The 57671-nt window shown below is 60.1% G+C and carries 49 protein-coding genes (2 of these 49 cut by a window edge); 18 read left to right on the top strand and 31 right to left on the bottom strand.

Annotated elements, in window-relative coordinates:
* Nucleotides 1-1220, top strand: partial view of a DHA2 family efflux MFS transporter permease subunit gene (locus AC07N4_RS05700; protein WP_096822287.1) — the 3' portion only. It extends 310 nt beyond the left edge of the window; 1220 of the gene's 1530 nt are visible here — the last part of the coding sequence; the start codon falls outside the window, past its left edge; its stop codon occupies nt 1218-1220.
* A 120-nt stretch (nt 1221-1340) separates the two neighbouring features.
* Here the strand turns inward: AC07N4_RS05700 and lpxH are convergent, their stop codons facing one another.
* Both lpxH and AC07N4_RS05690 read right to left on the bottom strand, forming a co-directional pair.
* A complete protein-coding gene (gene lpxH / locus AC07N4_RS05695) occupies nt 1341-2096 on the bottom strand; it encodes a UDP-2,3-diacylglucosamine diphosphatase (protein WP_493065143.1) in 756 nt (251 codons plus the stop codon).
* Nucleotides 2093-2599 carry a peptidylprolyl isomerase gene (locus tag AC07N4_RS05690; protein WP_096822285.1) on the bottom strand — a complete coding sequence of 169 codons (507 nt, stop codon included), beginning with the start codon at nt 2597-2599 and terminating at the stop codon, nt 2093-2095. The genes lpxH and AC07N4_RS05690 overlap by 4 nt, the downstream gene beginning before the upstream one ends.
* A gap of 252 nt (nt 2600-2851) precedes the next feature.
* On the opposite strand from AC07N4_RS05690, the gene AC07N4_RS05685 reads away from it, so the two are divergent.
* The 3 genes from AC07N4_RS05685 to AC07N4_RS05675 all read left to right on the top strand — a co-directional run bounded on the left by AC07N4_RS05685 (nt 2852) and on the right by AC07N4_RS05675 (nt 7476).
* Complete coding sequence (locus tag AC07N4_RS05685; protein WP_096822284.1) at nt 2852-4552, top strand: glutamine--tRNA ligase/YqeY domain fusion protein; 1701 nt, start codon at nt 2852-2854, stop codon at nt 4550-4552.
* Nucleotides 4553-4572: 20 nt separating this feature from the next.
* Entirely contained in the window at nt 4573-5955 is a 1383-nt protein-coding gene (gene cysS / locus AC07N4_RS05680; RefSeq protein WP_096822283.1) for a cysteine--tRNA ligase, read from the top strand.
* A 312-nt stretch (nt 5956-6267) separates the two neighbouring features.
* Complete coding sequence (locus AC07N4_RS05675) at nt 6268-7476, top strand: MFS transporter (protein WP_493065142.1); 1209 nt, start codon at nt 6268-6270, stop codon at nt 7474-7476.
* 66 nt (nt 7477-7542) lie between these two features.
* Here AC07N4_RS05675 and AC07N4_RS05670 read toward each other — a convergent pair whose 3' ends face one another.
* A complete protein-coding gene (locus AC07N4_RS05670; RefSeq protein WP_493065141.1) occupies nt 7543-8415 on the bottom strand; it encodes an undecaprenyl-diphosphate phosphatase in 873 nt (290 codons plus the stop codon).
* Between the two features lie 244 nt (nt 8416-8659).
* Nucleotides 8660-10507, bottom strand: coding sequence for a sigma-54-dependent Fis family transcriptional regulator (locus tag AC07N4_RS05665; RefSeq protein WP_192558415.1), 1848 nt, complete (start codon nt 10505-10507; stop codon nt 8660-8662).
* 249 nt (nt 10508-10756) lie between these two features.
* Here AC07N4_RS05665 and AC07N4_RS05660 point away from each other — a divergent pair, with 249 nt between their 5' ends.
* Genes AC07N4_RS05660 through AC07N4_RS05635 form a run of 6 tightly spaced genes read left to right on the top strand, consistent with a single transcriptional unit; the run spans nt 10757 to nt 16706 of the window.
* Nucleotides 10757-11851 (top strand): ABC transporter ATP-binding protein, encoded by a 1095-nt coding sequence (locus AC07N4_RS05660; protein WP_493065140.1) that lies wholly within the window; start codon nt 10757-10759, stop codon nt 11849-11851.
* Complete coding sequence (locus AC07N4_RS05655; protein WP_102622487.1) at nt 11851-12960, top strand: ABC transporter ATP-binding protein; 1110 nt, start codon at nt 11851-11853, stop codon at nt 12958-12960. The genes AC07N4_RS05660 and AC07N4_RS05655 overlap by 1 nt, the downstream gene beginning before the upstream one ends.
* The gene (locus AC07N4_RS05650) at nt 12957-13823 is read left to right on the top strand and encodes a carbohydrate ABC transporter permease (RefSeq protein WP_007981247.1); all 867 of its coding nucleotides are present in this window, start codon (nt 12957-12959) and stop codon (nt 13821-13823) included. The genes AC07N4_RS05655 and AC07N4_RS05650 overlap by 4 nt, the downstream gene beginning before the upstream one ends.
* Before the next feature lie 9 nt (nt 13824-13832).
* Nucleotides 13833-14633 carry a carbohydrate ABC transporter permease gene (locus AC07N4_RS05645; RefSeq protein ID WP_085732164.1) on the top strand — a complete coding sequence of 267 codons (801 nt, stop codon included), beginning with the start codon at nt 13833-13835 and terminating at the stop codon, nt 14631-14633.
* A gap of 10 nt (nt 14634-14643) precedes the next feature.
* A complete protein-coding gene (locus tag AC07N4_RS05640) occupies nt 14644-14916 on the top strand; it encodes a DUF2160 domain-containing protein (protein WP_039767461.1) in 273 nt (90 codons plus the stop codon).
* Nucleotides 14917-14963: 47 nt separating this feature from the next.
* On the top strand, nt 14964-16706 hold the full coding sequence (locus AC07N4_RS05635) for an ABC transporter substrate-binding protein (protein WP_192558413.1): 1743 nt from the start codon (nt 14964-14966) through the stop codon (nt 16704-16706).
* 43 nt (nt 16707-16749) lie between these two features.
* Here AC07N4_RS05635 and AC07N4_RS05630 read toward each other — a convergent pair whose 3' ends face one another.
* From AC07N4_RS05630 to AC07N4_RS05620, 3 genes are all read right to left on the bottom strand, one after another.
* The gene (locus AC07N4_RS05630; protein ID WP_493065139.1) at nt 16750-17628 is read right to left on the bottom strand and encodes an alpha/beta fold hydrolase; all 879 of its coding nucleotides are present in this window, start codon (nt 17626-17628) and stop codon (nt 16750-16752) included.
* A gap of 455 nt (nt 17629-18083) precedes the next feature.
* Entirely contained in the window at nt 18084-19490 is a 1407-nt protein-coding gene (locus AC07N4_RS05625; RefSeq protein WP_493065138.1) for a heavy metal sensor histidine kinase, read from the bottom strand.
* Nucleotides 19487-20161 (bottom strand): heavy metal response regulator transcription factor, encoded by a 675-nt coding sequence (locus AC07N4_RS05620; RefSeq protein WP_096822275.1) that lies wholly within the window; start codon nt 20159-20161, stop codon nt 19487-19489. The genes AC07N4_RS05625 and AC07N4_RS05620 overlap by 4 nt, the downstream gene beginning before the upstream one ends.
* Nucleotides 20162-20570: 409 nt before the next feature.
* Here AC07N4_RS05620 and AC07N4_RS05615 point away from each other — a divergent pair, with 409 nt between their 5' ends.
* The 5 genes from AC07N4_RS05615 (at nt 20571) to AC07N4_RS05595 (ending at nt 26976) form a co-directional block, all read left to right on the top strand.
* Nucleotides 20571-21818, top strand: a complete 1248-nt coding sequence (locus AC07N4_RS05615; RefSeq protein ID WP_493065137.1) for a TolC family protein — start codon at nt 20571-20573, stop codon at nt 21816-21818.
* 49 nt (nt 21819-21867) lie between these two features.
* Nucleotides 21868-23061 (top strand): efflux RND transporter periplasmic adaptor subunit, encoded by a 1194-nt coding sequence (locus AC07N4_RS05610; protein WP_493065136.1) that lies wholly within the window; start codon nt 21868-21870, stop codon nt 23059-23061.
* Between the two features lie 15 nt (nt 23062-23076).
* Nucleotides 23077-26229, top strand: a complete 3153-nt coding sequence (locus AC07N4_RS05605) for an efflux RND transporter permease subunit (protein ID WP_493065135.1) — start codon at nt 23077-23079, stop codon at nt 26227-26229.
* Between the two features lie 134 nt (nt 26230-26363).
* Nucleotides 26364-26564, top strand: a complete 201-nt coding sequence (locus AC07N4_RS05600) for a co-regulatory protein PtrA N-terminal domain-containing protein (protein WP_096822271.1) — start codon at nt 26364-26366, stop codon at nt 26562-26564.
* 79 nt (nt 26565-26643) lie between these two features.
* On the top strand, nt 26644-26976 hold the full coding sequence (locus AC07N4_RS05595) for a DUF2790 domain-containing protein (RefSeq protein ID WP_192560980.1): 333 nt from the start codon (nt 26644-26646) through the stop codon (nt 26974-26976).
* Between the two features lie 151 nt (nt 26977-27127).
* Here the strand turns inward: AC07N4_RS05595 and AC07N4_RS05590 are convergent, their stop codons facing one another.
* Nucleotides 27128-28453 carry an OprD family porin gene (locus AC07N4_RS05590; RefSeq protein ID WP_493065134.1) on the bottom strand — a complete coding sequence of 442 codons (1326 nt, stop codon included), beginning with the start codon at nt 28451-28453 and terminating at the stop codon, nt 27128-27130.
* A gap of 360 nt (nt 28454-28813) precedes the next feature.
* Between AC07N4_RS05590 and AC07N4_RS05585 the strand changes: the two genes are divergently transcribed.
* A complete protein-coding gene (locus tag AC07N4_RS05585; RefSeq protein WP_493065133.1) occupies nt 28814-29278 on the top strand; it encodes a GNAT family N-acetyltransferase in 465 nt (154 codons plus the stop codon).
* Nucleotides 29279-29344: 66 nt separating this feature from the next.
* Here the strand turns inward: AC07N4_RS05585 and nuoN are convergent, their stop codons facing one another.
* The 22 genes from nuoN to AC07N4_RS05475 form a co-directional block, all read right to left on the bottom strand.
* Nucleotides 29345-30808: an NADH-quinone oxidoreductase subunit NuoN gene (nuoN, locus tag AC07N4_RS05580; protein ID WP_102622478.1), complete on the bottom strand. Its 1464-nt coding sequence runs from the start codon at nt 30806-30808 to the stop codon at nt 29345-29347.
* A 7-nt stretch (nt 30809-30815) separates the two neighbouring features.
* A complete protein-coding gene (gene nuoM, locus AC07N4_RS05575) occupies nt 30816-32348 on the bottom strand; it encodes an NADH-quinone oxidoreductase subunit M (protein WP_096822265.1) in 1533 nt (510 codons plus the stop codon).
* 39 nt (nt 32349-32387) lie between these two features.
* Nucleotides 32388-34241: an NADH-quinone oxidoreductase subunit L gene (gene nuoL / locus AC07N4_RS05570; RefSeq protein ID WP_102622477.1), complete on the bottom strand. Its 1854-nt coding sequence runs from the start codon at nt 34239-34241 to the stop codon at nt 32388-32390.
* Nucleotides 34238-34546, bottom strand: a complete 309-nt coding sequence (gene nuoK, locus AC07N4_RS05565; protein WP_003180046.1) for an NADH-quinone oxidoreductase subunit NuoK — start codon at nt 34544-34546, stop codon at nt 34238-34240. Before nuoK ends, nuoL begins: the two co-directional genes overlap by 4 nt.
* A gap of 3 nt (nt 34547-34549) precedes the next feature.
* Nucleotides 34550-35050, bottom strand: a complete 501-nt coding sequence (gene nuoJ, locus AC07N4_RS05560) for an NADH-quinone oxidoreductase subunit J (protein ID WP_096822263.1) — start codon at nt 35048-35050, stop codon at nt 34550-34552.
* Nucleotides 35051-35059: 9 nt separating this feature from the next.
* Complete coding sequence (gene nuoI, locus AC07N4_RS05555) at nt 35060-35608, bottom strand: NADH-quinone oxidoreductase subunit NuoI (protein ID WP_085712394.1); 549 nt, start codon at nt 35606-35608, stop codon at nt 35060-35062.
* A gap of 11 nt (nt 35609-35619) precedes the next feature.
* Nucleotides 35620-36627 carry an NADH-quinone oxidoreductase subunit NuoH gene (gene nuoH, locus AC07N4_RS05550; RefSeq protein ID WP_007951460.1) on the bottom strand — a complete coding sequence of 336 codons (1008 nt, stop codon included), beginning with the start codon at nt 36625-36627 and terminating at the stop codon, nt 35620-35622.
* Nucleotides 36624-39338, bottom strand: a complete 2715-nt coding sequence (gene nuoG / locus AC07N4_RS05545; RefSeq protein WP_102622476.1) for an NADH-quinone oxidoreductase subunit NuoG — start codon at nt 39336-39338, stop codon at nt 36624-36626. Before nuoG ends, nuoH begins: the two co-directional genes overlap by 4 nt.
* A 136-nt stretch (nt 39339-39474) precedes the next feature.
* A complete protein-coding gene (gene nuoF / locus AC07N4_RS05540) occupies nt 39475-40830 on the bottom strand; it encodes an NADH-quinone oxidoreductase subunit NuoF (protein WP_064380702.1) in 1356 nt (451 codons plus the stop codon).
* The gene (nuoE, locus tag AC07N4_RS05535) at nt 40827-41324 is read right to left on the bottom strand and encodes an NADH-quinone oxidoreductase subunit NuoE (RefSeq protein ID WP_003223804.1); all 498 of its coding nucleotides are present in this window, start codon (nt 41322-41324) and stop codon (nt 40827-40829) included. The genes nuoF and nuoE overlap by 4 nt, the downstream gene beginning before the upstream one ends.
* 2 nt (nt 41325-41326) lie before the next feature.
* Complete coding sequence (nuoC, locus tag AC07N4_RS05530; protein WP_096822261.1) at nt 41327-43111, bottom strand: NADH-quinone oxidoreductase subunit C/D; 1785 nt, start codon at nt 43109-43111, stop codon at nt 41327-41329.
* A 70-nt stretch (nt 43112-43181) separates the two neighbouring features.
* Nucleotides 43182-43856 (bottom strand): NuoB/complex I 20 kDa subunit family protein, encoded by a 675-nt coding sequence (locus AC07N4_RS05525; protein WP_003223809.1) that lies wholly within the window; start codon nt 43854-43856, stop codon nt 43182-43184.
* 10 nt (nt 43857-43866) lie between these two features.
* Nucleotides 43867-44280: an NADH-quinone oxidoreductase subunit A gene (locus tag AC07N4_RS05520; RefSeq protein ID WP_003223812.1), complete on the bottom strand. Its 414-nt coding sequence runs from the start codon at nt 44278-44280 to the stop codon at nt 43867-43869.
* A gap of 545 nt (nt 44281-44825) precedes the next feature.
* Nucleotides 44826-46151 (bottom strand): isocitrate lyase, encoded by a 1326-nt coding sequence (aceA, locus tag AC07N4_RS05515; RefSeq protein ID WP_011334956.1) that lies wholly within the window; start codon nt 46149-46151, stop codon nt 44826-44828.
* A gap of 476 nt (nt 46152-46627) precedes the next feature.
* On the bottom strand, nt 46628-47365 hold the full coding sequence (locus AC07N4_RS05510; RefSeq protein ID WP_096822260.1) for a secretin N-terminal domain-containing protein: 738 nt from the start codon (nt 47363-47365) through the stop codon (nt 46628-46630).
* Between the two features lie 132 nt (nt 47366-47497).
* Complete coding sequence (locus tag AC07N4_RS05505; RefSeq protein ID WP_085712389.1) at nt 47498-47923, bottom strand: GNAT family N-acetyltransferase; 426 nt, start codon at nt 47921-47923, stop codon at nt 47498-47500.
* Nucleotides 47916-49088 (bottom strand): ribosomal protein uL16 3-hydroxylase, encoded by a 1173-nt coding sequence (locus AC07N4_RS05500; protein WP_096822258.1) that lies wholly within the window; start codon nt 49086-49088, stop codon nt 47916-47918. Before AC07N4_RS05500 ends, AC07N4_RS05505 begins: the two co-directional genes overlap by 8 nt.
* Nucleotides 49089-49174: 86 nt before the next feature.
* Nucleotides 49175-50545 (bottom strand): adenylosuccinate lyase, encoded by a 1371-nt coding sequence (purB, locus tag AC07N4_RS05495; RefSeq protein WP_493065132.1) that lies wholly within the window; start codon nt 50543-50545, stop codon nt 49175-49177.
* 126 nt (nt 50546-50671) lie between these two features.
* Nucleotides 50672-51295 carry a high frequency lysogenization protein HflD gene (gene hflD, locus AC07N4_RS05490; protein ID WP_096822257.1) on the bottom strand — a complete coding sequence of 208 codons (624 nt, stop codon included), beginning with the start codon at nt 51293-51295 and terminating at the stop codon, nt 50672-50674.
* Complete coding sequence (mnmA, locus tag AC07N4_RS05485) at nt 51292-52416, bottom strand: tRNA 2-thiouridine(34) synthase MnmA (RefSeq protein WP_074688946.1); 1125 nt, start codon at nt 52414-52416, stop codon at nt 51292-51294. The genes hflD and mnmA overlap by 4 nt, the downstream gene beginning before the upstream one ends.
* Before the next feature lie 59 nt (nt 52417-52475).
* Nucleotides 52476-52922 (bottom strand): NUDIX hydrolase, encoded by a 447-nt coding sequence (locus AC07N4_RS05480; protein ID WP_493065131.1) that lies wholly within the window; start codon nt 52920-52922, stop codon nt 52476-52478.
* A gap of 78 nt (nt 52923-53000) precedes the next feature.
* Nucleotides 53001-55226 (bottom strand): NADP-dependent isocitrate dehydrogenase, encoded by a 2226-nt coding sequence (locus AC07N4_RS05475; RefSeq protein WP_493065130.1) that lies wholly within the window; start codon nt 55224-55226, stop codon nt 53001-53003.
* 481 nt (nt 55227-55707) lie between these two features.
* Here AC07N4_RS05475 and icd point away from each other — a divergent pair, with 481 nt between their 5' ends.
* Nucleotides 55708-56964 (top strand): NADP-dependent isocitrate dehydrogenase, encoded by a 1257-nt coding sequence (gene icd / locus AC07N4_RS05470; protein WP_003223831.1) that lies wholly within the window; start codon nt 55708-55710, stop codon nt 56962-56964.
* 79 nt (nt 56965-57043) lie between these two features.
* Here icd and AC07N4_RS05465 read toward each other — a convergent pair whose 3' ends face one another.
* Complete coding sequence (locus tag AC07N4_RS05465) at nt 57044-57325, bottom strand: cold shock domain-containing protein (protein ID WP_096822254.1); 282 nt, start codon at nt 57323-57325, stop codon at nt 57044-57046.
* Between the two features lie 224 nt (nt 57326-57549).
* On the opposite strand from AC07N4_RS05465, the gene clpS reads away from it, so the two are divergent.
* On the top strand, nt 57550-57671 hold the 5' end (the start) of the coding sequence (gene clpS / locus AC07N4_RS05460) for an ATP-dependent Clp protease adapter ClpS (protein ID WP_015094394.1). It continues 241 nt past the right edge of the window; only the first 122 of its 363 coding nucleotides appear in the window; its start codon is at nt 57550-57552; the stop codon falls past the right edge of the window.

Raw genomic sequence — 57671 nt, 5'->3', positions numbered from 1 at the left:
AACTGATCGGCTTCCGTGTCCTGCAAGGGCTGGTGGCAGGGCCGTTGTACCCGATGACCCAGACGCTGCTGATCGCGGTCTATCCGCCCGCCAGGCGCGGCATGGCCCTGGCGTTACTGGCGATGGTCACGGTAGTGGCGCCGATTGCCGGCCCGATTCTCGGTGGCTGGATCACCGACAGTTACAGCTGGCCGTGGATCTTCTTCATCAACGTGCCGATTGGCGTGTTCGCGGTGATGGTGGTGCGTTCGCAACTGGCGAAACGCCCGGTGGTCACCAGCCGTCAACCGATGGACTACGTCGGGCTAATCACGCTGATCATCGGCGTCGGTGCCCTGCAGGTGATCCTCGACAAGGGTAACGACCTGGACTGGTTCGAATCGAACTTCATCATCATCGGCGCGGCCATTTCCGTGATTGCGCTGGCGGTGTTCGTGATCTGGGAGATGACCGACCAGCATCCGGTGGTCAATCTGCGCCTGTTCGCCCACCGCAACTTCCGCATCGGCACGCTGGTGCTGGTGTTGGGTTACGCCGGGTTCTTCGGTATCAACCTGATCCTGCCGCAATGGTTGCAGACCCAGATGGGCTACACCGCGACCTGGGCCGGGCTGGCGGTGGCGCCGATCGGCATTTTGCCGGTGGTGTTGTCACCGTTTGTCGGCAAGTACGCGCACAAGTTCGATCTGCGACTGTTGGCCGGGCTGGCGTTCCTGGCGATCGGCCTGAGCTGCTTCATGCGCGCAGAGTTCACCAACGAGGTGGACTTCCAGCACATCGCACTGGTGCAACTGTTCATGGGCATTGGCGTGGCGCTGTTCTTCATGCCGACCTTGAGCATCCTGATGTCGGACCTGCCGCCAAGCCAGATTGCTGACGGCGCCGGTCTGGCGACGTTCCTGCGGACACTGGGCGGTAGCTTTGCAGCGTCGCTGACCACTTGGATCTGGATTCGCCGGGCGGATCAACATCATGCCTACATGAGTGAAAGCATCAGCACCTATGAGCCGGCGACTCGGGAAGCGCTGAACAATCTGGGCGGGGCGGGGAATCCGGCGTATGCGCAGCTTGATCATGTGCTGACGAGTCAGGCGTACATGCTCTCCACCGTGGATTACTTCACGCTGCTGGGGTGGGGGTTTATGGGGTTGATCTTGATTGTTTGGCTGGCGAAGCCGCCGTTTGCTGCCAAGGCAGGCCCGGCGGCCAGCGGTCACTGAGTCGGCGAGATCGTTCCCACGCTCTGCGTGGGAATGCAGCCCGGGACGCTCCGCATCCCATGCCGAAGCGGACGCGGAGCGTCCATTGAGGCATTCCCACGCAGAGCGTGGGAACGATCATCAAACGGTGGCAGGTGCGGGCAGTGAAGGCGGCGGCGCGAAGTCGAAAGGCGCCAACGCAAACCCATTCTCATCCACCTGCAACGCCCAGCCCTGTCGATCCCAATCCCCCAGCACAATCCGCTTCGCCGCCTGATCACCGATCTGCAACTTGTGGATGGCCGGTCGGTGGGTATGCCCGTGAATCAGGGTTTTCACCCCGTATTCCTGCATGATCCGCGGAATTTCCTCCGGCGTGACATCGACGATGTCGTTGGTCTTCATCCGCGTTTGCGCCCGGCTTTCACTGCGCAGCTTGCGCGCCAGTTTGTGGCGGGTGCGCAAGGGCAGGTTGCGCAGGATGAACAGGCTCAGCGGATTGCGCAGGTAGCGGCGCAGCTTCATATAGGCTTCGTCGCGGGTGCACAGGCTGTCGCCGTGCATCAGCAGCACCGGCTCGCCGTAAAACTGCACGACACTTGGATCCTTCAACAGCGTACAGCCGGCCTGTTTGCAGAAGGCCTTGCCGAGCATGAAGTCGCGATTGCCGTGCATCAGAAAAATGGCCGTGCCGCTGTCGCTGAGTTCGCGCAGGGCCTGGCAGATGGAACGCTGGAAGGGGGTCATGGCATCGTCGCCAATCCACGCCTCGAAAAAGTCGCCCAGAATGTACAACGCACTCGCCGAGCGGGCGCGTCCGGCGAGCAAATCCAGAAACGCCCGGGTAATGTCCGGGCGCTCCTCTTCCAGATGCAAGTCTGAAATCAGCAATATCACGCTTCGATGATCTCGGCTTTCTCGATGATCACGTCGTCGCTTGGTACGTCCTGGTGGCCAGCCTTGGAGCCGGTCGAGACTTTCTTGATGCTGTCGACAACATCAGTACCGGCGGTCACTTTACCGAATACCGCGTAGCCCCAGCCTTGAACGTTCTTGCCGCTGTGGTTCAGGAAGCTGTTGTCGGCCACGTTGATGAAGAACTGCGCGGAAGCCGAATGCGGCTCCATGGTGCGGGCCATGGCGATGGTGTACTTGTCGTTGGAAAGACCGTTGTCGGCTTCGTTCTGGATGCTTGGACGCTTGTCTTTCTTTTCCTTCATGCCTGGCTCGAAACCGCCGCCCTGGATCATGAAGTTACCGATGACACGGTGGAAAACGGTGTTTTCGTAGTGACCGGCTTTGACGTACTCGATGAAGTTGGCCACGGTGATCGGGGCCTTTTCAGCGTTCAGTTCGATGACGATGTCACCGTGGTTGGTGGTCAGTTTGACTTGAGTCATGGTCAGTACTCTTTATAAGGAATTCGTGGTTTTGGAGCCTCAGGCCCCGCAACCGGTTCAGCCTGCTTCGGCCAAGGTGCGCAGTTTAGCGTGACAGGCGCGAATTTCGAGGCTGTTTTTCAAATCCCTGCGATTAAATGCGCTCCTTTCTAAGGCCTGCTCTGTCAGCCCCTTGACAGCATCGGCTATGATAGCGGCTTTGTTTTGTCTGGCCCCTCTTTGCGGCCGCGCACATGTAAGTCAAGGATCCTAATGAGCAAGCCCACTGTCGACCCTACCTCGAATGCCAAGTCCGGCCCTGCCGTGCCGGTCAACTTCCTGCGGCCGATCATCCAGGCAGACCTGGACTCGGGCAAGCACACGCAGATCGTCACCCGTTTCCCGCCTGAGCCCAACGGCTACCTGCACATCGGCCACGCCAAGTCGATCTGCGTGAACTTCGGCCTGGCCCAGGAGTTCGGCGGCGTCACGCACCTGCGTTTCGACGACACCAACCCGGCCAAGGAAGACCAGGAATACATCGACGCGATCGAAAGCGACGTCAAATGGCTGGGCTTCGAATGGTCCGGCGAAGTGCGCTACGCCTCGCAATATTTCGACCAGTTGCACGACTGGGCCGTTGAACTGATCAAGGCCGGCAAGGCCTACGTCGACGACCTGACGCCTGAACAGGCCAAGGAATACCGCGGCAGCCTGACCGAGCCGGGCAAGAACAGCCCGTTCCGCGATCGTTCGGTCGAAGAGAACCTGGACTGGTTCGCCCGCATGCGCGCCGGTGAGTTCCCGGACGGTGCCCGCGTACTGCGCGCCAAGATCGACATGGCCTCGCCGAACATGAACCTGCGCGACCCGATCATGTACCGCATCCGCCACGCCCATCACCATCAGACCGGTGACAAGTGGTGCATCTACCCGAACTACGACTTCACCCACGGTCAGTCGGACGCCATCGAAGGCATCACCCACTCGATCTGCACCCTGGAGTTCGAGAGCCATCGTCCGCTGTACGAGTGGTTCCTCGACGCACTGCCGGTACCTGCGCACCCGCGTCAGTACGAATTCAGCCGTCTGAACCTCAACTACACCATCACCAGCAAGCGCAAGCTCAAGCAACTGGTCGATGAAAAGCACGTCAACGGCTGGGACGATCCGCGCATGTCCACGCTGTCGGGTTTCCGCCGCCGTGGCTACACCCCGGCGTCGATCCGCAGCTTCTGCGACATGATCGGCACCAACCGTTCCGACGGTGTGGTCGATTTCGGCATGCTCGAATTCAGCATCCGTCAGGATCTGGACGCGAACGCCCCGCGCGCCATGTGCGTGCTGCGTCCGTTGAAAGTCGTGATCACCAACTACCCGGAAGACCAGGTCGACAACCTCGAACTGCCGCGTCATCCGCAGAAAGAAGAACTCGGCGTGCGCAAGCTGCCGTTCGCCCGTGAAATCTACATCGACCGCGATGACTTCATGGAAGAGCCGCCAAAGGGCTACAAGCGTCTGGAGCCGAACGGCGAAGTGCGTCTGCGCGGCAGCTACGTGATCCGTGCCGACGAAGCAATCAAGGACGCCGACGGCAACATCGTCGAACTGCGTTGCTCGTACGATCCGGACACCCTGGGCAAGAACCCTGAAGGCCGCAAGGTCAAGGGCGTGATCCACTGGGTGCCGGCCGCTGCCAGCATCGAGTGCGAAGTGCGTCTGTACGATCGCCTGTTCCGTTCTCCGAACCCGGAGAAGGCCGAGGACAGCGCGAGTTTCCTGGACAACATCAACCCTGACTCACTGCAAGTGCTGACCGGTTGTCGTGCCGAGCCTTCGCTGGGCAACGCACAGCCGGAAGACCGTTTCCAGTTCGAGCGCGAAGGCTACTTCGTCGCGGATATCAAGGACTCGAAACCAGGTCAGCCGGTATTCAACCGTACCGTGACCCTGCGTGATTCGTGGGGCCAGTGATCAAGTCTTAAGGAACCATCGTGCTTTCGATCTACAACACGCTCACCAAGAGCAAAGAAGTCTTCAAGCCGCTGGATGGCAACAAGGTGCGCATGTACGTCTGCGGGATGACCGTGTACGACTACTGCCACCTGGGCCATGGCCGCAGCATGGTCGCGTTCGACCTGGTGACCCGCTGGTTGCGGTTCAGCGGTTATGACCTGACCTACGTGCGCAACATCACCGACATCGACGACAAGATCATCAACCGGGCCAACGAGAACGGCGAGTCGTTCGAAGCGTTGACCGAGCGCATGATCGCGGCGATGCACGAAGACGAAGCGCGCCTGAACATCAAGAAGCCGGACATGGAGCCGCGCGCCACGGATCACATCCCTGGCATGCACGCGATGATCCAGACCCTGATCGACAAGGGTTACGCCTACGCCCCGGGCAATGGCGACGTGTACTACCGCGTCGGCAAGTTCATGGGCTACGGCAAGCTCTCGCGCAAGAAGATCGAAGACCTGCGCATCGGTGCGCGGATCGAGGTCGACGAAGCGAAGGAAGATCCGCTGGACTTCGTGCTGTGGAAAGGCGTCAAGCCGGGCGAGCCAAGCTGGGAATCGCCGTGGGGCGCCGGGCGTCCGGGCTGGCACATCGAGTGCTCGGTGATGTCCACCTGCTGCCTGGGTGAGACCTTCGACATTCATGGCGGCGGCAGCGATCTCGAGTTCCCGCACCACGAAAACGAAATCGCCCAGAGCGAAGCGGCCACCGGCAAGACCTACGCCAACGCGTGGATGCATTGCGGCATGATCCGTATCAATGGCGAGAAGATGTCCAAGTCCTTGAACAACTTCTTCACCATTCGCGACGTGCTCGACAAGTACCACCCGGAAGTCGTGCGTTACCTGCTGGTGTCGAGCCATTACCGCAGCGCGATCAACTACTCGGAAGACAACCTCAAGGACGCCAAGGGCGCACTGGAGCGTTTCTACCACGCGTTGAAAGGCCTGCCGAACGTTGCTCCGGCTGGCGGCGAAGCGTTCGTCGAGCGTTTCACCACGGTGATGAACGACGACTTCGGCACGCCGGAAGCCTGCGCGGTGCTGTTCGAGATGGTGCGTGAGATCAACCGTCTGCGCGAGAGCGATCTCGATGCGGCGGCCGGTCTGGCGGCGCGCCTGAAAGAACTGGCCAGCGTGCTGGGTGTGTTGCAGCTCGAAGCCGATGACTTCCTGCAAGCCGGCGCCGAAGGGCGCGTGGATGCGGCTGAAGTCGACGCGCTGATCGCTGCGCGTCTGGCGGCACGTGCCGGTAAAGACTGGGCCGAATCCGACCGCATCCGCGACCAGCTCACCGCCATGGGCGTGGTGCTGGAAGACGGCAAGGGCGGCACGACCTGGCGTCTGGCTGACTGATTGTTGTGATTGCTACAAACAAAACCCGCCTTGTGCGGGTTTTTGTTTTTCTGCTGTTTGGGAGATTGATCGTTCCCACGCTCCGCGTGGGAATGCAACCCGGGACGCTCCGCGTCCCATGCCGAAGCGGACGCGGAGCGTCCATTGAGGCATTCCCACGCAGACGGTTCGACGCCTCGACGTGGGAACGATCTAACAATGCTCGCCTTGGTTGTCAAAATGAAAGCCTGTGATTGCTTTTGGTATTCGCATAGGTCTTGATAGCGCACGCGGCAGGACGCTCATCAGCGGCGAATCCGGAAGGGAGGAATCATGGCTAATCACTATCGCGAACTTGTATCTACACCCGGCGCCACCGGGCTGATCCTCGCGAGTTCTATTGCGCGATTGCCGCAGGCGATGATCGGCATTGGCATCATTACCATGCTGGTGCAGCAAACCGGTGTCTACTGGCTGGCCGGTGCAGTCGCCGGTACGTTTACCCTCGCCAATGCACTGATCGGCCCGTACATCTCGAAACTCGTCGATCAGCGTGGCCAAAGCCGTGTGCTGCCTGTCGTGACGACGTTCAGCATCGGCATGTTGCTGGCGCTGATCTTCGCCGTCCATATGAGGGCGCCGGCGGCATTGTTTTTTATCCTGGCTGCATTGGCGGGCACCATGCCGAGCATGCCGTCGATGATCAGGGCACGCTGGACGCAACTGTTCCGGGGCAAGCCGCAGCTGCACACGGCGTTCTCTCTGGATACGGTACTGACCGAACTCGCTTACATCGTCGGCCCACCCTTGGCGATCGGTTTGAGCGTGAGCTTCTTTGCCGAAGCCGGGCCGCTTGTCGCGGTCGGGCTGCTGGCCGTCGGGGTGACGGCGTTTCTCCTGCAGCGTCAGACCGAACCCAAGGTTGTTGTGGGCCATACTCGGCATACCGGTTCAACCCTGCTGATTCCCGGCGTTCCCACCATCGTACTGGCGCTGTTGGCGATGGGCGCAATCGGAGGCTCGATCGATGTCGCCGTTGTTGCCTTCGCCAATGCGCAAGGCTGGCCTGCCTCTGCGACCTTCATCCTCGCCGCCTATGCGTTCGGTTCACTGGTGGCGGGCCTGACGTTCGGTGCCTTGAGGGTTTCCCTGCCGATAGAAAAGCAGTTCTTTATCGGGATATTGGTCACGGCCATCACAGGCGTATTGCCGCTGTTCTCACCTGACGTTTATGTCCTCTCGGCGATGCTGTTTATCGCCGGCATATCGTTTGCGCCAACGATGGTCGTGGTCATGAAGCTGGGGACGATCATCATCCCGCCGTCGAGGATCACCGAAGGGCTGACATGGATGACCACTGGCATCAGCATCGGCGTCGCTCTGGGTGGCTTGCTCTCGGGTCTGATCATTGATGCCTATGGCGCTCGGGCAGGTTTCGGCGTCGCCATTTTCGCGGGGCTGGCGATGCTGATAGTGGTGCTGGTCGGGCTGCGTACATTGGGTGCCGTATCCGCCACGAGTGCTGAACCGGCCTGCCGGTAACGTGTGTTGTACGAAGGCACAAAAAACAAAACCCGCACCAGGCGGGTTTTGTTTTTTTGGCGGGCCTTAGCTCAACAGCCCGGTGCTGACCGCGACGATCAGGAAAATCCCGAGCACCGCGCGGTAAATCACGAAAGGCCAGGTGGAGAACTTCTCCAGAAAGCGCATCAGGCCCCAGATCGCGAAGAACGCCGAGATACTGGCAACCACCAGACCGAAAATCAGATGCGCCCAGGCTTGCGCCGGCAGTTGCGCATGGAACAACACCCACAACTCCTTCAAACCCGCCAGCGCGATGGCCGGCAGCCCGAGCAGGAAGGAGAAGCGTGCTGCTTCTTCACGTTTGAAATTGAGGAACAGCGCCGCCGTCAGCGTCGACCCGGAGCGCGAAACCCCAGGAATCAGCGCTCCGATTTGCGCAATGCCAACGATCAGCGCGTCGCGTAAACGCATTTCACCAACGGTGCGACGGTGGCGGCACGTGAGCTCGGCGATTGCCAGCAGAATCGCCATCACCACACAGGAAATCCCGATCACCATCAAACCGCGCAACGGCGAGTTGCAGGCGTTGAGCGTCGAGGACAAGGCCAGGCCTGCAATACCGATGGGAATGGTCGCCAGTACGATGGCCACCGCCAGGATGAACCACTGATTGTTGAAATCGCGCTGCCGCACAGCCTCGACACTGCCGCTGACAACCTGACTCACGTCTCGCCAGAAGTAACTGATGACCGCCGCCAGTGCGGCCATCTGCATGGCGGCGGAAAAGGCAGAGCCGGGATCCGGCCAGCCGAGCAAGGCCGGGACGATGCGCATGTGGGCGGTGGAGGAAACGGGCAATAACTCGGTGATGCCTTGAATGATGCCGAGGATGCCGATTTGCAGGTAATCGAGAGAGGCAAAGCCGGTATCAAGGCCGGTGGTGCAGATGTTGGTCAAAGAGCGTGTCCTGTGAGGGGCAGGAGGAGGGAGGTGTCTGGATCAAAGGTATGCAGCGATAAGCTGAAACATTTCGTCACAGTCTGGTCGGTGTGGTCAATGGGTGGGCTGGATGGTTTTTGATGGCCGCACTGGCGTCATTGCGGGCAGGCTCGCTCCCACAGGGGATTCGTGTCGTGGACGAAACCGCAGATGACGAAAATTTAATGTGGAAGCGACGATTTGACGTGCCTTCGGCCCACGATCACTCAGCCTGGCGCAAGCGCTTGTAGAGCGTATTGCGACTGACCCCCAACCGCCGCGCCAGATGGGAAATATTGCCGCCGGCCGCCTGCAACTCCCGATTCAACGCCTCACTGTCATTCAGATCGATCCCCAGGGGCTCTGGCGTATCCAGCGGCTCCATCTCCAGATCGACAAAGAAATCATCCGGCAGATGCTCAGGCCTTACCGGTTGCTCTTCGGCCATGGCCAGCGCGACTTGCATCACGCTGCTGACCTGACGCAGATTGCCCGGCCACGGGTGACGGTCGAACAATTCCAATACTTCGCGGCTCAGTCCTGCCCACTGCGTCGGTTCGCGATGCTGTTCCCACAGCCGCTTGAACAGCGCCTGCTTGTCACTGCGCTCGCGCAGCGGCGGCAACTCCAGGGTGAGGCCGCCGATGCGGTAGTACAAATCTTCGCGAAACCGCCCCAGTTGCACCTGTTCGCGCAATGAACGGTTGGTGGCGGAGATGATTCGCAGATCCACCGGGAACAATTCACTGCTGCCCACCGGTTGCACGCAACGCTCCTGCAGCACCCGCAGCAGGCGGGCCTGGGTTGGCAGCGGCATGTCGCCGATTTCGTCGAGGAACAGCGTGCCTTTGTCGGCCTTGCGAATCAGGCCGATGCTGCCTTTCTGGTTGGCACCGGTGAAGGCGCCTTTCTCGTAGCCGAACAGTTCGGACTCCACCAGTTCGGCGGGGATCGCTGCGCAGTTCACGGCGATGAATGCCTGTTTGCTGCGAGAGCTGGCCTGATGCAGGGCTTTGACGAACACTTCCTTGCCGACCCCGGTTTCACCGTGAATCAACAGCGGAATATCTTTCTCCAGCAGGCGTTCGGCCTGACGCACGGCTTTTTCCACGCGGCTGTCGCCGAAGTGCAGGGTGCTCAGGCTGATGGCCGTGGGGGCGGCCACTGTCGGTTCGGTGGCTTTGGCTTCAGCGAACACCCGCGCCTGAATCGGTGCCTGTTTAGGTCGTTTCAACAGGCACTGGAATCGGTTGCGGCCCGACGTCTGCAAGGAAAACGGCAAGCCGTCAGGCTGATTGAGCAATTCCAGTAGCGACACTTTGAACAGGCTTTCGACACTCACCCGCGACAAGCGCACACCCAACAGATTGTCGGCCCGGCGGTTGGCCGAAAGCACTTGGCCGCTCTCATCGAAAATCAGCAGACCCGCCCATTGACTGTCGAGGTTGTTTAGCCCGGTGTTGAAGGTCAGTTGAAAGTGCTGACCATGGAACAGGTTGAGGATCAGCCGGTTCTCCACGGTCTGGCTCATCATCTTGACCATGCCGAGGGTGTGCGAGGGCGGCAGATAGCTGTCGCTGGACACATCGAGCACGGCGATGACCTTGCGCTCGGCGTTGAAAATCGGTGCGGCGGAGCCGGTCATGAAACGGTTGGCCTTGAGGAAATGCTCATCGTGCTCGATGTGCACCGCCTGCTCGCAGGCCAGCGCCGTGCCGATCGCATTGGTGCCGCTTGAGCGTTCCATCCAGCTCGCGCCGGCCTGAAACCCCCGCGCCAGGTTCGGCTCGATAAAGCGTTGGGTGCCCCAGGACGTCAGGACCTGGCCCTGATTGTCGGCCAGCATGATCAGGCAGTTGGAATTGCTCAGGATGTTCTCGTAGTACGGCAGCACTTCCTGGTGGGTGGTCTGCACCAGCGAATGGTGACTGTCGAGCAACCGGGCGATGCCGGCGGAGGGCAACTGATCGAACGCCGGGACGCTTTGATGCTTGAGGCCGAAGGCGCGGCAACGGGACCAGGAGTCCTGAACGATGGCCTCGTGGGAAAGCGGCGGGACAGGTGCGGCCATGACAGTCAGCCTCTGAAAGCAGCGTTTTTATTATTGTTATGAGGCCCCTCGGGGCCCGAAAAGCATCGATAGAGTGTTGTTCACTATTGTTCATTGTCAATCGTTGAACTGTTCAAATGTGTTCAGCAATGAAGGTGGTTTACCCGCGTTTTCGGCGATTTTCGCGGCGAATCAACGGCTTGGGATTTCTGGCACGAATGTCGCTCTACTGCACACGTCGCTTGACTCCAATAATAAAAAGGCCGAGCCATGTCACTCACCCTGGAGCACGTCAGCCGCACCGTCGAGGGCCAGACCTGGATCGACGATGCGAGCCTGAAATTCGAACCTGGATCCTTCAACGTCCTGCTCGGGCGCACGCTGTCCGGCAAGACCAGCCTCATGCGCCTGATGGCCGGTCTGGACAAGCCCGACAGCGGCCGGATCCTGATGAACGGCGTCGATGTCACCCAACGCCCGGTGCGTCTGCGCAACGTGTCGATGGTCTATCAGCAGTTCATCAACTACCCGACCATGACGGTGTTCGAGAACATTGCCTCGCCGCTGCGCCAGGCCGGGATCTCCGATGAGCAGATCCAGAGCAAGGTGCAGGAAACCGCGAAGATGCTGCGCATCGAGAAGTTCCTGAAGCGCTATCCGCTGGAACTCTCCGGTGGCCAGCAACAGCGCACAGCCATGGCCCGGGCGCTGGTCAAGGATGCCGAGTTGATCCTGTTCGATGAGCCGCTGGTCAACCTCGACTACAAACTGCGCGAAGAACTGCGCCAGGAAATGCGCGAGCTGTTCAAGGCGCGCCACACCATCGCCATCTACGCCACCACCGAGCCCAACGAAGCGCTGGCGCTAGGTGGCACCACCACCATTCTTCACGAAGGTCGGGTGATCCAGAGCGGCCCGTCGACCGAGGTCTATCACCAGCCACAAACGGTGCTCGCCGCCGAATTGTTCTCCGAACCGCCGATCAACCTGATGCCGGGACGCATCGCCGGTAATGAAGTGAGTTTCGCCAACTTCGTGCACTTCCCGTTGAACGTCGATCTGCGCCCGGTGGGCGAAGGCGAGTTCCGTTTCGGTGTGCGTCCAAGCCATATCTCGCTGGTGCCGAGCAACGACGACGACCTGGAACTGGCGGTGACCGTCGAGGTGGCGGAGATCAGCGGTTCGGAAACCTTCCTGCACGTGCGCAACGAGCATTTCCTGCTGGTGCTGCACTTACCGGGCGTTCACGAATACGACGTCGATGCGCCGATCCGCATCTATATCCCGACCCATAAATTGTTTGTGTTCGATGCGCAGGGCCGTCTGGTGCAGGCACCGGGCCGGCGCGTCGCGAGGGTTGCCTGATGGCCGAAATCCGTTTGCAACACCTCGCCCACAGTTACACCAGCACTCCCGCCGGGCCCGAGGACTACGCGATCCGCGAGATGGATCACATCTGGGAGCAGGGCGGCGCCTATGCCTTGCTCGGGCCGTCGGGTTGCGGCAAGTCGACCTTGCTCAACATCATTTCCGGCCTGCTCAGCCCGTCTCAGGGGCACGTGCTGTTCGACGGCAAAGCGGTCAACGACCTGACCCCGGAGAAGCGCAACATCGCGCAGGTTTTCCAGTTTCCGGTGGTCTACGACACCATGACGGTGTTCGACAACCTGGCCTTCCCGCTGCGCAATCAGGGCATGGCCGAGGCGAAAGTCCACAGCAAGGTGCAGGAAATCGCCGAAGTCCTCGACCTGCAAAACCTGTTGAGCAAAAAGGCACGCAACCTCACCGCTGACGAAAAACAGAAAGTCTCCATGGGCCGTGGTCTGGTGCGCGACGACGTCTCGGCGATCCTCTTCGACGAGCCGCTGACAGTGATCGACCCGCACCTGAAATGGAAACTGCGGCGCAAGCTCAAGCAGATCCACGAGCAATTCAACATCACCATGGTCTACGTCACCCACGATCAACTGGAGGCCTCGACCTTCGCCGACAAGATCGCGGTGATGTACGGCGGCCAGATCGTCCAGTTCGGCACACCCCGGGAATTGTTCGAACGGCCGAGCCACACCTTTGTCGGCTACTTCATCGGTAGCCCCGGGATGAACCTGATCGAGGTGCAGCCGCAACCGGGCGGCGTCGGTTTCAACTCGACCCATCTGCCGCTGTCCGACGCGTTGCAACGGCATATCGAACATGGCCAGTGGAAAAACCTGAAGGTCGGCATCCGCCCCGAGTTCATTCATGTGTGGGACGAACCGTTTGATGACGCGATGCAGGCGCGGGTCGTACACGTCGAAGACCTCGGTACCTACAAGATCATGACCCTGGATCTGGACGGTGCACCGCTGAAAGTGCGCCTGGCCGAAGACAAACCGGTGCCGCAGGGCACGGCGTACATCAGTTTCCCGGCGCAGTGGCTGATGGTCTATGCCGATGAGTTCCTGCTCGAAGCCAGCGAAGAGGTGCAGCCATGAACAAGGTGCAGAACAACAAGGCCTGGTGGCTGGTGTTACCGGTGTTCCTGCTGGTGGCATTCAGTGCGGTGATCCCGATGATGACCGTGGTCAATTACTCGGTGCAGGACATTTTCGACCAGTCCAGCCGCTACTTCGTCGGCGCTGACTGGTACAAGCAAGTGCTGCTCGATCCGCGTCTGCACGACTCGTTGCTGCGCCAGTTCATCTATTCGGCGTGCGTGCTGCTGATCGAAATCCCCCTCGGGATCGCCATCGCCCTGACGATGCCGACCAAGGGTCGCTGGTCGTCGGTGGTGCTGATCGTGCTGGCGATTCCGTTGCTGATTCCATGGAACGTGGTCGGCACCATCTGGCAGATCTTCGGTCGTGCGGACATCGGCCTGTTGGGTTCGAGCCTCAACGCCATGGGTATCAGCTACAACTACGCGGCCAACACCATGGACGCCTGGGTCACGGTGTTGGTGATGGACGTGTGGCACTGGACCTCGCTGGTGGCGCTGCTGTGTTTCTCCGGGCTGCGGGCGATTCCTGATGTGTATTACCAGGCGGCGCGGATCGACCGGGCTTCGGCCTGGGCGGTGTTCCGGCACATCCAGTTGCCCAAGCTGAAAAGCGTGCTGCTGATCGCAGTGATGCTGCGCTTCATGGACAGTTTCATGATCTACACCGAGCCGTTCGTGCTCACCGGCGGCGGGCCGGGCAATGCCACGACCTTCTTGAGTCAGACGTTGACCCAAATGGCCGTGGGCCAATTCGACCTGGGGCCAGCGGCAGCCTTTTCGCTGGTGTACTTCCTGATCATCCTGCTGGTGTCCTGGCTGTTCTATACCGCCATGACCCACAGCGACGCCAACCGCTGAGGCCCGGCCATGAGCAAGAGAAAAGTGATCCCGTTGCTGCTCTACATCCTGTTCCTGCTGGTGCCGATCTACTGGCTGCTGAACATGTCGTTCAAGAGCAACACCGAAATCCTCGGCGGCCTGACGCTGTTTCCCCAGGATTTCACCTTCCACAACTACAAGGTGATCTTCACCGATCCGAGCTGGTACACCGGTTATCTCAACTCGCTGTACTACGTGAGCCTGAACACGGTGATTTCCCTGAGCGTGGCGTTGCCGGCGGCTTATGCGTTTTCCCGTTATCGCTTTCTCGGCGACAAGCACCTGTTCTTCTGGCTGCTGACCAACCGCATGGCGCCGCCGGCGGTGTTTCTGCTGCCGTTCTTCCAGCTGTACTCGTCGATTGGTCTGTTCGACACCCACATCGCGGTGGCACTGGCGCACTGCCTGTTCAACGTGCCGTTGGCGGTGTGGATTCTCGAAGGGTTCATGTCCGGCGTGCCCAAGGAAATCGATGAAACCGCCTACATCGACGGCTATAGCTTTCCCAAGTTCTTCGTGAAGATCTTCATCCCGCTGATTGGCTCCGGGATCGGTGTGACAGCGTTTTTCTGCTTCATGTTTTCCTGGGTCGAACTGCTGCTGGCGCGCACGCTGACCTCGGTGAACGCCAAGCCGATCGCGGCGGTCATGACGCGCACGGTGTCGGCGTCCGGCATCGACTGGGGCGTGCTGGCGGCGGCGGGGGTGCTGACCATCCTGCCGGGCATGCTGGTGATCTGGTTTGTTCGCAACCACGTGGCCAAGGGCTTTGCCCTGGGCCGGGTCTGAGGAGCTGATGATGGAATGGATGAGCTGGACCGTCCCGACGGCGGCATTTTTCATCGTGATTGGCTTGATCCTGGTGGGCATGACCACCTGGGAACTGCGCTCGCCGAGCATCCTGCGGCGAGGGTTTCTGCCGATTGCCACCACCCGTGGCGATCGCTTGTTCATCGGTCTTCTCGGCAGCGCCTACCTGCACCTGCTGGTAATCGGCGTGACCGACTGGAGCATCTGGGTAGCGTCCGCGTTGTCCCTGGTGTGGCTGTTGGCTGTGATGCGTTGGGGCTAGTCGAATCGCTCGGCAATCGTGCTCCAGAACTTAAACAGGAGGTCTCTATGTTCGACAAAAACAATAAGCTGCGACATAGCATTTCATTGGCAGCCATGCTGGCACTCAGCGGTTTGAGCGCAACCGCTTGGGCCGATGCGTACGAAGACGCGGCAAAAAAATGGATCGGCAGCGAGTTCAAGCCGTCGACCCTGACGGCCGATCAGCAGCTCGAAGAACTGAAGTGGTTCATCAAGGCCGCCGAGCCGTTTCGCGGGATGGAAATCAAGGTCGTTTCCGAAACCCTGACCACCCACGAATATGAATCGAAGGTGCTGGCCAAGGCCTTCACCGAAATCACCGGGATCAAGCTGACCCACGACCTGCTGCAAGAAGGCGACGTCGTGGAAAAAATGCAGACCGTGATGCAGTCGGACAAGAACATCTACGACGGCTGGGTCAACGACTCGGACCTGATCGGTACGCACTTTCGCTACGGCAAAACCGAGTCGATCACCGACCTGATGGCCAACGAAGGCAAGAACTTCACCTCGCCGACCCTCGACATCAAGGACTTCATCGGCATTTCCTTCACCACCGCACCTGACGGCAAGATCTATCAATTGCCCGATCAGCAGTTTGCCAACCTCTACTGGTTCCGCGCCGACTGGTTCGAACGCGCCGACCTCAAAGCCAAGTTCAAGGAAAAGTACGGTTATGAGCTGGGCGTGCCGGTGAACTGGTCCGCCTATGAAGACATCGCGAAGTTCTTCAGCGAAGACGTCAAGGAAATCGACGGCAAACGCATCTACGGGCACATGGACTACGGCAAGAAAGACCCGTCGCTGGGCTGGCGTTTCACCGATGCCTGGTTCTCCATGGCCGGTGGCGGCGACAAGGGCCTGCCCAACGGCTTGCCGGTGGACGAGTGGGGCATCCGCGTAGAGGATTGCCATCCGGTGGGCTCCAGCGTGACCCGCGGCGGCGACACCAACGGCCCGGCGGCGGTGTTCGCCACGACCAAGTATGTAGACTGGCTCAAGGCTTACGCGCCACCGGAAGCGGCGGGCATGACCTTCTCCGAGTCCGGCCCCGTACCGTCCCAGGGCAACATCGCCCAGCAGATTTTCTGGTACACCGCGTTCACTGCCGACATGACCAAACCGGGCCTGCCGGTGGTCAACGCCGACGGCACACCGAAATGGCGGATGGCGCCGTCGCCGCGCGGACCGTACTGGGAAGAAGGCATGAAGTTGGGTTATCAGGACGTAGGTTCCTGGACCTTCATGAAGTCCACGCCTGAGAAGCAGAAACTCGCGGCCTGGCTGTACGCGCAGTTCGTGACCTCGAAAACCGTGTCGCTGAAGAAAACCATCGTCGGCCTGACGCCAATCCGCGAATCGGACATCAACTCGCAAGCCATGACCGACCTGGCACCGAAACTCGGTGGTCTGGTCGAGTTCTACCGCAGCCCGGCCCGCGTGCAATGGACGCCGACCGGCACCAACGTGCCGGACTACCCACGTCTGGCACAACTGTGGTGGAGCCACATCGCCGAAGCCGCCAGCGGCGACAAGACCCCGCAACAGGCGCTCGACGGCCTGGCCAAGGATCAGGACGCGATCATGACCCGTCTGGAACGCTCCAAGGCCCAGGCCACCTGCGCCCCGAAAATGAACCCCGAGCGCGACGCGCAATACTGGTTCGATCAGCCTGGCGCACCTAAACCAAAACTGGCCAACGAGAAACCGAAAGGCGAAACCGTGAGCTACAACGAACTGCTCAAGTCGTGGGAGGCAGCACGCAAGTAAGCGTTTTGGGGGAACAGAACGGCACCTTCGGGTGCCGTTTTTTTCAGCCCTCGATTTCACGTTTCACCGCCCGGCGTACGGCTTTGAGGATGGCGCCTTCAAAGGCGTTGTGCCCGGCGTGCAGCAAACGACAGTGAAGGTTCATGCGTTGCCTGAGCCAGCGCACACTGGCCATGCCGAAGGTATCGCGGATGCCCTGGATCAGCAGGGTGTTGTCGTCGAGGATCAGATCCTGGTCCCCTGGCTGGAAGAAATAGCCTTGCAGGTGGTAATGCAGCTCCAGACGGATCGCGAGCACTGCTTCCTGATCGACGAAACGCTCCAGCGTGCCGGGGCAAACCGTCTGCCCCGTGCGGCGCAAAACCCCATTCAACCATTCAATGGCGGCAACACGCTGTTGCAATGGGCAGCCTTCACCGAGTATCCGGTAGATGTCCCTGGCGCGATGGCCTGACGTCGCTTGAGGCGATTGTGCCAACCCGTCATTGAGTGCCTGATCGTATGACCGGACATTGGCTGCGAATGGGACGAACACCGACACCAGTGTGGTTTTCAGCAGGTGCTGCGGATAGCGCTGCTGGTACTGGATCGCCAGCCAGCTGCCCCACGAAACACCCAGCACACTGATTTTTTCGAAGCCGAAGTGCTGGCGCAGGGCGTCGATGTCTTCGACGCACAGACCGGTGTTGTTGTCGCGCCGTTCGCCGTAGGGCGTCGAGCGCCCGCAACCGCGTTGGTCAAACAGGATGATGTCGAAACGGCGCAGGTCGAAGAAGTCCAGATGATGATGACTGCAGCGCCCACCGGGGCCGCCATGCAGGAAAAACACCGGTTCGCCTCCCGCAATGCCATGGCGTTCCCAGTAGAGTTGATGGCCATCACCGGTCGGGTAATAGCCTCTGCCTTGCAGGGAAAAGGTCATGTTGAGTTGGCCGTCAGGCGATATCGGGTTTATGGATCGGGTTTGTGTTCATGCATCCAATGGCGCTCATGGTGTGTGCTTCCTGGTTGTCTGTTGAGTGAACGGTTTCAAGCGAGAGCCGAATCTAGAAGCACAGCGACGATGAGGTCAAAGATGACCAGAGGTTTCCAATCGCGGTTTTTGGGAGCGCCGAAGTACCTACTGACAAATTGTGAGTAGACACGCCACGATCGACGTAAAGGCTTGTTTTAGAGGGGGTGGACGGGGTGGTTGAAGGCGAGCGAAGCGACGATGCATTAGCCCTCAACAACGTTTTGTTTCATGCCTTTGTCAGACGTTTCATCGCTAGGTCGACGCAAATTCGCACTGAAAGGTTTGCGAAGACTTATGGCGGATGTGTGCGGTGATTTTTCCGATGGAGATTGAGAAAACACCGCACAAATCTGTTTGAGGGTTTAATGCTTTTGCGCGAGCACGGGGAACACCAGACTGAAAACCGTCATCGCCCCCGGGCGGCTTTGCACCTGCGCGGTGCCCGAATGCAGGCTCATGATCGAGCGCACGATGGCCAGCCCCAGACCGGTGCTGCCCTGCGAGCGAGTGCGGCTGCTGTCGACCCGGTAAAAGCGGTCGAACAGATGCGGCAAGTGCTGCGCTTCGATGCCCACGCCGGGATTGCTCACACGCAGTGCGACCTGTGTCGGCGCCTGCTCGATGAACAGCGAAACGGTTTTGCCGGCGGGGCAGTGGCGCAGGGCATTGGACAGCAGGTTCGATATCGCTCGCTGGATCATCAGTCGGTCGCCAGAGACTTGCGCGCTGCCGACCACCTTCAGCTGGATCTGTTTGTCCTGCGCCGACAGGGAAAACAGCTCGGCCACCCTGAGCGCCTCGTCTTCCAGTGCAATCGACTCGAACGACGCGTGCGCCATCGGCTGGCTGGCCTGGGCCAGAAACAACATGTCCGAGACAATCCGTGCAACGCGCTCCAGTTCTTCGGTGCAGGACACCAGGACGTCGGTGTATTCCTCGACCGAGCGTTCCCGCGACAGCGTGACCTGAGCCTTGCCCATCAGGTTGTTGATCGGCGTACGCAGTTCGTGGGCCAGATCATCGGAGAACTGCGACAACTGCTGCACGCCGCTGTCCAGGCGATCGAGCATCACGTTTATGCCTTGCGCCAGTTCGCTGAGCTCCTGAGGCATGTTCACTACTGACAGCCGATGGTCGAGGTCCTGGGTGGTCACCCGGGCCGCCACTTTGCGAAACTCGCGCAGCGGCGCCAGTCCGCGCTGCACCGCGCCCCAGGCGGTCAGGCCGATGAACACCAGCAGCAACGGCAAGGCAATCAGCGTCGAGCGCAGGTAGGCGCTGAGCAAGGCCTGGTCGTGGGCATTGTCCATCGACAACAGCACCGGCACGTTGCTGCCGTCCTTCAGACGAATCAGCTTCGAGGCGGTGAGAAACTTCGCGCCTTCAGCATCGACGCTGTCGGTGTAGGTCAACTGATCGGTCGTCGCCCGCACTGCTTTCAATTCAATCCGTGGGTCCGTCAATCCTGACCCTGACTTGAGCAGCGGCGAGCGCAAATTGCCTCGGTCATAAATCGTCAGCGTCAGGTTGTCATGCCCCATGACCTGATCGAGCAGAATGTGCGGCTTGCCACTGACTTCATTGGAATCGATGTACAGCGAGAGGCTGTGTTCCACTTGCGCCATCTTCTTTTCCAGGCTGTCCCGGGACAACGCATTCAGTTCATGGGTCAGGGCGAAATACGCGAGGATCGCCAGGAACACCACCAGCAGCGCACCGAGAGTACTGACTGTCAGCCCCAGTCGCAGTGACAGGCTGGCCGGCTTCATTCCCGTGCCTCCAGCACATAGCCGACACCGCGCAGGGTATGGATCAGTTTGCTGTCGAACGGGTCGTCGATCTTCGCTCGCAAGCGGCGGATCGAGACCTCGACCACGTTGGTGTCGCAGTCAAAATTCATGTCCCACACCAGCGAGATGATCTGGGTGCGGGTCAGCACTTCGCCGGACTGGCGCATCAGCAAGTGCAACAGGGCGAACTCCTTGGTGGTCAGGTCGATGCGTTGCTGGCCACGAAACGCCCGGTGACGGCCCGGATCGAGCTCCAGATCTGCGACCTTGAGTACCTGCGGCACCGGGATGTTTTCGCTGCGGCGCATCAGGGTACGCACCCGGGCCAGCAGTTCCGGAAACTCGAACGGCTTGACCAGATAGTCGTCGGCGCCCAGATCCAGACCCCGGATCTTGTCCGCCAGCCGCCCGCGCGCGGTGAGCATCATCACCCGGGTGGAGTGGGTGCGGCGTAACTGTTCCAGCACGCCCCAGCCGTCGAGTTCCGGCAGGTTCACATCCAGAATGATCAGGTCATAAACCTGTTGTTGTGCCAGGTGCAAACCATCAGCGCCGTTAACAGCGTGGTCAACGATATAGCCACTTTCGGTCAGACCCTGATGCAAGTATTCGGCAGCTTTAAGCTCGTCCTCGACGACAAGGATTCGCATGATTTATCACCACTTTTATTCAATGGATAATTAATTAAGGTGGCCGGGAAAGTTGTTGTCTTTGTAGGGGCTTCCGGACGGTTTCAATAACTGAATGGCGTGCACGGTAAAGGCTGTAGTGGCTACAGAGTCAACGCCTGAGGCCTTTAAGTCGGCCATCCGCGACAGCCTGTCGCAGCAGAAAAGCGAATTTCTCATGACTTCGATTTCGGCAAGTGCTGTTCGGCGGATAACTAACGTGCATTTGTTTCAATGTATTGCAACAAAGCCATTCGAACTTCGAATCCTAGAGCAAAACAACTTCGATAAACCGTGGATAACGGATTTGTAATGTTCACGTCACCTTGTCGATAAGTTCAAAACCCTACCGTGGCGCAATCAACGATTCTTGATTAAAGGAAGCCTTCCATTGCCCGGTTTAATAGAACTGACGGCGCGATCACGCCTGAAAAAAACCGCCAGCGGCCTCTTGTTGTTGGCCTGTACAAGCCTTGCCAGTGCTTCGACCCTGACCCTGGATCAGGCCCTGCAAACCGCCTTCGCCGGCAACCCGGATCTGGCCGCTGCACAGTGGGAAATCGGCATTGCCGAAGGTGATCGCAAGCAGGCCGGGCTGATTCCCAACCCCGAGGTTTCGTGGGAGGCCGAAGACACCCGGCGCCAGTCGCGCACCACCACGGTGATGCTCAGCCAGCCGATCGAGTTGGGCGGCAAGCGTGGCGCGCGGATTGATGTGGCGAATCGTGCGCAGGATGCCGCCGGCATCGAGCTGGAGCGCAAGCGCAACGCGTTACGCGCCGATGTCATTCAAGCGTTCAACGGCGCGCAAACTGCGCAGCAACGTTTGCAACTGGCCCGGCAGTCGCTGCAACTCGCCGAGCACGGTTTGCGTGTGGCGCAGGGGAGGATCGAGGCGGGCAAGTCGTCGCCGGTGGAAGGCACTCGCGCCCAGGTGCAGCTCTCGGAAGTGCGCCTGGAGCTAAGCCGCGCGGAGCGCGATCAGGCCAATGCGTACCAGCAATTGGCACAGGTCATGGGCGCACCGTTGCCGACGTCGACCACGGTGCAGACCGCGACTCAAAGCCTGCCCAGCGTACCGCCGCCTACCCGTTTGCTTGAGCGCCTGAACGAAACGGCGGAGCTGCGCCTGGCCAGGTTGCAGATCGACCAGCGCGAGGCGTCGCTGGGACTGGAAAAGTCCCAGCGGATTCCCGATCTCACCGTCAGCATCGGCAGCCAGTACAGCGAAACCGAGCGCGAGCGGGTCAATGTGGTCGGGCTGTCGATGCCGATTCCGTTGTTCAACCGCAATCAGGGCAACGTGCTGGCGGCCGCGCGGCGTACCGATCAGGCGCGGGACCTGCGCAACGCCACCGAGCTTCGCTTGCGCACCGAAATCCAGACCACGCTTGCGCAATGGCAGACCGCCAACGGCGAAATCAAGGCGTTCAACCAGACCATCCTGCCCGCCGCGCAAAGTGCGGTGGACAGCGCCACTCGCGGTTTCGAAATGGGCAAGTTCGGCTTCCTCGACGTGCTCGACGCCCAGCGCACGCTGATCAGCGCTCGCACCCAATACATCCAGGCGGTGAGCGAGGCGACCGACGCTCGGGTCCGCATCGAACGCATTTTCGGCGACCTCAGCGTCAGCCCTTGAATTTCAATTTTCTGATCACTGCGCGATGGCACGGCGCAGAGGAGTTTCCATGGATAAAAAACTGATCGTGGTCGCTGCGGCGACCTTGGCGTTGGGCATTGGTATCGGCTCGATGTGGGCGGGCAACTCGGGCATCGACGCGCATGCCGATGAGGCCGCCGAGCATGCGGATCACGCCGAAGAAGGCGCCGCCGTTGAAGGCGAACATGGCGAAGAAGGGCACATCGAATTGACGGCCGAACAGATCACGGCGGCGGGGATTCAACTGGCCGAAGCGCGAGCGCAGCGCATCAGTCTCGGCCTGCCGTTCCCCGGTGAAGTGCGCTTCGACGAGGACCGCACCGCCCATGTGGTGCCACGCGTACCGGGGGTGGTCGAGTCGGTGTCGGTCAATCTCGGGCAGTCAGTGAAGAAGGGCCAACTGCTGGCCGTGATCGCCAGCCAGCAGATTTCCGATCAGCGCAGCGAGCAGGCGGCCGCGCAACGCCGTTTGGCCTTGGCGCGCACGACTTTCGAACGCGAGAAGAAACTGTGGCAGGACAAGATCTCCGCCGAGCAGGATTTCCTCCAGGCACGTCAGGCTCTGGAAGAAGCCGAAATCGCCCTGAACAACGCCCGGCAAAAGATCAGCGTGCTTAGCGGCAGTGTGGTTGCCACTGGCGGTAATCGCTATGAACTGCGGGCACCGTTCGACGGTGTGGTGGTGGAAAAACACCTGACGCCGGGCGAGGTGGTCGATGAAACCACGGCGGCGTTCACGCTCTCGGATTTGTCGCGGGTGTGGGTCACCTTCGGCGTGTCACCGAAGGACTTGAACAAGGTGCAAGTGGGCAAACCCGTCACGGTCAGCGCGGCGGAATTGAATGCTGAAGTGACCGGCACCGTGGCCTACGTCGGCAGCCTGCTCGGCGAACAGACCCGTACCGCGACGGTTCGCGTGACGTTGGAAAACCCGCAAGGCTCATGGCGCCCGGGCCTGTTTGTCACCGCGCTGGTCGCCACCGACAGCCGCCAGGCCAAAGTCGCTGTACCGGAAACTGCGATCCAGACCGTCGAGGACAAACCCACGGTGTTCATCCGCACCGACGACGGCTTCAAGGCGCAAGCGGTGGAGCTGGGCAGTCGCGCGGCGGGTCAGGTGGAAGTCACCGCCGGGTTGGAACCGGGTGTGCAAGTCGCCAGCGCCGGCAGCTTCGTCCTCAAATCGGAGCTGGGCAAAGCCTCGGCCGAGCACAGTCATTAATCGCGGAAGACTCCCATGTTCGAACGCCTGATCCAGTTTGCCATTGAGCAGCGCATCATCGTGCTGCTCGCCGTTCTGCTCATGGCCGGCCTCGGCATCGCCAGTTACCAGAAACTGCCGATCGACGCCGTGCCCGATATCACCAACGTCCAGGTGCAGATCAACACCGGCGCGGCCGGGTTCTCGCCGCTGGAAACCGAACAGCGCATTACGTTCCCGATTGAAACCGCGATGGCCGGCCTGCCGGCGCTGGAACAGACCCGTTCGCTGTCGCGTTCGGGGTTGTCCCAGGTCACGGTGATCTTCAAGGACGGCACTGATCTGTTCTTTGCCCGGCAGTTGGTCAACGAGCGGTTGCAGTCCGCCAAGGAGCAATTACCCGAGGGCGTGGAGGCGGTGATGGGGCCGATCTCCACCGGGCTTGGCGAGATCTTTCTGTGGACGGTCGAGACGAAGGAAGGCGCGCTGAAGGACGACGGTACGTCCTACACGCCGACCGATCTGCGGGTGATTCAGGACTGGATCATCAAGCCGCAATTGCGCAACGTCCCCGGCGTGGCCGAGATCAACACCATCGGCGGCTTTGCCAAGGAGTACCAGATTGCCCCCGATCCGAAAAAACTCGCGGCCTACAAACTGACCCTCACCGATCTGGTCACGGCGCTGGAGCGCAACAACGCCAACGTCGGCGCCGGGTACATTGAGCGCAGCGGCGAGCAATTGCTGATTCGCGCACCGGGTCAGGTGGCGAGCACCGAGGACATCGCCAACATCGTCATGGCCAATGTCGACGGCACGCCGATCCGCATCAAGAACGTCGCCACCGTGGATATCGGCCGCGAACTGCGTAGCGGCGCCGCCACGGAAAATGGCCGGGAAGTGGTGCTCGGCACCGTGTTCATGCTGATCGGCGAAAACAGTCGCACGGTCTCCCAGGCAGTTGCCGCCAAGCTCGAACAGATCAACAAATCCTTGCCCGACGGCGTGATTGCGGTGCCGGTGTATGACCGCACGCATCTGGTCGACAAGGCCATCGCGACGGTGAAGAAGAACCTCGTCGAAGGCGCGATTCTGGTCATCGCAATTCTGTTTCTGTTCCTCGGCAACATCCGCGCTGCGCTGATCACGGCAATGGTGATTCCACTGTCGATGCTGTTCACCTTCACCGGCATGTTCAGCAACAAGGTCAGCGCCAACCTGATGAGCCTCGGCGCGCTGGACTTCGGCATCATCGTCGATGGTGCGGTGGTAATCGTCGAAAATACCCTGCGACGGTTGGCGCATGCGCAGCAGCATCACGGGCGTCTGCTGACGCGATCCGAGCGTTTCCATGAAGTGTTTGCCGCGGCGAAAGAGGCGCGGCGACCGCTGATTTTCGGCCAGTTGATCATCATGGTCGTGTACCTGCCGATCTTCGCCCTGAGCGGCGTTGAAGGGAAAATGTTCCACCCGATGGCGTTCACCGTGGTCATCGCGCTGCTCGGCGCCATGCTCTTGTCCGTCACCTTCGTGCCGGCGGCGATTGCGCTGTTCGTGACCGGCAAGGTCAAGGAAGAAGAGGGTGTGGTGATGCGCGGTGCACGTCGCGTCTATGCACCGGCGCTGGCCTGGGTCATGTCCCACCGGGCGATGGCGGTCGGTGCGGCGTTGGGAGTGATCGTGCTCAGTGGCGTGGTCACCAGCCGCATGGGCAGCGAGTTTGTGCCGAGTCTCAGCGAAGGCGATTTTGCCTTGCAGGCGTTGCGCGTGCCGGGCACCAGCCTGACGCAATCGGTGGATATGCAGCAGCGATTGGAAACGTTGATCCTCGATAAAGTGCCGGAAGTCGAGCGCGTGTTCGCCCGTACCGGCACCGCGGAAATCGCCTCCGACCCGATGCCGCCGAACATTTCCGACAGCTACGTGATGCTCAAACCGAAAGACCAATGGCCGGACCCGGGCAAGTCCCGGGAAACCCTGATGGCCGAACTGCAACAGGCCGCCGCGACGCTGCCGGGCAGCAACTATGAACTGTCGCAGCCGATCCAGTTGCGTTTCAACGAACTGATCTCCGGCGTGCGCAGCGACGTGGCGGTCAAGGTGTTTGGCGATGACATGGACGTGCTCAATGCCACGGCGGCGAAGATTGCCGTCGCGATGCAGAAGGTCAATGGCGCGTCCGAGGTCAAGGTCGAGCAAACCACTGGCCTGCCGGTGCTGACCATCAACATCGACCGCGACAAGGCTGCGCGTTACGGGCTCAACGTCGGCGATGTGCAGGACACCATTGCGGTGGCCGTCGGCGGGCAGAAGGCCGGGACGATGTATGAAGGTGACCGCCGATTCGACATGGTGGTGCGCTTGTCCGACGCCATGCGCAAGGACGTCGACGGGTTGTCGGCGCTGCTGATTCCGGTGCCGGCGGCTGGCGGTGAGGCGGCCAGTCAGATCGGCTTCATTGCGCTGAAAGATGTTGCCAGTCTCGATCTGGTGCTGGGGCCGAATCAGGTCAGCCGCGAGAACGGCAAGCGCCTGGTGATCGTCAGCGCCAACGTGCGCGGGCGTGACATCGGCTCTTTCGTCGCCGAGGCGGGCGAAGTGATCGAGCGCGATGTGCAGGTGCCGGCGGGTTACTGGACCACCTGGGGCGGTCAGTTCGAGCAACTGCAATCGGCGGCCAAACGCTTGCAGATCGTGGTGCCGGTGGCGTTGCTGCTGGTGTTCGGGTTGCTGTTCATGATGTTCAACAACCTCAAGGACGGCTTGCTGGTGTTCACCGGGATTCCGTTTGCGCTGACTGGCGGGGTCATGGCGTTGTGGCTGCGGGACATCCCGTTGTCGATCTCGGCGGGCGTCGGTTTTATCGCGTTGTCCGGTGTGGCGGTGCTCAACGGGCTGGTGATGATCGCCTTTATCCGTAACTTGCGGGAGGAGGGGCGTTCGCTTTCCGAAGCGATTCACGAAGGCGCATTGACGCGATTGCGTCCGGTATTGATGACGGCGTTGGTCGCGTCCCTGGGCTTCATTCCGATGGCCCTGGCGACCGGCACCGGGGCCGAGGTGCAGCGACCGCTGGCGACGGTGGTGATTGGCGGGATCCTGTCCTCGACCATCCTCACGTTGTTGATCTTGCCGGCGCTGTATCAGATTGCCCATCGTCGGGGCGAGGAATCACCGGCTGCTGCTTAGTCGCTTCATGGTTCAAAAACAGGCCCGCGATTGCGGGCCTTTCTACATAACGGATATGTAATTTCGGCGCCACCGTCACGAAAGGTTCGGATTGTTACCTTGATCCCGTCAGTTACTTAAACGAGGAATCAAACATGAAATCTGTACAGATCGGTGCTTTTCTGGTGGCGTTGGTGATGTCTTCCCTGGCCATGGCCGAAGGTGGCGGTGACCGCACTTTCGACCGAATGATGACCGCCAACGACCGCTCCGTGGAGCTGTTTGTGGCCAAGGAGAAGGCTCGTGATCCTGTCGTCGTGAATGATAAAAAGGACGAAAAGACCCAAGACCTGTAAGCGTGTCACCAATGAATGAGCCCGTCATCGCGCATCGATGGTGGGCTTTTTTATGAGTCGTTTTTTGAAGGAAATGGATATGAACTTTCTCAAGTTGATGGCGTTCACCGGTGTCATGGCAATGTCTTTGAATGCGTTGGCCGAAGGGGGCGGAGACCGGACGTTTGACCGGGCGCTCAGCGCCAATGCCCAAGCCATGGAGCAGTACGCGGCCGCCCAGGGCAAAGCGGCACCGGTGGTCAAGGAATACGAGTACGGTATGAAGCTGGATGTGAAGAAAGTGGTCAGCGTTGTCCGGCCGAAGAATGAATGCGCGGTTGTGCCGGCAGCGATGACTTATGAGGACTCCAAAGGGCAACTCAATACGCTCACCTATAGCGTGATGGGCACCTGCCGTCAGCAGGGTGGATAGCGCCGATAGCGGCTCAAACGCCCGGTTCATGTTCAGTGAGTCGGGCTTTTTTTCGGGCATAAAAAAGGCGTCCCGAAGGACGCCAAAGGATTCACCTCTTACCAAAGGAGCAAGGAGCTTCTAAAGGTGAATGTGTATTGCTCGTGAAAACTCAGAGAATCGCCAGCGGGTATTCGACAATCACGCGTACTTCATCCAGGTCAGACTCGAATGCCGTGGCACGGGTGGTGGCCTGGCGCAGACGCAGCGACAGGTCCTTCATCGAACCGCTTTGCACCACATATTTGACTTCGATGTCACGCTCCCAGCGCTTCTGGTCGGTCAGCGGATTACCGTCGGCATCGCGACGCATGTACACGGCGTTGGCGTTGGAGTAGTCGGCGTCGGTGCCACGGGCATAACGGGTCATGAACGACAGGCCCGGCACGCCGTAAGTGGTCATGTCGAGGTCGTAGCGCACCATCCACGAACGCTCTTTCGGCGAGTTGAAGTCGCTGTACTGGATGGAGTTGTCGAGGAAGATCGAGTCGGACTGACGCAGGTAATCGAAGTCGTCGTTGCCGTTGTTGCGCTGGTGGGAGAGGGCGACAGAGTGGGCGCCAAGCTTCACACCGACGCGACCGCTCCAGATGTTGTTGTCGAATTTGCCGAGCAATTGTTTGCCTTCGTCGACTGCCTTGTAATAGTTCAGGCCGCCGAACAGCGACAGGTCATCCGACAGCGGATACGTCCAGGCGGTGCCAGCGTAGTACTGGTTCCAGGCATCTTTCAGGCGGCTGGAGTACAGGCTGAAACTGAGGTTTTTGTTCAGCGCATAATCACCGCCGCCGTAAGCGATCCAGGGCGAGTTGACCGGTCCGGCATAGAAGGTTGCGAAGTTTTCGCGCATGTCGCTGGACACCGGCTGACTCATCGCATGCAGCCGGCCACCCTGGATCGACAGGCCTTCGATGCTGGTGTTGGTCGCCGTCACGCCGCGAAAGCTTTCCGGCAGCAGTCGCGAATCACCTGCTGCAACCACTGGGTTGGCCGGGAACACATCGCCGATTTTCACCACCGTATCGAAGGCCCGTACTTTGGCGGCGCCCCCGACCTTGGTGTATTCGTCCCGTGCTTTACCTTCGCTGTCGACCGGCAACACATCGAACGAACTGCGGCCACCGTTGCGACCGTCACCGGTATCGAGTTTCAGACCGATCATGGCAAACGCATCGACACCGACCCCAACGGTGCCTTGGGTGAAGCCGGATTCGAACTTGCTGATGACCGCATGGGCCCAGGCTTCGGAATAACCATTGCCGGTAGGGCTGGACTGGCCGTTGCGGTGGTCACGATTGAAATAGAAGTTGCGGTTGAGCACCGTCAGGCTGCTGCCTTCGATAAACCCTTCGGGTTTATCTTCTGCAAACACCATGGACGGCCCGGAGCCGACAACCACTGCTAAAGCGGCCATCGACATTTTTTTGTTGTTAACCATCAATCACTCCTTGGGTTCGGCAGAACGGGAACGTGTGTCGGCGTGAGTTTTATTGTTCGACGGGCAAGGACCCGCCGGTAGGATCGCCGGGTGACATCGTTGCAGGCTGCGGATAACGCCGAGATGATTGGGGAATTACAATTTCGTTAGGTGGGGTTGCGATTGACTCGTCGGAACAATCCGCAGCACTATCCAGCCATGAATGCCCAACATCGAATGACCATGATGTGCTCCTCTGTGACCGCTTCCGGCGGGCCATAAGGTCATGCATGTCTGGTCAATGACGTGTTACCCAAAGCCCCGCCAGAAATGGACGGGGCTTTTTAATTGCCCGTCCGCACATGGCTCAAGGAGAGAGAAATGTTCGAAATAAAAAGAGCCACCCCGGACGATGCCGGGATAGCGTTCGATATTCGGCGGCTGGCGATCCGGCATCAATGCATCGGTGCCTACAGCGAGCAGCAGATGCTCGACTGGACAAAAGGCACGGCGCAAGACGGTTACGACACGCTCATGCAAAAGCATTTCTATCTGGGTTACGTTGAGGGTGAGCCTGTGGCAAGCGGTATGCTCGATCTGGAGCACCGCGAAATCGGCGCGATTTTCATCCATCCGGATTTCATGCAGCGCGGGCTGGGCAAGCGAGTACTGTACTTTCTGGAAGCGCTGGCACGGAGTCTGGGACTGGCAGAGGTTTGTCTGGATGCGACTTTGAATGCCGTCGATTTCTATCGGCGCTGCGGTTACGTCGGGGAGGGGAGTGCGGTTTATCAATCGCCTTCAGGTCTTCAACTGGCCTGCGTGCCGATGCTGAAAAAACTGTGATGGCATTAACGCAAAAACGGCACCCGAAGGTGCCGTTTCTGTTTGTAGCCCATTCCAGCAGAGCAATCAGCCCGCCAGACCCGCCTGCTGAACCAGGGTCAGCAACGGTTGTGGGTAGACGCCGAGGAAGAACGCAACCAGGGCGATTGCCAGCAGCATCACGCCGCCTGCTTTCTGTTCCCAGTGCAGTTGGGCGTCGTGGCGGCGCAGGTTCGGTTCGATCAGGTACAGGGTGACCATCACGCGCAGGTAGTAGAACACGCCGATGGCGCTGCCCAGAACCAGCGAACCGACCAGCCACCATTGGTGCGACTCGACACCGGTAGCGATGATGTAGAACTTGCCGATGAAGCCTGCGGTCAGCGGGATACCGGCCAGGGACAGCATCATCACGGTCAGTACGGCGGTCAGGTACGGACGGCGCCAGAACAGGCCGCGGTACTCGTACAGCGCGTCTGCGTCACGGCCGTTGTACGGCGAGGACATCAGGGTGATCACGCCGAACGCGCCGAGGCTGGTGATCACGTAGGTGACCAGGTACACGCCGATGGCTTCCACTGCCAGACCCTTGCTCGCCACCAGCGCGATCAGCAGGTAGCCGAAGTGCGCGATGGACGAATAACCGAGCAGACGCTTGAGGTTGCTCTGAGTCAGGGCCAGCAGGTTACCGAACAGGATCGAGGCGATGGCGATGATGGTCAGTACGTTGCTCAGCACGCCACTGCTTGCGGCAGGGGAGATCTGGAACAGACGAACCATGACCGCGAACACAGCCACTTTCGAAGCGGTGGCGAGGAACGCGGCCACCGGTGCCGGAGCACCTTCGTACACGTCCGGCGTCCACAGGTGGAACGGTACCAGCGACAGTTTGAACGCCAGGCCGATCAGCATCATGCCCAGGCCCAATTGCGCCAGCGAGCTCGGCAGGTTGGTGGTGGCCAGTGCCTGACCGATACCCACGAAGCTCAGCGAACCCGAGTCGGCGTACAGCAGCGCCATACCGAACAGCAGGAACGCGGAACCGGCGGCCGACAGCACCATGTACTTGATACCGGCTTCCAGCGAACGCTTGTTGAAGAAGGCGTAGGCCACCAGACCGTAGACCGGCACCGACAGCAGTTCCAGACCGATGAACAACCCGGCCAGGTGCTGCGCGCTGACCAGAACCAAGCCACCGGCGGCAGCCATCAGGATCAGCAGGTACAGTTCTTCACGGTTGCCCGGGTAACCCGAACCGCCATCGCCGAGGTAGGCGTGGGCGAGGGTTACGCAGGCGAGGGTGGCTACCAGGATCAGCGCCATGTACAGGCAGGCAAAGGTGTCGATCTGCAGCAATGGGGTCACGGCCAGAGGCGCGACTTTCAGTGCCGGCAGGATCGACAGCAAGGCCAGGTTCAGACCTGCCACCGAAATCAGGAAGGTCTGCGAGTGGTTGCGGCGCCAGGCGATTGCCAGCATCACCACGATAATGGTGAGGCTGGTGATCAACAGTGGCGCAAGCGCAATAAAGTGTTGAATCGTGAATTCCATAGCGCTCTTACCGGGCCGAAGCGAGTTGAGTGAAGGCGGTGCCGAGCCACTGCTGCACGCCATGCATCGTGGCGGCAGAGGTGTCGAGGAACGGTTGCGGGTAGACGCCGAGGTAAATCAGCAGTGCCGCAAGGCCCAGCACCATGATCAGTTCGCGACCGTCCATGCCGTGCAGGATCGAATCCGATTTGGACGGACCGAAGTAGGCACGGTGGATCATGATCAGCGAGTAGACCGAACCGAACACCAGACCGGATGTGGCAATCGCGGTGATCCATGGAGCACTGGCGAAGGTACCGATCAGGATCAGGAACTCGCCGACGAAGTTACCGGTGCCCGGCAGACCCAACGAGGCGGCTGCGAAGAACAGGCTGATCGCCGGCAGGTAAGCGATACGCGACCACAGACCGCCCATCTCACGCATGTCACGAGTGTGCAGACGCTCGTACAGCTGACCGCTGAGGATAAACAGTGCCGCGGCCGACAGACCGTGCGCCAGCATCTGGATCACGGCGCCTTGCAGCGCCAGTTGGCTGCCGGAGTAGATGCCGATCAGTACGAAGCCCATGTGGGAAACGGACGAGAAGGCGATCAGACGCTTGATATCGGTTTGGGCGAACGCCAGGAACGCACCGTAGAAGATCCCGACCAGGCCCAGGGCCATGGCGAACGGCGCGAATTCGGCCGAGGCGTTCGGGAACAGCGGCAGGGCGAAACGCAGCAGACCGTAGGCCGCGGTTTTCAGCAAGATACCAGCGAGGTCGACGGAACCGGCGGTCGGTGCCTGGGCGTGAGCGTCAGGCAGCCAGGAGTGGAACGGAACCACTGGCAGTTTGACCGCGAAGGCGATGAAGAAGCCGAGCATCAGGATGTACTCGGTGGTCATCGACATCTTGGTCTTCAACAGATCGGCGTAGTTGAAGGTGATCACGCCGGTGCTGTTGTAGTTGACCAGTACCAGACCCAGGATCGCCACCAGCATGATCAGGCCGGAAGCCTGAGTGAAGATGAAGAACTTGGTCGCGGCGTAGATCCGGGTTTTCTTGCCGTCCGAAGAACTGTGACCCCAGAGCGCGATGAGGAAGTACATCGGCACCAGCATCATTTCCCAGAAGAAGAAGAACATGAACAGGTCGAGGGCGAGGAACACGCCGACAACGCCGCCCAGGATCCACATCAGGTTCAGGTGGAAGAAGCCAACGTGACGTTGAATCTCTTTCCACGAGCAGAGTACCGACAGGATACCCAGCAGACCGGTCAGCAGGATCATCAGCAGCGACAGGCCGTCGAGGGCCAGGTGCACGTTGATGCCGAAGCGCTGGATCCAGACGTGCTTGAACTCAAGCGCCCAGGTCGGATCGGCGCCAGGCGCCGGAGCAAATGAATAGTCACCGTGGGCCCACAGCCAGAGGCCGAGGGCGAGTTCCAGGGTCATGGTCAACAGCGCAATCCAGCGGGGGAGGGTAGCGCCGAAGCGCTCACCCATCCAGCACAGCAGGCCGCCGATGAAGGGGATCAGGATTAGCCAAGGCAGAATCATGACGGGCTCGTTTCCTTTCGCAAATTCGCAAGGTTCATATCAGACCGCTACCAGCACGACAGCGCCGATTACCAACACGGCACCAGCAGCCATCGAAGCAGCGTACCAACGCAGTTGACCGGTTTCGGTACGGCTCAGGGCAGTGTGACCACCCTTGGCCATGCGCGGGATCAGACCGATGGTCTGGTCGAGCGGGTCTTTGCGCAGCATGTGGCTGATCGCAAGGTACGGCTTCACGAACAGTTTGTCGTAGATCCAGTCGAAGCCCCAGGCAGCGAACCACCAGGCCGAAAGGAAACGGCCGATGCCGCTGTTGGCGATCGCAGTCACGAAGCGACGCTTGCCGAGGAACAGCAGGGCCGCCAGCAGGATACCGGCCAGGGCGATGGCGCCCGACGCGATTTCCAGACTGTGCTTGGCTTCGCCACCGGCATGGCCAACGCTTTCCGGCAGTACGCCGTGCAGCGGTGGAACGATCATGGCGCCGACGAAGGTCGACAGCACGATCAGCACCGACAGTGGCAGCCAGTGAGCGATGCCGTGACCGGCGTGAGCTTCGGTCTTGGCTTCACCGTGGAACGCGATGAAGATCAGGCGGAAGGTGTACAGCGAAGTCATGAACGCGCCGACCAGACCTGCGTACAGCAGACCGTGGTTGCCGCTGGCGAACGCTTCCCAGAGGATTTCGTCCTTGGAGTAGAAACCTGCGGTCACCAGCGGCAGGGCGGCCAGAGCGGCACCACCGACGATGAAGCTGGCGTAGGCCAGCGGCAGTTTCTTCCACAGGCCGCCCATCTTGAAGATGTTCTGCTCGTGGTGGCAGGCAACGATCACCGCACCGGAAGCAAGGAACAGCAGGGCCTTGAAGAAGGCGTGGGTCATCAGGTGGAAGATCGCGCCTTCCCAGGCGCCAACGCCCAGCGCCAGGAACATGTAGCCGATCTGGCTCATGGTCGAGTAGGCGAGGATACGTTTGATGTCGGTTTGCACCAGTGCTGCGAAACCGGCCAGCACCAGGGTCACACCACCGACGATGCCGACCAGGTGCAGGATGTCCGGCGCCAGGGCGAACAGACCGTGGGTACGGGCGATCAGGTAGACACCAGCAGTAACCATGGTTGCGGCGTGGATCAGTGCCGAAACCGGGGTAGGGCCGGCCATCGCGTCCGCAAGCCAGGTCTGCAGTGGCAGTTGAGCCGATTTACCGACCGCACCACCCAGCAGCATCAAGGTCGCCAGCACGATCCAGAAATCGCCGACCTTGAAGTGCTCAGGCGCCTTCACCAGCAGTTCCTGGACGTTCAGTGTGCCCAGTTGCTGGAACAGGATGAACAGGCCGATCGCCATGAACACGTCGCCGATACGGGTGACGATGAAGGCTTTCAGTGCGGCGTTACCGTTGTTGCGGTTGCTGTAGTAGAAACCGATCAACAGGTACGAGCACAGGCCCACGCCTTCCCAACCGAAGTAGATGAACAGCAGGTTATCGCCCAGGACCAGGAACAGCATGCTGGCGATAAACAGGTTGGTGTAGGCGAAGAAACGCGAGTAACCGGCTTCACCGCGCATGTACCAGGAGGCGAACAGGTGGATCAGGAAGCCCACACCGACTACCACACCGAGCATGGTCACGGACAGACCATCCAGGTACAGGGCGAAGTTAGGCTGGAAGCCCTCGACGGACATCCACTTCCACAGCACATGAACGTACACGCCACCTTCCGGTGGAGCGACGTTGAATTGCCAGATCACGTAGGCCGCGACGATGGCAGACAGGCCGATGGAGCCGACACCGATCAGCGCCGACAGGTTTTCCGAGAGGCGGCCGCGGGAAAACGACAGCAACAGGAACCCGATCAGAGGGAATACGAAAGTCAGAAAGAGTAGGTTCATCCGCGCATCTCACTGGCAGCGTCGATATCGAGCGTGTGGAAGCGGCGATACAGTTGCAGCAGGATCGCCAGGCCAATACTGGCTTCGGCGGCTGCAAGGCTGATCACCAGGATGAACATGATCTGTCCATCCGGTTGCGCCCAGCGGGCACCCGCAACGATGAAGGCCAGTGCAGAGGCGTTCATCATCACTTCCAGACTCATCAACACGAACAAAATGTTGCGGCGGACCATCAGGCCGACCAGACCAAGGCAGAACAGGATGCCGGCAACGGCCAATCCATGTTCGAGAGGGATAGCAGGCATGTCTTACTCCTTCGCCTCGTTACGGCCCAAATGGAACGCCGTGACGGCTGCAGCGAGCAGCAGCATCGAGGCGAGTTCGACCACCAGCAGGTACGGACCGAACAGGCTGATGCCCACGGCTTTTGCATCCACGGTGGTGTGGCCGATGGCCTGACCGCTCTGGTGAGCGAACAGCACATACAGCAGTTCGGCCAGCAGCAGGGCGCCGAGAATCACCGGCCCTGCCCAGATACCGGGCTTGAGCCAGGTGCGTTCCTGCTGAACCGAGGCGGGGCCCAGGTTCAGCATCATCACCACGAACACGAACAGCACCATGATGGCACCAGCGTAGGCGATCACTTCCAGCACGCCGGCGAACGGGGCGCCGAGTGCGAAGAAGGTCATGGCCACGGCGATCAGCGAAATGATCAGGTAGAGCAGGGCGTGCACAGGATTGGTGTTGGTGACCACACGCAATGTGGACACAACAGCGATACCCGATGCGAAATAGAAAGCGAATTCCATCGTTCTTCCTTAAGGCAGCAAGCTCTTCACGTTGATCGGCTCGGCTTCGTTTTGTGCGGCGCCTTTCGGCTTACCGGCAACGGCCATACCTGCAACACGATAGAAGTTGTAATCAGGGTTTTTGCCGGGGCCGGAGATCAGAAGATCTTCTTTCTCGTACACCAGGTCCTGACGTTTGAACTCGGCCATCTCGAAATCCGGGGTCAGCTGGATCGCGGTGGTCGGGCAGGCTTCCTCGCAGAGACCGCAGAAAATGCAGCGCGAGAAGTTGATACGGAAGAAGTCCGGGTACCAGCGACCGTCTTCGGTTTCAGCTTTCTGCAGCGAGATGCAACCCACCGGGCAAGCCACGGCGCACAGGTTGCAGGCTACGCAGCGTTCTTCGCCATCGGGGTCGCGGGTCAGGACGATGCGGCCACGGTAGCGTGGCGGCAGGTAGACCGGTTCTTCCGGGTATTGCAGGGTGTCGCGCTTGCGAAAGCCATGACCGAAGATCATGACCAGGCTGCGCAACTGGGTACCGGTACCCTTAATGATGTCGCCAATATATTTGAACATGGGTCAAATCCTCACTGAACCGCAACTGCAGGCGTGTTCCACAACACGATTGCAGCGGTCACCAGCAAATTGATCAGGGTCAGTGGCAGGCAGAATTTCCAGCTGAAGTCCATCACCTGGTCATAACGCGGACGCGGGATCGAAGCGCGCAGCAGGATGAACAGCATGATGAAGAACGCGGTCTTCAGTGCGAACCAGACGAAGGACAGTTGCGGCAGGATGCCGAACGGACCGTGCCAGCCACCGAAGAACAGGGTGACCAACAGCGCCGAGATCAGGATGATGCCGATGTACTCACCGACGAAGAACATGCCCCATTTCATACCGGCGTATTCAATGTGGTAACCGTCGGCCAGTTCCTGTTCCGCTTCCGGCTGGTCGAACGGGTGACGGTGAGTCACGGCCACGCCAGCGATGAAGAAGGTACAGAAGCCGAAGAACTGCGGAATGATGAACCACAGGTTCTGCGCCTGGTACTCGACGATGTCGCGCATGTTGAACGAGCCGACCTGCACCACGATGCCCATCAGGGCCAGGCCCATGAACACTTCGTAGGACACGGTCTGCGCCGAGGCACGCAAGCTGCCCAGCAGGGCGAACTTGTTGTTACTCGACCAGCCGGCGAACAGCACCGCGTAGACCGACAGACCGGCCATGGCGAAGAAGAACAGCAGGCCGATGTTCAGATCCGCCACGCCCCAGGTCGGGGTGATCGGGATGATCGCGAAAGCGATCAACAGGGCGGACATGGCCACGACCGGTGCCAGGGTGAAGATCACCTTGTCGGCAAACGGCGGGGTCCAGTCTTCCTTGAAGAACATCTTCAGCATGTCGGCAGCGATCTGGAACATGCCGAACGGGCCAACGCGGTTCGGACCGTAACGGTCCTGCCACCAGCCCAGCAGGCGACGTTCGACAAAGCTGAGCAACGCACCCGCGACCACCACGGCCAGCAGGATGACGATGGCTTTGATGACCGTCAGGATCACATCGATCACTTCAGGGGTGAACCAGGTCATTGCGCTGCCTCCTGCAGACCATCAACGGTTTGGCCGAAAATCGCCGGCGGAATGCCTGCCAGACCGGCCGGCAGTGCAACCAGGCCGGCGCCCAGCTCTTCATTGATGCGCAGCGGCAGACGTAGGGTCTGGCCGGCAACATTGAGGCTCAGCAGTGCACCGTCGTTGACGCCCAGGCGATCCGCTTCGGATTTGGCCAGGCCAACGTAGGCAGCCGGGATACGTTCCTGGACCGGAGCGGCTTTCGACGAGTTCTCGTCGCTGCCGAACAGGTGGTAGAACGGCACGGCTTGCCAGGTGCCCTGGGCCGGGTTGAACGCGCGCGGAACGCTGGCGAACCAGTTCAGCGAATCACCGGTGCTTTCGATCAGGCGGGTGCCCGGATCGCCAGCGCGCAGGTGACCACCGACTTCGTCCTGGAACTTGTTCCAGGCTTGCGGCGAGTTCCAGCCCGGCGACCAGGCGAAAGGAACCTGCTGACGCGGTTCGACGGAGCCCGAGTAACCTTCCATGGAGAAGGCGAACGCGGTGTCCTTGTCTTGCGGGGTGCGTGGTTCGTGAACGCTGATGTCGGCGCGCATCGCGGTGCGACCGGAGTAACGCAGTGGCTCACGGGCCAGTTTCAGACCCTTGATGCGGAACGAGGCGGACGGTGCGGCGTCGACGATACGCGCCAGCTGCGTGGTGCTCGAAGCAACGGCAGCGGTCACGTGGTCGAGTTGCGTCCAGTCGATCGGCTGGTTCAGCAGGGTGGCGCGCAGGGCGTGCAGCCAGCGCCAGCCTTCGTGGACCAGAATGCTCGAGTCCATGTATTGCGGGTCGAAAACCTGGAAGAAGCGCTGGGCGCGGCCTTCCTGGCTGACCAAAGTACCGTCGCCTTCAGCGAAGCTGGCGGCTGGCAGAACCAGGTGCGCGCGGTCGCTGGTGGCCGTCTTCTGATGGTCTGCAACGATCACTACTTTCGCAGCGTTTAGTGCAGCATCGACCTTGGCTTTGGCGGTGCGGGTGTACAGATCGTTTTCCAGCACGACGATGGCGTCGGCCTTGCCGTCGATGACCGCTTGCAGCGCAGCATCAACCGATTCGCCACCGAGCATGGCCAGACCGAGGCTGTTGGCTTCCGGCACGATCAGGCTGATCGAACCGTTCTTCTCGCGCAGCTTCAGGGCCTTGGCGATGTTCGCAGCAGCTTCGATCAAGGCTTTGGAGCCCAGCGAAGTACCGGCGATGATCAGCGGACGCTTGGCGGCGAGCAGAGCATCGGCGATGCGTTTGGCCAGTTCCAGGGCTTCGGCGTCCAGACCTTCGACGGCAGGTGCGCTGGCGTCCAGGGCGTGAGCCACGGCGAAACCGATGCGGGCCAGATCGTCCGGAGCGGCGTGTACACACTCTTCGGCGATGTCGTCGAGCTTGGTTTCAGCCAGGCTGGCGATGAACAGCGGGTTCAGCTCGTGCTGACCGATGTTCTTCACGGCGGCGTCGAGCCAAGGCTGAACGCGCATGGCTTCGGCCATGTCTTCGGCCTTGCCTTTTACCGACTGACGCAGGGCCAGGGCCATACGGGCAGCGGTCTGGGTCAGGTCTTCACCGAGGACGAACACGGCGTCGTGGTCTTCGATGTCGCGCATGTTCGGCACTGGCAGCGGGCTGTCTTTCAGCACTTGCAGGACCAGACGGATGCGTTCCAGTTCGGAGGCTTCGATACCGGAGTAGAAGTGCTCGGCGCCCACCAGCTCACGCAACGCGTAGTTGCTTTCGAGGCTGGCACGCGGCGAACCGATACCGACGATGTTGCGACCACGCAGCAGGTCGGCGGCTTTGTCCAGCGCAGCATCCAGTCCAAGCTTGGTGCCGTCGGCCAGCAGCGGCTGACGTGGACGGTCGGTGCGGTTGACGTAGCCATAACCGAAACGGCCACGGTCGCACAGGAAGTACTGGTTCACCGAACCGTTGTAACGGTTTTCGATGCGACGCAGTTCGCCGTAACGCTCGCCCGGGGAAATGTTGCAACCGCTGGAGCAGCCATGGCAGATGCTCGGCGAGAACTGCATGTCCCACTTGCGGTTGTAGCGCTCGGAGTGAGTCTTGTCGGTGAACACACCGGTCGGGCAGACCTCGGTGAGGTTGCCGGAGAACTCGCTTTCCAGCGTGCCGTCTTCAACGCGACCGAAGTACACGTTGTCGTGGGCGCCGAATACACCGAGGTCGGTGCCGCCGGCGTAGTCCTTGTAGAAACGCACACAACGGTAGCAGGCGATGCAGCGGTTCATTTCGTGGGAAATGAACGGGCCCAGTTGCTGGTTCTGGTGGGTGCGTTTGGTGAAGCGATAACGGCGCTCGTTGTGGCCGGTCATCACGGTCATGTCTTGCAGGTGGCAGTGACCGCCTTCCTCGCACACAGGGCAGTCGTGCGGGTGGTTGGTCATCAGCCATTCAACAACACTGGCGCGGAACGCCTTGGATTCTTCATCGTCGATGGAGATCCAGGTGTTGTCGGTGGCAGGCGTCATGCAGGACATGACGATGCGACCACGGGTGTCGTTCTCGTCGGTGTACTGCTTGACCGCGCACTGGCGGCAGGCCCCGACGCTACCAAGCGCGGGGTGCCAGCAGAAATAAGGGATGTCGAGGCCCAGCGACAGACATGCCTGTAACAGGTTGTCTGCCCCGTCGACTTCGAGCGCTTTGCCGTCTACGTGGATAGTGGCCATGGTTCAAAGGTCTTCGTTGGCCCGGTGTCAGCGGGCGTGGCTAATGGAATCTTGTTATCCGTCCGAATCCAGTCAGCCCCGAAAGGCGTCATCGGACGAAAGGCGAAGGGCACGGACCCTTCGCCTTTTTAAGCGTTTACGCGCCGACTACGATCGGCTTTGCCAGAGGCGGGACGGCGGCGCTTGCGGGCGCGATACCGGCTTCGAACTCTGGACGGAAGTATTTGATGGCACTGCCCAACGGTTCCACGGCACCCGGTGCGTGAGCACAGAAGGTCTTGCCCGGGCCGAGGAAGTTGACCAGACCCAGCAGGGTCTCGATGTCGCCTGGCTGGCCGCGGCCTTGTTCGATGGCCATCAGCAGCTTGACGCTCCATGGCAGGCCATCACGGCAAGGGGTGCAGAAACCACAGGATTCGCGAGCGAAGAACTGCTCCATGTTGCGCAGCAGGGACACCATGTTGACGCTGTCGTCCACCGCCATGGCCAGGCCGGTACCCATACGGGTGCCCACCTTGGCGATGCCGCCGGCGTACATTTGTGCGTCGAGGTGTTCCGGCAACAGGAAACCGGTACCGGCGCCGCCTGGCTGCCAGGCCTTGAGCTTGTAACCGTCGCGCATGCCGCCGGCGTAGTCTTCGAACAGCTCGCGACCGGTCACGCCGAATGGCAGTTCCCACAGGCCAGGGTTCTTGACCTTGCCGGAGAAGCCCATGAGCTTGGTGCCCATGTCTTCGCTGCCGTCGCGGGCCAACGATTTGTACCAGTCCACGCCGTCGGCAATGATCGCCGGCACGTTGCACAGGGTTTCAACGTTGTTCACGCAGGTCGGCTTGCCCCACACGCCAACGGCGGCAGGGAAGGGCGGCTTGGAGCGCGGGTTGGCGCGGCGGCCTTCGAGGGAGTTGATCAGTGCGGTTTCTTCACCGCAGATGTAACGCCCGGCGCCGGTGTGGACGAACAGCTCGAAATCGAAGCCGCTGCCCAGGATGTTCTTGCCCAGCAGGCCCGCGGCCTTGGCTTCTTCCACGGCACGGTTCAGGTGCTTGGCGGCGGTGGTGTACTCGCCACGCAGGAAGATGTAGCCACGGTAGGTTTTCAGCGCGCGAGCACTGATCAGCATGCCTTCGATCAGCAGATGGGGCAGTTGCTCCATCAGCATGCGGTCTTTCCAGGTGTTCGGCTCCATTTCATCCGCGTTGCACAGCAGGTAGCGGATGTTGATGGATTCGTCCTTTGGCATCAGGCCCCACTTCACGCCAGTGGGGAAGCCTGCACCGCCGCGACCTTTGAGGCCGGCGTCTTTCACGGTCTGGACGATGGCGTCCTGATCCATGTCGGCAAAGGCCTTGCGTGCAGCCGCGTAACCGTTCTTGGCCTGGTACTCGTCGAGCCATACGGCTTCGCCGTCGTCACGCAGGCGCCAGGTCAGCGGGTGAGTCTCGGCCGAACGCTGGATGCGGTTGGCAGGACCGAAAGAGGTCAGGGTCATACGTAGCCCTCGAGCAGTTTGGCGACGCCGGCAGGCTGGACATCGCCAAAGGTGTCGTCATCGATCATCAGCGCCGGTGCCTTGTCGCAGTTGCCGAGGCAGCAGACCGGTAGCAGGGTGAAGCGACCGTCGGCGGTGGTCTGACCCAGGCCGATACCCAGGTTGTTCTGGATTTCGCTGACAACCGACTCGTGGCCACCGATGTAGCAGACCATGCTGTCGCAGACGCGAATGATGTGACGGCCGACCGGCTGACGGAAGATCTGGCTGTAGAACGTGGCCACGCCTTCAACGTCGCTGGCCGGGATGCCGAGGATCTCGCCGATGGCGTACAGAGCGCCGTCCGGCACCCAGCCGCGTTCTTTCTGAACGATCTTCAGGGCTTCGATCGACGCCGCGCGCGGGTCTTCGTAGTGATGCAGCTCGTGCTCGATGGCCGAGCGCTCGGTTTCACTCAAGGTGAAACGGTCTGTCTGGATAAGCGTGCTGTTCATGCTTAGCGGTCCACGTCGGCCATAACGAAATCGATACTACCCAGGTACGCAATCATGTCCGCGACCATGCTGCCTTTGATCACCGAAGGGATCTGTTGCAGATGCGGGAAGCTTGGAGTGCGGATCCGGGTACGGTAGCTCATGGTGCCGCCGTCGCTCGTCAGGTAATAACTGTTGATGCCCTTGGTCGCTTCGATCATCTGGAAGGATTCGTTGGCCGGCATGACCGGGCCCCACGAAACCTGCAGGAAGTGCGTGATCAAGGTTTCGATGTGTTGCAGCGTGCGCTCTTTCGGCGGCGGCGTGGTCAGCGGGTGATCCGCCTTGTACGGGCCTTCCGGCATGTTGCGCAGGCACTGGTCGATGATCTTGACGCTCTGGCGCATCTCTTCGACGCGAACCATGCAGCGGTCGTAGGCATCGCCGTTGGCGGCCAGCGGCACTTCGAACTCGAAGTTCTCGTAGCCGGAGTACGGGCGCGCCTTACGCAGGTCGAAGTCGCAACCGGTGGAACGCAGGCCGGCACCGGTGACGCCCCATTCCAGGGCCTCTTTGGTGTTGTACTGGGCAACGCCGATGGTACGACCCTTGAGGATGCTGTTCTGCAGGGCGGCCTTGGTGTATTCGTCGAGGCGCTTTGGCAGCCATTCAACGAAGTCTTTCACCAGTTTTTCCCAGCCGCGCGGCAGGTCGTGGGCAACGCCGCCGATGCGGTACCAGGCCGGGTGCAGACGGAAACCGGTGATGGCTTCGATCACCGTGTACGCCTTCTGACGGTCGGTGAAGGTGAAGAACACCGGGGTCATGGCGCCGACGTCCTGGATGTAGGTGCCCAGGAACAGCAGGTGGCTGGTGATCCGGAAGAACTCGGCCATCATGATGCGGATGACGTCGACCTTCTCGGGCACCTTGATGCCGGCCAGCTTCTCGACCGAGAGCACGTACGGCAGGTTGTTCATCACGCCGCCGAGGTAGTCGATACGATCGGTGTACGGAATGAAGCTGTGCCAGGACTGACGCTCGGCCATCTTCTCGGCACCACGGTGGTGGTAACCGATGTCCGGAACGCAGTCGACGATCTCTTCACCGTCCAGTTGCAGGATGATGCGGAACGCACCGTGAGCCGAAGGGTGGTTCGGACCCAGGTTGAGGAACATGTAGTCCTCGTTCGGGCCGGAACGCTTCATGCCCCAGTCTTCAGGACGGAAACGCGCAGCTTCTTCCTCAAGCTGTTGCTTGGCCAGGTTCAGGCTGTACGGATCGAATTCGGTGGCGCGCGCCGGGAAGTCCTTGCGCAGCGGGTGACCTTCCCAGGTCGGCGGCATCATGATGCGCGACAGGTGAGGGTGACCTTTGAAGTCGATACCGAACATGTCCCAGACTTCACGCTCGTACCAGTTGGCGTTCGGCCAGATGCTGGTGACGGTCGGCAAGCTGAGGTCGCTCTCGGACAAGGCGACCTTGATCATCACGTCACTATTACGTTCCAGCGACATGAGGTGATAGAACACGGTGAACTCAGCGTCGCTCGGCAGGCCTTGACGCTTGGTGCGCAGACGCTCGTCCACGCCGTGCAGGTCATAGAGCATGACGTACGGCTTGGGCAGGTTGCGCAGGAAGGTCAGGACTTCGACGAGCTTGGCACGCGCCACCCACAGCACCGGCATGCCGGTGCGGGTCGGCTGGGCGGTGAACGCCTCGGGGCCAAAACGATTGTTCAGTTCGACGACCACATCCTGGTCGTCTGCCTTATAAGGCGGGATGTACAGAGCACTGCCTGTAGTCATGGTTATTTTTTCGCTTTCGGTCAACGTAAAGAATGAAGCCAGCTTCTCGTTTCTTTGAAACAGATCTGGATCAGACTTCGTCAGGGCTGCGCAGGTTGGTGACTGCGATTCGCTGTTCGCGGCGCTGTTCCTTCTGCGAAGGCATGTCGGCGCGATAAACGCCTTGATCGCCAACGACCCAGGAAAGTGGGCGACGCTCCTGTCCAATGGATTCCTGCAACAGCATCAAGCCTTGCAGAAAAGCTTCCGGACGGGGCGGGCAGCCAGGTACGTAGACGTCAACGGGCAGGAACTTGTCCACCCCTTGAACCACGGAGTAGATGTCGTACATGCCACCGGAGTTGGCGCACGAACCCATCGAGATCACCCATTTGGGCTCGAGCATCTGCTCGTACAGACGCTGAATGATCGGCGCCATCTTGATGAAGCACGTACCGGCGATAACCATGAAGTCGGCCTGGCGCGGTGATGCCCGGATTACTTCGGCGCCGAAGCGCGCGATGTCGTGGGGCGCCGTGAAGGCCGTGGTCATTTCCACGTAGCAGCACGAAAGACCGAAGTTGTACGGCCACAGGGAGTTCTTACGTCCCCAGTTGACCGCGCCACTCAGCACGTCTTCCAGCTTGCCCATGAAAATGTTTTTGTGGACTTGATCTTCTAACGGATCGGAAACGGTTTCCCGTTCGCCAATCGGATACTGCTCGTTAGGAGCATCGGGGTCGATTCTGGTGAGATTGTATTGCATTGCCAAAGCCTCATTGTTTCAGCTTCGCCTGCCGCTTGCGACGAGCTTCCGGAGCCCAGTCAAGGGCGCCCACTCGGAACAGGTAGACAAGACCTGCCAACAGAATTGCTATGAAAACGAGAGCTTCGACGAATCCGGTCCAGCCGCTTTCGCGGACGGACACAGACCATGCAAAGAGAAAGAGGGCTTCGATATCGAAGATCACGAACAGCATCGCGACCAGATAGAATTTGGCTGAGAGCCGCAAGCGGGCGCCACCGGTAGGTAGCATGCCGGACTCGAACGGTTCGTTTTTGCTGCGGCCCCAGGCTTTTGACCCGAGGAGGCTGGAGACGCCGAGCATGAAGGCACACAGGCCGACTACACCCAGAAGGAAAATGGCAAAGCCCCAGTTGTGGGCCATGAGTCCTGTCGCTTCGGGCATGCTGGTAATCCTTAACAGAGAGCAAAGGTCTCTGAGCTTGATAAAGAAATAAGGCAGTGACGATATGTCGCAGCAATCAATCGCGCTGATTTTATGGCTAAACACCCTGCAAGTAAAATTCCTATAGCGAAATTATTTATTGGAATAAGGACATAGCGCACCTCGATGGCCCCGCAGCCCATGCGTTGCGGGCATTAGCCGGGATTTCACGAATTATGTTTTGTAGGAAATGTAACGAACATAGTTGCCGCTAAATGATAATTAATATCGTTTGGAGTGGTTTTGTAACTGTTTAGCGATTGGGCAGTTGGGAAGTTGTCTTATATCCGCGTTACTGCAAGTAGCGGCGGCGCACGTTTTAACCGATTTTTGTGACCTGGATAGCGCTCTGGATCAATGTTTTGCCTGACAGATTGTGCCGACCCTGAGAGGTTCAGGAAGTCACAGGTAAAAAAACGCCCCGAACCAGTCGGGGCGTCAGTTTTTCGGCAATGCGGTTAGCTTTCTACACGGTCCGCAAAGGCCGTTTACTCAGGCGAAGTCGATCAGTGGAACTGTTCTTCTTCGGTCGAACCGGTCAGCGCGGTCACCGAGGACGTGCCGCCCTGGATCACGGTGGTCATGTCGTCGAAGTAGCCAGTGCCCACTTCCTGCTGGTGAGCCACGAAGGTGTAACCCTTGGCGGCGTCAGCGAATTCCTGCTCTTGCAGCTTCACGTAGGCAGTCATGTCGTTGCGGGCGTAGTCGTGCGCCAGGTTGAACATGCTGTGCCACATGTTGTGAATGCCGGCCAGGGTGATGAACTGGTGCTTGTAACCCATGGCGGACAGTTCGCGCTGGAACTTGGCGATGGTCGCGTCGTCCAGGTTTTTCTTCCAGTTGAAGGAAGGCGAGCAGTTGTAGGACAGGATCTGGTCCGGGTATTCCTTCTTGATCGCTTCAGCGAAGCGACGGGCTTCGTCCAGATCCGGCTTGGCGGTTTCGCACCAGATCAGGTCGGCGTACGGCGCGTAGGCCAGGCCACGGGCGATTGCCTGGTCCAGACCAGCACGAACCTTGTAGAAGCCTTCCTGAGTGCGGGTGCCGGTTACGAACGGTTGGTCGTACGGGTCGCAGTCGGACGTCAGCAGGTCGGCAGCGTTGGCGTCGGTACGGGCCAGGATGATGGTCGGTACGCCGGCAACGTCGGCAGCCAGACGAGCAGCGGTCAGCTTCTGTACGGCTTCCTGGGTAGGAACCAGCACCTTGCCGCCCATGTGGCCGCATTTCTTCACGGAAGCCAGTTGGTCTTCGAAGTGAACGCCGGCGGCGCCTGCTTCGATCATGCTCTTCATCAGCTCGTAGGCGTTCAGTACGCCGCCGAAACCGGCTTCAGCGTCAGCCACGATTGGTGCGAAGTAGTCGATGTAGCCTTCGTCGCCCGGGTTCTTGCCGGCTTTCCACTGGATCTGGTCGGCACGACGGAACGAGTTGTTGATGCGCTTGACCACAGTTGGAACCGAGTCCACCGGGTACAGCGACTGGTCCGGGTACATCGATTCGGCGGAGTTGTTGTCCGCAGCGACTTGCCAGCCCGACAGGTAGATCGCCTGGATGCCGGCTTTAACCTGCTGCACAGCCTGGCCGCCGGTCAGGGCGCCCATGCAGTTGACGAAATCTTTCTCTGGGCGGAAGGACGGCTTGGCACCCTGGGTGACCAGGTTCCACAGTTTTTCGGCGCCCATTTTTGCAAAGGTGTGCTCTGGTTGAACCGAGCCACGCAGACGGACGACGTCAGCAGCGGAGTAATTGCGAGTCACGCCTTTCCAGCGCGGGTTTTCAGCCCAGTCTTTTTCAAGGGCTGCAATTTGCTGTTCGCGTGTCAGTGCCATGGAGATAAACCTCGTCGCGTCTTTATGAAAAGTTGTTCTGCGGTGGAAAATTCCTTGCGCTCGCTGACCAGAAGCTTAGGTGGTCAGGTCGGGTTCGGCGGGGCAGGCGACGGGATGAACGATGGGCTCGAGGGGAAGTGAGCAGGTAAAGGCGAACTGGCGGGCGCATTCGGGCGTCGTGGGCCTTTATGCGAACTACAGTGTAAAGCCGGGTTACCTAATTACGCTTCCGTCCCTCGGGACAACTTCGTTCCAGTCGGCAACCTCGTCAAACACACCTTGTGGGCGGTACAGACACGAAACGGCTCGCGGGGATGGGTGCGAGCATCGCTTCGAAGGCCCTTGCCAGGGCCTCTGATTAGCGGGAGCGAGGCCATCATGCCTTCGCTTTTTTGGCTCGTCAAACGTTTTGTAGTGCTTTTCTACAAGCACTACATCTTTCGTCTAATACGACTAATCAGTCAGTTTTTGGTGCTTTAGTCCAACGTGTCGACTTTCACCCGCAACGTCATGTCATCCCGGCCTTGAGTCGAGTAGCTGCGGGCCAGGCCCTGTTTGTCGGCCTGAGTCTCGCGGTTCACGCCGGCGAGGGTGATCCATTCGCCCAGGCGTCCGGTGACGGTTGTGTCGGTGCTCTGCACGTTCACTACATCGGGACGTTCCTGGCTCATGCGGTCACGGTTGGTACTGATTGCCAGGTGAACGGTGTCGCCGGTGACGCTGGCGGTGACGTAGAAGCCCTGAGTGACGTTGCGATACTGGGTCTGGCTGCTGTAATCGCCGTAGGAATTGGTCTGGCTGCTGGTGATCGGCACGCTCTGGCCGACCTGGATCAGGGCGGGCGCGCCTTCGCTGGCCTGAATCTGCTGAATGCCGCCGTCTCGGCTGGACGTGCTGTAATTGATGATCCTGGTTTGCTGGTCACCCGTGTTCTGTTGGTTGTTTTCGTTGGTGTCGACGGTGATCAGCAGGCGTTTGGGCTCGGTATCCAGTTGGGTCAGCAGGGCCTTGAGTGCCTGAATCTTGTCCGGTTCGGCCTTGACGATCAGTTGGTTGCCATAGGCGCTGACCTGGCCGTCCTTGCCGATGAAGTCCTGGGCCACCGGCAGCATGTCGGCACTGGTGTGGTACTTGAGGGGCACGATTTCTGTGGCTGCCATCACCGAAAAACTGCAGCCGAGCAGCAGGGTGGTGAGCAGGGTGCGTAGGGACATGTCCGTTATCTCCGCTTTCGAAAGGCTTGATATTGCCAGTTTGTCGGCCTGGGGTGGGGCAAGTTGAATCGTAGACAGCAAAACGCCCCGGCATCATGAGATGGCGGGGCGTTTTGAGGTGTACATCAAGCGTTATGCCGAATGACGAACCATGTCGACATGCGGAATCCCGGCTTCCAGGAATTCCTCGCTGACCAGGTTGAAACCCAGGCGTTCATAGAACGCCGTGGCCTGCACCTGCGCGCTAAGCATCTGCTGCTTCAGTCCGCGAGCTTCGGCTTCGGCGATGACCGCTTGCATCAGCGCATCACCGACCTTCAGACCGCGCCAGTCCTTGAGCACCGAAACCCGGCCGATGTGCCCGTCGGGCAGCAGGCGGGCGGTGCCGATCGGAAAGTCGCCTTCGAAAGCCAGGAAATGCACCGCCGTGGCGTCATCGGCGTCCCACTCAAGCTCGGGCGGAACCGATTGTTCGGCAATGAACACCGTTTCGCGAATGCGGCGGATCTCGGCGTTGTCCTTTTGCCAGTCTGCAACACGTACGCGAATCTTATTCATCGTCGGCGAACCCCAGGCTCCCTTGCTTGACCAGTTCGCACAGCAGGCCGCGACCGTCTTCGTCGCTCAGCCAGTCACCGAGGTTATCGGTGTGCAGGGCGTCAGCCGAGCAGATCAACTTCAGCAGTTCGCGCAACTTGCCCGGCAGGTAACGGCTCTGGCCGCTGGCGAACAGCAGCAGATCGTCATCGACTTCCGACCATGCCAGGCGCGCGCTCGGGTTGCGGATCAGGATGGCGCCGTCTTCGAGCGCGCTGAGGAAGTCTTCTTCTTCGACTTCTTCCGGGCCGACCACCAGCTCCGGATAACGCGGCTCGGTCATGTACTGGCCGAACCAGGTCAGCAGCAGGCGTTCGTCGCTCATGTGCTCGGCGAGCAGCGCTTTCAGGCGGCCGAGTGCATCGTGCTGGATCTGGTGTGGATCGCTGACCGGCTTCGCATCGGCGTCGGTGTAGCGCTCTTCGTCAGTCAGGAACTGGCTGAGGAAGTCGGTGAAGTGGGTCAGCACTTCAGCGGCGCTCGGTGCGCGGAAACCAACCGAGTAGGTCATGCAGTCATCAACGGCAACGCCGCAGTGAGCCAGGCGCGGCGGCAGGTAGAGCATGTCGCCCGGTTCCAGGACCCACTCTTCGGTCTCGTGGAATTCGGCGAGGATGCGCAGGTCCGCATGTTGCAGCAATGGGCTTTCGGAGTCGCACATCTGGCCGATTTTCCAGTTGCGCTTGCCGTGGCCTTGCAGCAGGAACACGTCGTAGTTATCGAAGTGCGGGCCGACGCTGCCACCCGGGGCGGCGAAGCTGATCATCACGTCGTCGACACGCCAGCTTGGCAGGAAACGGAAGTTTTCCAGCAGTTCGCTGACTTCCGGCACGAACTGATCGACAGCCTGCACCAGCAGGGTCCACTCGCGTTCCGGCAGTTTGCTGAATTCGTCTTCGGCGAACGGGCCGCGGCGCAGTTCCCAAGGGCGCTCGCCGTGTTCGATCACCAGGCGCGATTCGACTTCTTCTTCCAGGGCCAGGCCGGCGAGTTCGTCGGCGTCGATCGGGCTTTCGAAATCAGGAATCGCCTGACGGATCAGCAGTGGCTTTTTCTGCCAGTAGTCGCGCATGAACTCGCGCGCCGTGAGACCACCCAGAAGTTGAAGAGGAATATCGGGATTCATATGTAACCTATTGAAAAAAAGCATTTTTCAGACGGGAATAAAAACGCCCGGCGCGGCCGGGCGTCTCAAACGGGTCAAGCAGTCGATCAGATGCGTTTGGCTTGCGCTACAGCGTTGCCGATGTAGTTGGCCGGGGTCAGTTGCTTGAGCTCGGCTTTCGCGGCGGCCGGCATGTCCAGGCCGTCGATGAAAGTCTGCAGCGCTTCAGGGCTGATGCCCTTGCCGCGAGTCAGTTCTTTCAGCTTCTCGTACGGGTTTTCGATGTTGTAGCGGCGCATTACGGTCTGGATCGGCTCGGCCAGGACTTCCCAGCAAGCGTCCAGATCGGCGGCGATCTTGTCAGCGTTGAGTTCGAGTTTGCTGATGCCTTTGAGGCTCGCTTCGTACGCGATCACGCTGTGGGCGAAGCCGACACCGAGGTTGCGCAGAACGGTGGAGTCGGTCAGGTCGCGCTGCCAGCGGGAGATCGGCAGCTTGCTCGCCAGGTGCTGGAACAGCGCGTTGGCGATGCCCAGGTTGCCTTCGGAGTTTTCGAAGTCGATCGGGTTGACCTTGTGCGGCATGGTCGACGAACCGATTTCGCCAGCGATGGTGCGCTGCTTGAAGTAACCCAGGGAGATGTAGCCCCAGATGTCACGGTCGAAGTCGATCAGGATGGTGTTGAAGCGCGCAATGGCGTCGAACAGCTCGGCGATGTAGTCGTGCGGCTCGATCTGCGTGGTGTACGGGTTGAAGTCCAGACCCAGTTCGTCTTCGATGAAGGCGCGGGCGTTGGCTTCCCAGTCGATCTGCGGGTAGGCCGACAGGTGAGCGTTATAGTTGCCGACAGCGCCGTTGATCTTGCCCAGCAGCGGAACGGCAGCGACCTGAGCGATCTGACGCTCGAGACGGTAAACCACGTTCGCCAGCTCTTTACCCAGCGTGGTCGGCGAAGCCGGCTGGCCGTGGGTACGCGACAGCATCGGCACGTCGGCGAAGCGGATGGCCAGTTCACGGATGGCGTTGGCGGTCTGGCGCATCAGCGGCAGCATCACGTCGTCACGGCCTTCGCGCAGCATCAGGGCGTGGGACAGGTTGTTGATGTCTTCGCTGGTGCAGGCGAAGTGGATGAACTCGCTGACCTTGGCCAGTTCCGGCAGCTTGGCCGCCTGCTCCTTGAGCAGGTATTCGATCGCTTTTACGTCGTGGTTGGTAGTGCGCTCGATCTCTTTCACGCGCTCGGCGTGCTCCAGCGAGAAGTTTTCGGCCAGTTCGTTCAGAACGGCATTGGCTTCGGCGGAGAAGGCTGGCACTTCCGGGATACCGGCGTGAGCGGCCAGGCGCTGGAGCCAGCGCACTTCAACCAGAACACGGGCACGGATCAGACCGTACTCGCTGAAAATTGGGCGCAGGGCCTGGGTTTTGCCGGCGTAGCGGCCGTCAACAGGGGAAACCGCAGTGAGCGAAGAGAGCTGCATGGGGTGTTCTCGGACAGTCGGGCAACGAAATGGGGCGCGTATCATACATGAAAAAATCCGCCGGTCCGTCGCCAACTGACCGGCGTATTACGCGTTACTGACTCAAAACGGTGTTGCGGGCGCGGTTCAGCTGCTGCGCATCAGCGGGTAAAGCTCTTTGAGCAACTTGCGACGGCTGATCACCAACTGCCAGCGATGACCACCCAGCTGACGCCACAGGCGTGCCGAGCGGATGCCGGCGAGCAGCAGGGCGCGAATCTTTGAGGCGTTGCTCGGCTGCTGAAGATTGCGCATGTCGCCGTGCACCTGGATGCGTTGACGCAAGGTGCTCAGAGTGTCCTGGTACAACGCGCCGCACGCGGCGATCACGTTTTCGTGGGCCGGGCCGAAATGCTCGACCTGCGACTGGATCTGCGGCAGACGCTTGCCGATCACGTCGAGCATGTCGTTGCGCTTGGCCAGTTGCCGCTCAAGGCCGAGCATCGATAAAGCGTAGCGCAACGGCTCGCGCTGCAAGGTGCTTGGGTCGCGTTCGAGGGCGCCGATCAGTGCGCGATAACCGTCGCGCAGGTTGATGTCGTCGCCGCCGTACACGTCCAGCGTATCCTTCGGGTCGCGGACCAGCAGGCTGCCGAGCATGCAGCTCAGGCCGGCCTCGTTGGTCTGGCCGGTCTTGGCGATACGGTCGACCAGCACGGCGGCGAGAAACACACCGCCCAGAGCCGTCAGTTGCTCCTGAGTCGGGCTCATGCCTGGCCGCTCCACGGCTCGGCGACTTCGATCACGCCGCCACCGAGGCAGATTTCTCCGTCATAGAACACCACCGACTGGCCCGGCGTGACTGCGCGTTGCGGCTCGTCGAACACCGCGCGATAGCCGGTCTCGGTTTTTTCCAGTGTGCACGCCTGATCGCTCTGGCGATAACGAACCTTGGCGGTCAGGCGCAGCGGCTGGCTCAAATCGATCGGGTTGACCCAATAGATTTCCGAAGCGAGCAGGGCGCTGGAGAACAGCCACGGATGGTTGTTGCCCTGGCCGACGATGAGCTCGTTGGTGTCCAGATCCTTGCGCAGCACGTACCACGGCTCGTCGCCGGCGTCTTTCAAGCCGCCGATGCCCAGGCCCTGGCGCTGGCCGATGGTGTGGTACATCAAGCCGTGGTGACGGCCAATGACTTCGCCTTCGGTGGTCTTGATCTCGCCCGGTTGCGCCGGCAGGTATTGCTTGAGGAAATCGCTGAAACGACGCTCACCGATGAAGCAGATCCCGGTGGAATCCTTCTTCTTGGCGGTCGCCAGTTCGTATTTCTCGGCGATTGCACGGACTTCCGGTTTTTCCAGCTCGCCGACCGGGAACAGGGTCTTGGCGATCTGTTCGCCGCCGACGGCGTGCAGGAAGTAGCTCTGGTCCTTGTTCGGGTCCAGGCCTTTAAGCAGTTCGGTGCGACCATCGATGTCACGACGGCGCACATAGTGGCCGGTGGCGATCAGGTCGGCGCCGAGCATCATGGCGTAGTCGAGGAACGCCTTGAACTTGATCTCGCGGTTGCACAGGATGTCCGGGTTCGGCGTGCGTCCGGCCTTGTATTCGGCCAGGAAATGCTCGAACACGTTGTCCCAGTACTCGGCGGCGAAGTTGGCGGTGTGCAGCTTGATACCGATCTTGTCGCACACAGCCTGAGCATCCGCCAGGTCGTCCATGGCGGTGCAGTATTCCGTTCCGTCGTCTTCTTCCCAGTTCTTCATGAACAGGCCTTCCACCTCATAACCCTGCTCGATCAGCAGGAGAGCGGAAACGGAAGAGTCCACGCCGCCGGACATGCCGACAATGACGCGCTTCTTGGATGTGTCAGAAGGGGCTGGATCACGCATAGGGATTCAATGAGTGTCTTGAAAAAGGACGCGATTCTATCAGGCTCACGGCCTCAAGGCTAAAGGGAAGGGCGGATCAGTTCGAGGCCGAAGCGATTGCCGGCCAGATAATCATCGATGCAGCGGATAATCAGCTCGCTGCGCCAGTGATCGCGCTGGGCCAATAATTCGTCGCGGGTCAGCCACTTGGCGCCGACGATACCGTCGTCCAGCTGATAATCCGGGTGGTGTTTCACGGCTTTGGCGCTGAAGCACACGCGCTGGTAAGTCACGCCGTTGCTGGGTGCGGTGTACAGATAAATGCCGATCACGCTGGTGGGTTCGACGTCCCAGCCGGTTTCTTCGAGGGTTTCGCGCGCGGCGGCTTCGATCAGGGTTTCGTCCGGATCCAGATGACCGGCCGGCTGATTGAGCACGTTACGGCCAGCCTTGTGTTCCTCGACCATCAGAAAGCGACCGTTGTCCTCGACGATGGTGGCGACGGTGATGTGGGGGAGCCATTGCATGAATTGAATCTCCTGGGCGGAAGGCGGAAACACAAACCCCGGCGCGAGGCCGGGGTTTGTGATGTTCCCTTTACAACCTTATACCAGCGCAGCGATGGCCGCGTTGAGGGTTGCGCTTGGGCGCATGGCCTTGCTGATCAGCTCGGCATTGGCGTGGTAGTAACCGCCGATGTCCACTGGCTTGCCTTGAACGGCGTTGAGCTCGGCAACGATGGTCGCTTCGTTCTCGGTCAGGGTCTTGGCCAGGGTCGCGAACTGCGCTTGCAGTGCAGCGTCTTCGGTCTGGGCGGCCAGGGCTTGCGCCCAGTACATGGCCAGGTAGAAGTGGCTGCCGCGGTTGTCGATGTTGCCGACTTTGCGCGATGGCGACTTGTTGTTGTCCAGGAACTGGCCAGTGGCCTGGTCCAGGGTCTTGGACAGAACCAGCGCTTTCGGGTTGTTGTAGGTCACACCCAGGTGCTCGAGAGAAGCGGCCAGGGCCAGGAATTCACCCAGCGAATCCCAGCGCAGGAAGTTCTCTTCGACCAGTTGCTGCACGTGCTTCGGAGCCGAACCGCCAGCGCCGGTTTCGAACAGGCCACCGCCGTTCATCAGCGGCACGATCGACAGCATCTTGGCGCTGGTGCCCAGTTCCATGATCGGGAACAGGTCGGTCAGGTAGTCACGCAGTACGTTGCCGGTCACCGAAATGGTGTCCTTGCCGTCGCGGGTGCGCTGCAGGGTGTACTTCATTGCGTCGACCGGCGCCATGATCTGGATGTCCAGACCGGCGGTGTCGTGATTCTTCAGGTAAGCCTGAACCTTCTCGATCACCACGCCATCGTGGGCGCGCATCGGGTCCAGCCAGAAAATGGCCGGGGTGCTGCTTGCGCGAGCACGGTTGACGGCCAGTTTGACCCAGTCCTGGATCGGCGCGTCTTTGGTCTGGCACATGCGGAAGATGTCGCCGGCTTCAACAGCCTGTTCCATCAGCAGGGTGCCTTTGCTGTCGGTCACGCGAACCACGCCGTCGGCCTTGATCTGGAAGGTCTTGTCGTGGGAACCGTACTCTTCGGCCTTTTTAGCCATCAGGCCAACGTTTGGCACGCTGCCCATGGTGGTCGGATCGAAAGCACCATTGGCTTTGCAATCTTCGATCACGGCCTGGTAGATGGTGGCGTAGCAACGATCCGGGATCACAGCCTTGGTGTCGTGCAACTGGCCGTCAGTGCCCCACATCTTGCCGGAGTCACGGATCATGGCCGGCATCGAGGCGTCGACGATAACGTCGCTCGGCACGTGCAGGTTGGTGATGCCTTTGTCGGAGTTGACCATCGCCAGCGACGGACGAGCGGCGTAGACCGCTTGAATGTCAGTTTCGATCTGAGCTTGTTGCTCGGCCGGCAGCGCTTTGATGCGGGCGTACAGGTCGCCGATGCCGTTGTTCAGGTTGAAGCCGATCTCGGCCAGCACGTCGGCGTGCTTGGTCAGGGCGTCTTTGTAGAACTCGGCAACGATCTGGCCGAACATGATCGGGTCGGAGACCTTCATCATGGTGGCTTTCAGGTGAACCGACAGCAGCACGCCTTGTTGCTTGGCGCTGTCGATTTCAGCGGCGATGAACGCGCGCAGGGCCTTTTTGCTCATTACGGAGCAATCGAGGATCTCGCCCGCCTGAACGGTGGTTTTTTCTTTCAGGACGGTCGCGGTGCCGTCTTTGGCGATCAGTTCGATCTTCACGGCGTCAGCGGCGTCGATCAGGGCGGCTTTTTCGCTGCCGTAGAAATCGCCGGTGCTCATGTGAGCGACGTGGGACTTGGAGTCTTTGGCCCAGGCGCCCATTTTGTGCGGGTGCTTGCGAGCGTAGTTCTTGACCGACAGCGGAGCACGACGGTCGGAGTTGCCTTCGCGCAGAACCGGGTTCACGGCGCTGCCCTTGACCTTGTCGTAACGCGCCTTGGTGTCTTTGTCGGCGTCGCTGGTCACGGTTTCCGGGTAGTCCGGCAGGTCGTAGCCCTGGGCTTGCAGCTCTTTGATAGCGGCTTGCAGTTGCGGAGCCGAGGCGCTGATGTTCGGCAGCTTGATGATGTTGGCTTCAGGCGTAACGGCCAGGTCGCCCAGTTCGGCGAGGTGGTCGGCTACGGCTTTGTCGCCCAGTTGCTCGGGGAAGCTGGCCAGAATACGTGCTGCAAGAGAGATATCGCGGGTTTCCACGGCGATATCGGCCGAGGCGGTGTAAGCCTCGATGATCGGCAGCAGGGAATAGGTGGCGAGGGCTGGAGCTTCGTCGGTGAAGGTATAGATGATCTTCGAGCGGGTGGGCATATTCGGATTAACTCTCTCTTCTTTGCTAAAGCGTGCGCAGAAACTCGAGGGGCGCCGGGTAAGCGCGTTCGTTCAAAGTCATCCATGAACCGAATGTCGAGATTCTTCGCGGTGATGTTGGGTGCATCAGTAGAGCGTCAAGCAGTCGGACTGCGGTAACAGTTCAACCAATCAGGCGGAAAGTCTCGTGCTAGAGAGGCCAGCCGTCGTGACCCTTTGGTCAGCGGGCGGCATTATACATAGGTAGCTGGCAATCTGCCGATGGTTCATATGCAACGATTCTCGTCCATTGGTCTAAAGGTCGCAGGCCGGGGTGGGGCGTAGAGTCGCCGTGAATGCTTGAGATTGGCGCTTTTCCCTTTGCTTTCAGGCTTGTACGAAACGAGATGTGGCCGCGCCCGGAACAGAGGGTTTGCGTGTTGATTCAACTGGGTTACGCTCGAACCAAGCCAGATGTTCAATCCAAACAATGGAGTTCAGCATGGGTTACAAGAAGATTCAGGTTCCAGCCGTCGGCGACAAAATCACCGTCAACGCAGACCATTCTCTCAATGTCCCTGATAACCCGATCATTCCCTTCATTGAAGGTGACGGCATTGGCGTCGACGTCAGCCCTGTGATGATCAAAGTGGTTGATGCTGCCGTGGCCAAGGCCTACGGGGGCAAGCGCAAGATTTCCTGGATGGAGGTTTATGCTGGCGAAAAGGCAACTCAAGTCTATGACCAGGACACCTGGCTGCCCCAGGAAACCCTGGACGCCGTCAAGGATTACGTCGTTTCCATCAAGGGCCCGCTGACCACCCCGGTCGGTGGCGGCATCCGCTCCCTCAACGTTGCCCTGCGTCAGCAACTCGATCTCTATGTCTGCCTGCGCCCTGTGGTGTGGTTCGAAGGCGTACCGAGCCCGGTGAAAAAGCCTGGCGACGTCGATATGGTGATCTTCCGCGAGAACTCCGAAGACATCTATGCCGGTATCGAATGGAAGGCCGGCTCTCCTGAAGCCACCAAGGTCATCAAGTTCCTGAAAGAAGAAATGGGCGTCACCAAGATCCGTTTTGACCAGGATTGCGGTATCGGCATCAAGCCTGTTTCGAAAGAAGGCACCAAACGTCTGGTGCGCAAGGCCCTGCAATACGTGGTGGACAACGACCGCAAGTCGCTGACCATCGTGCACAAGGGCAACATCATGAAATTCACCGAAGGTGCCTTCAAGGACTGGGGCTACGAGGTGGCGAAGGAAGAATTCGGCGCCGAGCTGCTCGATGGCGGCCCATGGATGAAATTCAAGAACCCGAAAACCGGCCGTGAAGTCATCGTCAAGGACGCCATTGCCGACGCCATGCTCCAGCAGATCCTGCTGCGTCCGGCCGAATATGATGTGATCGCCACCCTCAACCTCAACGGTGACTACCTGTCCGACGCCCTGGCGGCGGAAGTGGGCGGTATCGGTATCGCGCCGGGTGCCAACCTGTCCGACACCGTGGCCATGTTCGAGGCGACCCACGGTACCGCGCCGAAATATGCCGGCAAGGACCAGGTCAACCCGGGTTCGGTGATTCTGTCGGCCGAGATGATGTTGCGCCACCTGGGCTGGACCGAGGCGGCTGACCTGATCATCAAGGGCACCAATGGCGCGATCAAGGCCAAGACCGTGACCTACGACTTCGAACGTCTGATGGAAGGCGCCACGCTGGTGTCTTCTTCGGGCTTCGGTGAGGCGATCATCAAACACATGTAAGAAAGACCGCTGCAACGAAACCGCCCGGCTCGAGTGATCGAGCCGGGCGGTTTGTTTTCTGGCAGGTGTTCTGGTCGCTTCAGCTGGTCACTGATTGATGCTGCGCGGCGGCCGAGACGGTATCTTTCGCAGGCTCGGCATTCTGAATTTTTGTGGCGTGCAGCCCTTTGGGGCCTTGCACGATATCGAATTTGACGATTTGCCCGGCTTTGAGGGTTTTGTACCCGTCCATCTCAATGGCGGAGTAGTGTGCAAAGAAATCGATTTCCTTGCCGTCCTCGTCCTTCCCCTCGCGGGATTCGGTATTGATGAAACCGAACCCCTTGGCATTGTTGAACCATTTCACCTTGCCGACAGCCATGCTCAAATCCCTCTGCAACAGTCTCCATCGCTGGAGTATCATCCAATTCATCCGCAGTCGAATCCGTTAAAAAGATTGACTCCGCGGATCTTTTTTACCCACTGTGGGTTCTATTGGTTGTAACACCGTTTTCCCGATAGTCAAGGTGACCGGGCAGTCGGAGTTGAAAACGTGTCAAGCCGCCCCCACCACTGTATTTGCACAACTGACGAACCTTTCTTTCCATGCATGCAATCAGCCAGATTCGACTAACATTCAATCAGGATCGCCCTGATTTACACGACGACGATTCAGCGGGTATTGCTGTTCAGGAAGCAAAGCCTGCGTTACAGGCGCCGCCGATGTA

The organism is Pseudomonas sp. GW821-FHT09E04, from assembly GCF_059416185.1.
Note: the sequence above shows the minus strand (reverse complement) of the source record. Positions and strands in the feature narration are given on the sequence as shown.

Bases quoted from the DNA above. Each gene is read 5' to 3' on its own strand.
- AC07N4_RS05675 (WP_493065142.1), top strand. From the start codon at position 6,268: ATGGCTAATCACTATCGCGAACTTGTATCTACACCCGGCGCCACCGGG.
- AC07N4_RS05655 (WP_102622487.1), top strand. From the start codon at position 11,851: ATGGCCGAAATCCGTTTGCAACACCTCGCCCACAGTTACACCAGCACT.
- AC07N4_RS05585 (WP_493065133.1), top strand. From the start codon at position 28,814: ATGTTCGAAATAAAAAGAGCCACCCCGGACGATGCCGGGATAGCGTTC.
- AC07N4_RS05595 (WP_192560980.1), top strand. From the start codon at position 26,644: ATGAACTTTCTCAAGTTGATGGCGTTCACCGGTGTCATGGCAATGTCT.
- AC07N4_RS05600 (WP_096822271.1), top strand. From the start codon at position 26,364: ATGAAATCTGTACAGATCGGTGCTTTTCTGGTGGCGTTGGTGATGTCT.
- nuoH (WP_007951460.1), bottom strand. From the start codon at position 36,627: ATGACCTGGTTCACCCCTGAAGTGATCGATGTGATCCTGACGGTCATC.
- AC07N4_RS05510 (WP_096822260.1), bottom strand. From the start codon at position 47,365: ATGTCCCTACGCACCCTGCTCACCACCCTGCTGCTCGGCTGCAGTTTT.
- AC07N4_RS05650 (WP_007981247.1), top strand. From the start codon at position 12,957: ATGAACAAGGTGCAGAACAACAAGGCCTGGTGGCTGGTGTTACCGGTG.
- nuoI (WP_085712394.1), bottom strand. From the start codon at position 35,608: ATGTTCAAATATATTGGCGACATCATTAAGGGTACCGGTACCCAGTTG.
- nuoM (WP_096822265.1), bottom strand. From the start codon at position 32,348: ATGATTCTGCCTTGGCTAATCCTGATCCCCTTCATCGGCGGCCTGCTG.
- AC07N4_RS05520 (WP_003223812.1), bottom strand. From the start codon at position 44,280: ATGCCCGAAGCGACAGGACTCATGGCCCACAACTGGGGCTTTGCCATT.
- AC07N4_RS05525 (WP_003223809.1), bottom strand. From the start codon at position 43,856: ATGCAATACAATCTCACCAGAATCGACCCCGATGCTCCTAACGAGCAG.
- nuoE (WP_003223804.1), bottom strand. From the start codon at position 41,324: ATGAACAGCACGCTTATCCAGACAGACCGTTTCACCTTGAGTGAAACC.
- AC07N4_RS05645 (WP_085732164.1), top strand. From the start codon at position 13,833: ATGAGCAAGAGAAAAGTGATCCCGTTGCTGCTCTACATCCTGTTCCTG.
- AC07N4_RS05475 (WP_493065130.1), bottom strand. From the start codon at position 55,226: ATGCCCACCCGCTCGAAGATCATCTATACCTTCACCGACGAAGCTCCA.
- AC07N4_RS05500 (WP_096822258.1), bottom strand. From the start codon at position 49,088: ATGAATCCCGATATTCCTCTTCAACTTCTGGGTGGTCTCACGGCGCGC.
- AC07N4_RS05640 (WP_039767461.1), top strand. From the start codon at position 14,644: ATGGAATGGATGAGCTGGACCGTCCCGACGGCGGCATTTTTCATCGTG.
- AC07N4_RS05505 (WP_085712389.1), bottom strand. From the start codon at position 47,923: ATGAATAAGATTCGCGTACGTGTTGCAGACTGGCAAAAGGACAACGCC.
- AC07N4_RS05690 (WP_096822285.1), bottom strand. From the start codon at position 2,599: ATGACTCAAGTCAAACTGACCACCAACCACGGTGACATCGTCATCGAA.
- AC07N4_RS05605 (WP_493065135.1), top strand. From the start codon at position 23,077: ATGTTCGAACGCCTGATCCAGTTTGCCATTGAGCAGCGCATCATCGTG.
- nuoN (WP_102622478.1), bottom strand. From the start codon at position 30,808: ATGGAATTCACGATTCAACACTTTATTGCGCTTGCGCCACTGTTGATC.
- AC07N4_RS05610 (WP_493065136.1), top strand. From the start codon at position 21,868: ATGGATAAAAAACTGATCGTGGTCGCTGCGGCGACCTTGGCGTTGGGC.
- AC07N4_RS05480 (WP_493065131.1), bottom strand. From the start codon at position 52,922: ATGCAATGGCTCCCCCACATCACCGTCGCCACCATCGTCGAGGACAAC.
- nuoG (WP_102622476.1), bottom strand. From the start codon at position 39,338: ATGGCCACTATCCACGTAGACGGCAAAGCGCTCGAAGTCGACGGGGCA.
- AC07N4_RS05665 (WP_192558415.1), bottom strand. From the start codon at position 10,507: ATGGCCGCACCTGTCCCGCCGCTTTCCCACGAGGCCATCGTTCAGGAC.
- AC07N4_RS05620 (WP_096822275.1), bottom strand. From the start codon at position 20,161: ATGCGAATCCTTGTCGTCGAGGACGAGCTTAAAGCTGCCGAATACTTG.
- AC07N4_RS05685 (WP_096822284.1), top strand. From the start codon at position 2,852: ATGAGCAAGCCCACTGTCGACCCTACCTCGAATGCCAAGTCCGGCCCT.
- nuoF (WP_064380702.1), bottom strand. From the start codon at position 40,830: ATGACCCTGACCTCTTTCGGTCCTGCCAACCGCATCCAGCGTTCGGCC.
- nuoL (WP_102622477.1), bottom strand. From the start codon at position 34,241: ATGAACCTACTCTTTCTGACTTTCGTATTCCCTCTGATCGGGTTCCTG.
- nuoJ (WP_096822263.1), bottom strand. From the start codon at position 35,050: ATGGAATTCGCTTTCTATTTCGCATCGGGTATCGCTGTTGTGTCCACA.
- AC07N4_RS05465 (WP_096822254.1), bottom strand. From the start codon at position 57,325: ATGGCTGTCGGCAAGGTGAAATGGTTCAACAATGCCAAGGGGTTCGGT.
- nuoC (WP_096822261.1), bottom strand. From the start codon at position 43,111: ATGACTACAGGCAGTGCTCTGTACATCCCGCCTTATAAGGCAGACGAC.
- purB (WP_493065132.1), bottom strand. From the start codon at position 50,545: ATGCAGCTCTCTTCGCTCACTGCGGTTTCCCCTGTTGACGGCCGCTAC.
- AC07N4_RS05590 (WP_493065134.1), bottom strand. From the start codon at position 28,453: ATGGTTAACAACAAAAAAATGTCGATGGCCGCTTTAGCAGTGGTTGTC.
- hflD (WP_096822257.1), bottom strand. From the start codon at position 51,295: ATGAGCCCGACTCAGGAGCAACTGACGGCTCTGGGCGGTGTGTTTCTC.
- AC07N4_RS05630 (WP_493065139.1), bottom strand. From the start codon at position 17,628: ATGACCTTTTCCCTGCAAGGCAGAGGCTATTACCCGACCGGTGATGGC.
- icd (WP_003223831.1), top strand. From the start codon at position 55,708: ATGGGTTACAAGAAGATTCAGGTTCCAGCCGTCGGCGACAAAATCACC.
- AC07N4_RS05635 (WP_192558413.1), top strand. From the start codon at position 14,964: ATGTTCGACAAAAACAATAAGCTGCGACATAGCATTTCATTGGCAGCC.
- AC07N4_RS05625 (WP_493065138.1), bottom strand. From the start codon at position 19,490: ATGAAGCCGGCCAGCCTGTCACTGCGACTGGGGCTGACAGTCAGTACT.
- mnmA (WP_074688946.1), bottom strand. From the start codon at position 52,416: ATGCGTGATCCAGCCCCTTCTGACACATCCAAGAAGCGCGTCATTGTC.
- aceA (WP_011334956.1), bottom strand. From the start codon at position 46,151: ATGGCACTGACACGCGAACAGCAAATTGCAGCCCTTGAAAAAGACTGG.
- AC07N4_RS05660 (WP_493065140.1), top strand. From the start codon at position 10,757: ATGTCACTCACCCTGGAGCACGTCAGCCGCACCGTCGAGGGCCAGACC.
- nuoK (WP_003180046.1), bottom strand. From the start codon at position 34,546: ATGCCTGCTATCCCTCTCGAACATGGATTGGCCGTTGCCGGCATCCTG.